Origin of the sequence: Brevibacillus sp. HB1.3 (assembly GCF_013186635.1) — a bacterium.
Taxonomy (GTDB): Bacteria; Bacillota; Bacilli; order Brevibacillales; family Brevibacillaceae; genus Brevibacillus; species Brevibacillus brevis_D.
In genome coordinates this window covers 230,687-288,357 of sequence record NZ_JABMIT010000007.1, presented here as the reverse complement: position 1 = coordinate 288,357, position 57,671 = coordinate 230,687, and the positions used below count along the sequence as shown (strand labels likewise).

The 57,671-nt window shown below is 47.5% G+C and carries 58 protein-coding genes and 1 riboswitch (2 of these 59 running past the window's edge); of the genes, 48 read left to right on the top strand and 10 right to left on the bottom strand.

Annotation, left to right across the window (positions count from 1 at the left end; all coding sequences use genetic code 11):
* The 25 genes from HPY31_RS18400 to HPY31_RS18280 all read left to right on the top strand — a co-directional run.
* On the top strand, positions 1–558 hold the final stretch of the coding sequence (locus tag HPY31_RS18400; protein WP_172141893.1) for a M1 family metallopeptidase. It extends 981 nt beyond the left edge of the window; the window shows 558 of its 1,539 coding nt (coding positions 982–1,539); the start codon falls outside the window, past its left edge; it ends in the stop codon at positions 556–558.
* A 181-nt stretch (positions 559–739) separates the two neighbouring features.
* Positions 740–1,228, top strand: coding sequence for a 5-(carboxyamino)imidazole ribonucleotide mutase (gene purE, locus HPY31_RS18395; protein ID WP_172141892.1), 489 nt, complete (start codon positions 740–742; stop codon positions 1,226–1,228).
* Entirely contained in the window at positions 1,225–2,388 is a 1,164-nt protein-coding gene (gene purK / locus HPY31_RS18390; RefSeq protein WP_172141891.1) for a 5-(carboxyamino)imidazole ribonucleotide synthase, read from the top strand. The genes purE and purK overlap by 4 nt, the downstream gene beginning before the upstream one ends.
* Positions 2,385–3,680 carry an adenylosuccinate lyase gene (purB, locus tag HPY31_RS18385; RefSeq protein WP_087341992.1) on the top strand — a complete coding sequence of 432 codons (1,296 nt, stop codon included), beginning with the start codon at positions 2,385–2,387 and terminating at the stop codon, positions 3,678–3,680. Before purK ends, purB begins: the two co-directional genes overlap by 4 nt.
* 450 nt (positions 3,681–4,130) lie before the next feature.
* Positions 4,131–4,703, top strand: a complete 573-nt coding sequence (locus HPY31_RS18380; protein WP_172141890.1) for a GNAT family N-acetyltransferase — start codon at positions 4,131–4,133, stop codon at positions 4,701–4,703.
* 258 nt (positions 4,704–4,961) lie between these two features.
* Positions 4,962–5,477 carry an RNA polymerase sigma factor gene (locus HPY31_RS18375; protein WP_016740260.1) on the top strand — a complete coding sequence of 172 codons (516 nt, stop codon included), beginning with the start codon at positions 4,962–4,964 and terminating at the stop codon, positions 5,475–5,477.
* Between the two features lie 659 nt (positions 5,478–6,136).
* Positions 6,137–6,835: a response regulator transcription factor gene (locus HPY31_RS18370; protein ID WP_016740262.1), complete on the top strand. Its 699-nt coding sequence runs from the start codon at positions 6,137–6,139 to the stop codon at positions 6,833–6,835.
* The gene (locus HPY31_RS18365; protein ID WP_172141889.1) at positions 6,832–7,848 is read left to right on the top strand and encodes a sensor histidine kinase; all 1,017 of its coding nucleotides are present in this window, start codon (positions 6,832–6,834) and stop codon (positions 7,846–7,848) included. Before HPY31_RS18370 ends, HPY31_RS18365 begins: the two co-directional genes overlap by 4 nt.
* Before the next feature lie 67 nt (positions 7,849–7,915).
* Positions 7,916–8,686, top strand: coding sequence for an ABC transporter ATP-binding protein (locus HPY31_RS18360; RefSeq protein ID WP_016740264.1), 771 nt, complete (start codon positions 7,916–7,918; stop codon positions 8,684–8,686).
* The gene (locus tag HPY31_RS18355) at positions 8,661–10,547 is read left to right on the top strand and encodes an ABC transporter permease (RefSeq protein ID WP_172141888.1); all 1,887 of its coding nucleotides are present in this window, start codon (positions 8,661–8,663) and stop codon (positions 10,545–10,547) included. Before HPY31_RS18360 ends, HPY31_RS18355 begins: the two co-directional genes overlap by 26 nt.
* 74 nt (positions 10,548–10,621) lie before the next feature.
* Positions 10,622–11,092, top strand: a complete 471-nt coding sequence (locus HPY31_RS18350; RefSeq protein WP_172141887.1) for a nucleoside deaminase — start codon at positions 10,622–10,624, stop codon at positions 11,090–11,092.
* A 203-nt stretch (positions 11,093–11,295) separates the two neighbouring features.
* On the top strand, positions 11,296–11,772 hold the full coding sequence (locus HPY31_RS18345) for an Lrp/AsnC family transcriptional regulator (protein WP_172141886.1): 477 nt from the start codon (positions 11,296–11,298) through the stop codon (positions 11,770–11,772).
* Between the two features lie 24 nt (positions 11,773–11,796).
* Entirely contained in the window at positions 11,797–12,378 is a 582-nt protein-coding gene (locus HPY31_RS18340; protein WP_172141885.1) for a chromate transporter, read from the top strand.
* Positions 12,375–12,905, top strand: a complete 531-nt coding sequence (locus HPY31_RS18335; RefSeq protein ID WP_064201820.1) for a chromate transporter — start codon at positions 12,375–12,377, stop codon at positions 12,903–12,905. Before HPY31_RS18340 ends, HPY31_RS18335 begins: the two co-directional genes overlap by 4 nt.
* Positions 12,906–12,974: 69 nt before the next feature.
* Entirely contained in the window at positions 12,975–14,585 is a 1,611-nt protein-coding gene (ggt, locus tag HPY31_RS18330; RefSeq protein WP_172141884.1) for a gamma-glutamyltransferase, read from the top strand.
* 559 nt (positions 14,586–15,144) lie between these two features.
* Positions 15,145–15,528, top strand: a complete 384-nt coding sequence (locus HPY31_RS18325) for a response regulator (RefSeq protein WP_172141883.1) — start codon at positions 15,145–15,147, stop codon at positions 15,526–15,528.
* A 210-nt stretch (positions 15,529–15,738) separates the two neighbouring features.
* Positions 15,739–16,158, top strand: coding sequence for a response regulator (locus tag HPY31_RS18320; RefSeq protein ID WP_016740273.1), 420 nt, complete (start codon positions 15,739–15,741; stop codon positions 16,156–16,158).
* Positions 16,155–18,359 (top strand): NAD-dependent epimerase/dehydratase family protein, encoded by a 2,205-nt coding sequence (locus HPY31_RS18315; protein ID WP_172141882.1) that lies wholly within the window; start codon positions 16,155–16,157, stop codon positions 18,357–18,359. The genes HPY31_RS18320 and HPY31_RS18315 overlap by 4 nt, the downstream gene beginning before the upstream one ends.
* Complete coding sequence (locus HPY31_RS18310) at positions 18,352–19,326, top strand: hypothetical protein (protein ID WP_172141881.1); 975 nt, start codon at positions 18,352–18,354, stop codon at positions 19,324–19,326. The genes HPY31_RS18315 and HPY31_RS18310 overlap by 8 nt, the downstream gene beginning before the upstream one ends.
* Positions 19,327–19,406: 80 nt before the next feature.
* Positions 19,407–21,230, top strand: coding sequence for a DUF2194 domain-containing protein (locus HPY31_RS18305; protein WP_172141880.1), 1,824 nt, complete (start codon positions 19,407–19,409; stop codon positions 21,228–21,230).
* A 3-nt stretch (positions 21,231–21,233) separates the two neighbouring features.
* Positions 21,234–22,640, top strand: coding sequence for a GT4 family glycosyltransferase PelF (pelF, locus tag HPY31_RS18300; RefSeq protein WP_172141879.1), 1,407 nt, complete (start codon positions 21,234–21,236; stop codon positions 22,638–22,640).
* A gap of 5 nt (positions 22,641–22,645) precedes the next feature.
* Positions 22,646–24,046 carry an exopolysaccharide Pel transporter PelG gene (pelG, locus tag HPY31_RS18295; protein WP_172141878.1) on the top strand — a complete coding sequence of 467 codons (1,401 nt, stop codon included), beginning with the start codon at positions 22,646–22,648 and terminating at the stop codon, positions 24,044–24,046.
* A gap of 31 nt (positions 24,047–24,077) precedes the next feature.
* Positions 24,078–25,802, top strand: a complete 1,725-nt coding sequence (locus HPY31_RS18290) for a CotH kinase family protein (RefSeq protein ID WP_172141877.1) — start codon at positions 24,078–24,080, stop codon at positions 25,800–25,802.
* Positions 25,799–26,533 (top strand): polyphosphate polymerase domain-containing protein, encoded by a 735-nt coding sequence (locus HPY31_RS18285; protein WP_172141876.1) that lies wholly within the window; start codon positions 25,799–25,801, stop codon positions 26,531–26,533. The genes HPY31_RS18290 and HPY31_RS18285 overlap by 4 nt, the downstream gene beginning before the upstream one ends.
* Before the next feature lie 22 nt (positions 26,534–26,555).
* A complete protein-coding gene (locus HPY31_RS18280) occupies positions 26,556–27,242 on the top strand; it encodes a DUF4956 domain-containing protein (protein WP_172141875.1) in 687 nt (228 codons plus the stop codon).
* Positions 27,243–27,313: 71 nt separating this feature from the next.
* Here HPY31_RS18280 and HPY31_RS18275 read toward each other — a convergent pair whose 3' ends face one another.
* The 3 genes from HPY31_RS18275 to HPY31_RS18265 all read right to left on the bottom strand — a co-directional run bounded on the left by HPY31_RS18275 (position 27,314) and on the right by HPY31_RS18265 (position 30,368).
* Positions 27,314–28,708 (bottom strand): DUF4832 domain-containing protein, encoded by a 1,395-nt coding sequence (locus tag HPY31_RS18275; protein ID WP_172141874.1) that lies wholly within the window; start codon positions 28,706–28,708, stop codon positions 27,314–27,316.
* A 32-nt stretch (positions 28,709–28,740) separates the two neighbouring features.
* A complete protein-coding gene (locus HPY31_RS18270; RefSeq protein ID WP_172141873.1) occupies positions 28,741–29,892 on the bottom strand; it encodes a response regulator in 1,152 nt (383 codons plus the stop codon).
* Positions 29,893–30,047: 155 nt separating this feature from the next.
* Positions 30,048–30,368, bottom strand: a complete 321-nt coding sequence (locus HPY31_RS18265; protein ID WP_172141872.1) for a thioredoxin family protein — start codon at positions 30,366–30,368, stop codon at positions 30,048–30,050.
* 223 nt (positions 30,369–30,591) lie between these two features.
* On the opposite strand from HPY31_RS18265, the gene HPY31_RS18260 reads away from it, so the two are divergent.
* The 16 genes from HPY31_RS18260 to HPY31_RS18185 all read left to right on the top strand — a co-directional run bounded on the left by HPY31_RS18260 (position 30,592) and on the right by HPY31_RS18185 (position 43,969).
* A complete protein-coding gene (locus tag HPY31_RS18260) occupies positions 30,592–31,047 on the top strand; it encodes a prepilin peptidase (RefSeq protein ID WP_172141871.1) in 456 nt (151 codons plus the stop codon).
* Between the two features lie 97 nt (positions 31,048–31,144).
* The gene (locus HPY31_RS18255; protein WP_172141870.1) at positions 31,145–31,984 is read left to right on the top strand and encodes a CpaB family protein; all 840 of its coding nucleotides are present in this window, start codon (positions 31,145–31,147) and stop codon (positions 31,982–31,984) included.
* Positions 31,985–31,987: 3 nt separating this feature from the next.
* Positions 31,988–33,145 carry a CpaE/TadZ family protein gene (locus HPY31_RS18250; RefSeq protein WP_172141869.1) on the top strand — a complete coding sequence of 386 codons (1,158 nt, stop codon included), beginning with the start codon at positions 31,988–31,990 and terminating at the stop codon, positions 33,143–33,145.
* A 13-nt stretch (positions 33,146–33,158) separates the two neighbouring features.
* Positions 33,159–34,547 carry a TadA family conjugal transfer-associated ATPase gene (locus tag HPY31_RS18245; protein ID WP_012684313.1) on the top strand — a complete coding sequence of 463 codons (1,389 nt, stop codon included), beginning with the start codon at positions 33,159–33,161 and terminating at the stop codon, positions 34,545–34,547.
* A complete protein-coding gene (locus HPY31_RS18240; RefSeq protein ID WP_016740289.1) occupies positions 34,525–35,451 on the top strand; it encodes a type II secretion system F family protein in 927 nt (308 codons plus the stop codon). The genes HPY31_RS18245 and HPY31_RS18240 overlap by 23 nt, the downstream gene beginning before the upstream one ends.
* 4 nt (positions 35,452–35,455) lie before the next feature.
* Positions 35,456–36,391 carry a type II secretion system F family protein gene (locus HPY31_RS18235; RefSeq protein WP_016740290.1) on the top strand — a complete coding sequence of 312 codons (936 nt, stop codon included), beginning with the start codon at positions 35,456–35,458 and terminating at the stop codon, positions 36,389–36,391.
* A gap of 109 nt (positions 36,392–36,500) precedes the next feature.
* A complete protein-coding gene (locus HPY31_RS18230) occupies positions 36,501–36,713 on the top strand; it encodes a hypothetical protein (RefSeq protein WP_016740291.1) in 213 nt (70 codons plus the stop codon).
* Between the two features lie 110 nt (positions 36,714–36,823).
* Entirely contained in the window at positions 36,824–38,257 is a 1,434-nt protein-coding gene (locus tag HPY31_RS18225) for a vWA domain-containing protein (protein WP_172141868.1), read from the top strand.
* 30 nt (positions 38,258–38,287) lie between these two features.
* Positions 38,288–39,439 carry a hypothetical protein gene (locus tag HPY31_RS18220; protein ID WP_172141867.1) on the top strand — a complete coding sequence of 384 codons (1,152 nt, stop codon included), beginning with the start codon at positions 38,288–38,290 and terminating at the stop codon, positions 39,437–39,439.
* 15 nt (positions 39,440–39,454) lie between these two features.
* On the top strand, positions 39,455–40,309 hold the full coding sequence (locus HPY31_RS18215) for a hypothetical protein (protein WP_172141866.1): 855 nt from the start codon (positions 39,455–39,457) through the stop codon (positions 40,307–40,309).
* A 23-nt stretch (positions 40,310–40,332) separates the two neighbouring features.
* Entirely contained in the window at positions 40,333–41,055 is a 723-nt protein-coding gene (locus tag HPY31_RS18210; protein ID WP_172141865.1) for a hypothetical protein, read from the top strand.
* 34 nt (positions 41,056–41,089) lie between these two features.
* Positions 41,090–41,491 carry a TadE/TadG family type IV pilus assembly protein gene (locus HPY31_RS18205; RefSeq protein WP_172141864.1) on the top strand — a complete coding sequence of 134 codons (402 nt, stop codon included), beginning with the start codon at positions 41,090–41,092 and terminating at the stop codon, positions 41,489–41,491.
* Entirely contained in the window at positions 41,492–42,160 is a 669-nt protein-coding gene (locus HPY31_RS18200; protein ID WP_172141863.1) for a Tad domain-containing protein, read from the top strand.
* Between the two features lie 26 nt (positions 42,161–42,186).
* Positions 42,187–42,387, top strand: a complete 201-nt coding sequence (locus tag HPY31_RS18195; RefSeq protein ID WP_231850549.1) for a hypothetical protein — start codon at positions 42,187–42,189, stop codon at positions 42,385–42,387.
* A 32-nt stretch (positions 42,388–42,419) separates the two neighbouring features.
* Positions 42,420–42,620 (top strand): hypothetical protein, encoded by a 201-nt coding sequence (locus HPY31_RS18190; protein ID WP_016740298.1) that lies wholly within the window; start codon positions 42,420–42,422, stop codon positions 42,618–42,620.
* Positions 42,621–42,655: 35 nt separating this feature from the next.
* Positions 42,656–43,969 (top strand): VWA domain-containing protein, encoded by a 1,314-nt coding sequence (locus HPY31_RS18185; RefSeq protein ID WP_172141862.1) that lies wholly within the window; start codon positions 42,656–42,658, stop codon positions 43,967–43,969.
* A 62-nt stretch (positions 43,970–44,031) separates the two neighbouring features.
* On the opposite strand, the gene HPY31_RS18180 is transcribed toward HPY31_RS18185, so the two are convergent.
* Positions 44,032–44,592, bottom strand: coding sequence for a putative periplasmic lipoprotein (locus HPY31_RS18180; RefSeq protein ID WP_142498410.1), 561 nt, complete (start codon positions 44,590–44,592; stop codon positions 44,032–44,034).
* A gap of 206 nt (positions 44,593–44,798) precedes the next feature.
* Between HPY31_RS18180 and HPY31_RS18175 the strand changes: the two genes are divergently transcribed.
* Positions 44,799–45,590, top strand: coding sequence for a DUF169 domain-containing protein (locus HPY31_RS18175; RefSeq protein ID WP_172141861.1), 792 nt, complete (start codon positions 44,799–44,801; stop codon positions 45,588–45,590).
* On the opposite strand, the gene HPY31_RS18170 is transcribed toward HPY31_RS18175, so the two are convergent.
* Positions 45,571–46,092, bottom strand: coding sequence for a DinB family protein (locus HPY31_RS18170; protein WP_172141860.1), 522 nt, complete (start codon positions 46,090–46,092; stop codon positions 45,571–45,573). The two genes, HPY31_RS18175 and HPY31_RS18170, sit on opposite strands and share 20 nt — an antisense overlap.
* Positions 46,093–46,156: 64 nt before the next feature.
* The gene (locus HPY31_RS18165) at positions 46,157–47,104 is read right to left on the bottom strand and encodes a helix-turn-helix transcriptional regulator (protein WP_172141859.1); all 948 of its coding nucleotides are present in this window, start codon (positions 47,102–47,104) and stop codon (positions 46,157–46,159) included.
* 144 nt (positions 47,105–47,248) lie between these two features.
* Here HPY31_RS18165 and HPY31_RS18160 point away from each other — a divergent pair, with 144 nt between their 5' ends.
* The 6 genes from HPY31_RS18160 to HPY31_RS18135 all read left to right on the top strand — a co-directional run bounded on the left by HPY31_RS18160 (position 47,249) and on the right by HPY31_RS18135 (position 54,005).
* The gene (locus tag HPY31_RS18160; RefSeq protein ID WP_172141858.1) at positions 47,249–48,109 is read left to right on the top strand and encodes a M15 family metallopeptidase; all 861 of its coding nucleotides are present in this window, start codon (positions 47,249–47,251) and stop codon (positions 48,107–48,109) included.
* A gap of 21 nt (positions 48,110–48,130) precedes the next feature.
* Entirely contained in the window at positions 48,131–49,183 is a 1,053-nt protein-coding gene (vanG, locus tag HPY31_RS18155; RefSeq protein WP_172141857.1) for a D-alanine--D-serine ligase VanG, read from the top strand.
* A 3-nt stretch (positions 49,184–49,186) separates the two neighbouring features.
* Positions 49,187–49,990 (top strand): M15 family metallopeptidase, encoded by an 804-nt coding sequence (locus HPY31_RS18150; RefSeq protein WP_172141856.1) that lies wholly within the window; start codon positions 49,187–49,189, stop codon positions 49,988–49,990.
* Complete coding sequence (gene vanT / locus HPY31_RS18145) at positions 49,977–52,139, top strand: serine racemase VanT catalytic subunit (RefSeq protein WP_172141855.1); 2,163 nt, start codon at positions 49,977–49,979, stop codon at positions 52,137–52,139. The genes HPY31_RS18150 and vanT overlap by 14 nt, the downstream gene beginning before the upstream one ends.
* A gap of 42 nt (positions 52,140–52,181) precedes the next feature.
* A complete protein-coding gene (locus HPY31_RS18140; RefSeq protein WP_172141854.1) occupies positions 52,182–53,273 on the top strand; it encodes a sensor histidine kinase in 1,092 nt (363 codons plus the stop codon).
* An 84-nt stretch (positions 53,274–53,357) separates the two neighbouring features.
* Positions 53,358–54,005, top strand: a complete 648-nt coding sequence (locus HPY31_RS18135; RefSeq protein ID WP_172141853.1) for a hypothetical protein — start codon at positions 53,358–53,360, stop codon at positions 54,003–54,005.
* A gap of 130 nt (positions 54,006–54,135) precedes the next feature.
* On the opposite strand, the gene HPY31_RS18130 is transcribed toward HPY31_RS18135, so the two are convergent.
* The 4 genes from HPY31_RS18130 to HPY31_RS18115 all read right to left on the bottom strand — a co-directional run.
* Positions 54,136–54,723 (bottom strand): CAP domain-containing protein, encoded by a 588-nt coding sequence (locus tag HPY31_RS18130; RefSeq protein ID WP_172141852.1) that lies wholly within the window; start codon positions 54,721–54,723, stop codon positions 54,136–54,138.
* A 7-nt stretch (positions 54,724–54,730) separates the two neighbouring features.
* Positions 54,731–54,888, bottom strand: a riboswitch (cyclic di-AMP (ydaO/yuaA leader).
* 160 nt (positions 54,889–55,048) lie between these two features.
* Positions 55,049–56,164, bottom strand: a complete 1,116-nt coding sequence (locus HPY31_RS18125) for an aminopeptidase (protein ID WP_172141851.1) — start codon at positions 56,162–56,164, stop codon at positions 55,049–55,051.
* A 95-nt stretch (positions 56,165–56,259) separates the two neighbouring features.
* Positions 56,260–57,459: an iron-containing alcohol dehydrogenase gene (locus HPY31_RS18120; protein WP_172141850.1), complete on the bottom strand. Its 1,200-nt coding sequence runs from the start codon at positions 57,457–57,459 to the stop codon at positions 56,260–56,262.
* A 94-nt stretch (positions 57,460–57,553) separates the two neighbouring features.
* Positions 57,554–57,671, bottom strand: partial view of a methyl-accepting chemotaxis protein gene (locus HPY31_RS18115; protein ID WP_172141849.1) — the final stretch only. 1,589 nt of this gene lie beyond the right edge of the window; 118 of the gene's 1,707 nt are visible here — the last part of the coding sequence; its start codon lies beyond the right edge, outside the window — the gene reads right to left on this strand; the stop codon is at positions 57,554–57,556.

Below are 57,671 nucleotides of genomic sequence, written 5' to 3'. Positions count from 1 at the left end.
GTTTTTATTGCCCAGGAGTATTTTGACCGTAGCGATGCTATGGGGGAAGCGATCGTAGCGCATGAGACGGCACATCAGTGGTTTTACGGGTTGGTCGGAAACGATGAGGTGCGAGAGGCGTGGCTGGATGAGGGACTGACGGATTATGCGACGATGGTATTTTTGCAGCAAAAGTCTCCCATGCGTTCACAAGCGTATATTCAGATGCGGCTAGGCCAAGCACGTGCAGCGGAAGGATATGCGAACCAGGGAGTCACTGCAAAGTCGTCCGTGGAGGCTTTTCCAGACTGGAGGAGCTATAATGACCTCGTCTACGGACGAGCGGGTGCCATGTGGTGGAACTTGAAAGAAGAATGGGGAGTCGAACGACTGCATCAGGTGTTGCGTCAATATGTACGAGATCATCAATACAAGCAGGCGAACGGGGAGCAAATCAAAGCGCTATTGACTACAGCTACCGGGGCGGATGCCAGTCCCTACATAGATTATTGGCTTCAGGTCGAGCTAGAGAAAGCCGAAGCGGCCAACAATTGGGTGGAAAAAGGCAAACACGAATAATTCTTGATTTATCATTTTTAAATGTTCGGAAACGAGGTTGACAGGCAAACTTTCTCCCTGCTACACTGAATACGTTGAGAGAAAACGAGTTCGAATAGCCCAGGCGATGAGAGCGGCGCGAAAAGCCGTTAGTCGGTTGGGTTTTCTTCTGATGTTACAAAACGTAGGGGGCGAATGGTTCATGCTACAGCCTTTGGTAGGAGTCATTATGGGCAGTACGTCAGACTGGGAAACAATGAAGGAAGCTTGTGCAATATTGGACGAATTGCAGGTACCGTACGAAAAGAAGGTCGTGTCTGCACATAGAACGCCAGACTTGATGTTTACGTATGCCGAGACCGCGAAAAGCCGCGGCTTGGAGGTCATTATTGCAGGTGCGGGCGGGGCAGCTCATTTGCCAGGAATGGTGGCTGCTAAGACAGAGTTGCCTGTCATTGGTGTACCGGTGAAATCATCCAATTTGAATGGTCTCGACTCGCTTTTGTCGATTGTGCAAATGCCAGGTGGCGTGCCTGTGGCGACGGTTGCGATCGGAAAAGCTGGAGCCATCAATGCAGGGTTATTGGCTGCGCAAATTTTGGGGATCAAATATCCAGACGTACAAGAGCGGTTCGTGCAAAGACGTGATGATATACGCAATAAGGTGCTGGAGGCTAGTGAACTCGAATGACAACCAAAGACCGTAAGCAAATCAAACCAGGATCGACCCTAGGAATACTCGGCGGAGGACAGCTTGGACGGATGATTGCTCTTGCGGGACGAGCTATGGGCTACCGCTTTGTCACAATGGACCCAACAGCAGACGCACCATGCGGCCAAACGGCTGATCGGCAAATTGTTGCCAGCTACGATGATGTAGAAGCAGCGATGCAGCTTGCCTCGGTCAGTGATGTCATCTCCTATGAATTTGAAAATGTCGATGCACAGGTGGCTGAAGTATTGGAGAGCCGCGCTTATGTACCGCAGGGAAGCCGCCTTTTGCGTATCACCCAAAACCGGATTCGGGAAAAGACCGCTATTCGCGAGATCGGCATCCCGGTTGCTCCGTTTTGTGTCGTGAATAGCTTGGAGGATTTGCAGGAAGCCGTGCGTGAACTGGGACTGCCTGCTGTTATGAAGACCGCAACCGGTGGCTATGACGGCAAAGGACAATGGGTATTGAGAGGCGAGGCTGAGCTGGCGGAGGCGTACGAAACGTTGTCCAGAGCAGGTACAGAGCTGATCGTGGAACAATTTGTACCCTTCCAAATGGAGCTGTCTGTTGTTGCCGCACGCAATCCTGCGGGAGAACTGGCTGTTTTTCCTGTGTCAGAAAATATTCATCAGGAAAACATCCTGCACCTGAGCATCGTACCCGCTCGTATTTCGGCTGAAGTAGCCGCCCGCGCGGAAGAAATTGCTCGCACGATTGTAGAAAAGCTGGATGTGGTCGGACTCATTGCAGTTGAGCTGTTTTTGACTGAAGATGGTCAGCTGTATGTCAATGAATTGGCGCCGCGACCGCATAACTCCGGGCATTTTACCATGGATGCTTGTGTGACCTCGCAGTTTGAGCAGCATGTTCGGGCGGTTTGCAATCTGCCTTTGGGATCTACAGAGTTGCTCTCGAGCGTCGTGATGGTTAATATTTTGGGAGAGCATCTACAGCCTGTCATCGATCAGATCGACAAGCTGCCGCGCACAGCCAAGCTCCATTTGTACGGAAAAGCAGAGAGCAAGGCCAAGCGGAAAATGGGGCATATCAATGTGCTCGCCCCTACTGTAGAAGAAGCGCTCACCCTGATTGATGAGCTGAAAATCTGGACGAATACATCGGAGGTATTATCATGATCGAACGTTATTCCCGACCGGAAATGCGCGCCATTTGGACGGAAGAAAACAAATTCAAAGCGTGGCTGGAAGTAGAAATTCTCGCGTGTGAAGCATGGTCCAAGCTGGGCGTCATTCCTGAGGAAGACGTGAAAAAGCTGTGGGATAAAGCTACTTTTGACATCAACAGAATCTATGAGATCGAAGAAGAGACACGCCATGATGTGGTGGCATTTACCCGTGCGGTATCGGAAACCTTGGGCGAAGAAAAGAAGTGGGTGCATTACGGACTGACTTCTACCGATGTGGTGGATACTGCTCTGTCTTACCTGCTGCGTCAGGCGAACGAAATTTTGGAAAAGGATATCCAAGACTTCATCGAGATTTTGGCGGACAAAGCTCGTGAGCACAAGGATACGGTTTGCATGGGCAGAACGCATGGCGTACATGCGGAGCCTACGACTTTTGGTTTGAAGCTGGCCCTGTGGTATGAAGAAATGAAGCGCAACCTGGCTCGTTTTCAGGCTGCGAAAAAAGAAGTGGCGTACGGCAAAATCTCTGGCGCAGTTGGCACATACGCAAACATCGATCCGTTCGTGGAAGCGTACGTGTGCGAGAAGCTGGGACTGTCTGCGGCGCCTATTTCTACCCAAACCTTGCAGCGTGATCGCCACGCCGAGTACATGGCGACATTGGCACTGATCGCAACATCTTTGGAGAAATTCGCAACAGAGATTCGCGGTCTGCAAAAGAGCGAAATGCGCGAGGTGGAAGAAGCATTTGCCAAAGGCCAGAAAGGTTCTTCTGCAATGCCACACAAGCGCAACCCAATCGGAAGCGAAAATATTTGCGGACTGGCTCGTGTCATCCGTGGTCATATGCTCACTTCCTATGAAAATGTTTCCCTCTGGCATGAGCGGGATATTTCCCACTCCTCTGCGGAGCGCGTGATTTTGCCAGATGCGACGCAAGCATTGAACTACATGCTGCGCCGTTTCATGAACATCGTGAAAAACTTGACGGTGTTCCCTGAGAACATGAAGCGCAATATGGACCGTACCTTTGGATTGATCTACTCGCAGCAAGTGATGCTCAAGCTGATCGAAAAAGGCATGAGCCGCGAGCAAGCCTATGACACGGTACAGCCTCGTGCGATGCAGGCGTGGGAAGAGCAACGCTCCTTCCGTGCGATCGTCGATGAGGATGCGACTGTTAGCTCTACACTATCCAAGGAAGAGCTGGATGAGTGTTTTGACTACCGTTACCATCTGAAGCACGTGGATACCATTTTCCAACGTCTTGGATTGATTTAAATGCAAGTGCCCTCGAATTTTTCGGGGGCGTTTTTTCTTTTTAATGTAACTGTTGTGGGGGAGAAGCGCATTTCCAGTCTACGCTTCGGCCTACGCCCTACTGAAGGATTGACTGTCCGCTCCGGAATAAATGGCGGGAGCGCTTCAAACCAGAAAACGCAAATGCGTTTTTGTATGTAATAAAAGCTGAAATTCCCCGCCAATTATTCCGAAGCTGGGTCGGGCTCCAGAGGCGCTTGGACTGGAAATGCGCTTCTCCTGCGCAGCTTTTTTAAAATTGCTTGAAAGTAATTCAAGAGTGTGAAATTGCTACTAACTGTTCTCAAAGAATATAGTTTTAGAATGAACACAGTATCGTTAAGCTAACCGGCAGTATTACCTTCAAATTGTCAATGAGCGGTCAAGCGGTTACTATTATTGGAAACTCATTCCGATAGAAGGAGGACTCATATGAATCCACTACTACTTTCTTTTCCGGAACAATTTGAAACGCAGCGATTATTGATTAGAGCACCGCAATGGGGTGATGGTCAATTTGTAAATGAAGCCATACGTGAAAGTGTAAATGAGATGCGCCCCTGGCTTCCGTTTGTAAAAAACCTCCCATCTATTGATGATTCAGAAGCCTACGTACGTAAGGCCAGGCTCAATTTTCTAGAGCGCACAGACTTAGTGCTACATATATTTGAAAAGAATACAGGGCAGTTTGTGGGCAGCAGTGGGCTCCATCGCTTTGATTGGAATGTACGAAAATTTGAAATTGGATATTGGCTACGCACATCGCGTACGGGTGAGGGTTTAATGACAGAGGCAGTAAAAAGTATCGTTGCCTTTGCCATTTCTGAATTGGAAGCTAACCGCCTTGAAATTCGCTGTGATACTCGGAATAATGCAAGTATAGCTGTAGCTAAGAAGGTAGGTTTTACGTTGGAGGGTACTTTACGCAATGATAACCTAAATGACTCTGGAGAATTGACTGATATCCACATCTTTTCATTAGCAAAAGGTTATGAATATCATTGATAACTGAGTTAACGCTTTCCCTCCACCAAAACGGTTTTAAAGACAACTTAAAAAATTCCTTAAGAAATTTTTAAAGATTTCTTTTGAAAGTTGTAACCGAAATGATACCCCTTTCGTACCTACTTGTGCGAGCTTACAACGAGCCCATAAGTACCTTACAAAAGTGTAAGCTTCCTGAAATATAACTCGATGGTTCCTGCTTCGTTTCGACCGTACAATGAAATCAATTCATACGGATCACGAAACGGGAGATCGATTATGACGACAGCAATCATGTATCCAAAATTAAATCACCAACAAATTTACGAAGATTACTCTGCTAAAATATACCGCTATTTCCGCTACCGGGTAAAAAACGTCTGGGATGTGGAAGACCTGACAACGACTGTGTTTATCAAGGTGTACGCCAAGCTTGAGCAGTACGATGGCCGCCATCCATTTGGCGCCTGGATTTTCCGAATTGCGCACAATGCTTTGATTGACTACATGCGCAAGAAGCGGGAGAGTCCGGTCGATCAGGACACATTTAGCAATATGATCGCAACGGATAAGCTGCCAGAGGAGCATCTTCTGAATCAGGAGACAACCGAGGGCTTGTGGGATAAGGTGCACACGCTGACAAAGGATCAGCGCAATGTGATCGCTCTGCGCTATCTCGGAGATTTGCGAATGAATGAGATCGCGGAAATCTTGGGCAAGACAGAGGCTTCGGTGAAAATCCTACACTTCCGTGGGATTAAGAAGCTGCAGCAATTGATGACAGAACAAGCATAAGGGGGGACAACAGTCCTGCCCTTTTTTACTATTGGCAGGTTGTAGTGGAGAGAAGAATATTTCCATGCTAGGCTCCAGGCTCCGTCCATCTGAAAGTTAAGACTGTCCGCTCCGAAGGGATTCGCGGGGAAACGCAAAAGTGGTAGCCGCTTCGTCGCGAGGGCACGGTTGCGTTTCTTTTGCCCGCGAATCCCTTCTCCGCTCGGTAGGACTCCACAAGTCGCTACGCCTGGAAATATTCTTCTCTGTCGTTACTGATGGCATCCTTACATTCTTTTAAGGTATTTAAAAACCGATTAACACGGAAAGCTCGTAGAGGAAACAGGAGAAATAAGCGAAGATCTTAGGGACACCGACCGAGACGCAATGCAAAAAGCGAAACACGTCTTTAAGCGTCCACCTCTGAACCACATCCTGAATGGACTACTTTGGACGCGGTTTCGCTTTTTGCATGGAGTCGTACAGTCAATCCCTCACAGGGTGGCCCTAGAATCTGAGCGTTTTCTCCTGTTTCCTCCCCACCACTACAGCAACATACAACTCTTTTTTTCATTCCACTTCTCAGTACGAGAAACGCTAAAGGCTTGGCGTAGTCTAGTTTTCTAATGGTATAGTAAAGAATGAAATGGAGGAGACTCAAGACGAGAGGAGTATGAGTGATGTCCACAATTATGATTGTAGAAGACGACCCGAAAATCAACCAGCTGCTACAAGAGCAACTGGAAAAATACGGATTCCAGACAGTCAATGTTGAACATTTCGATAGAGTCATGGAGGTATTTACCCAATCGCGTCCTGATTTGGTTCTGTTGGATGTGAATCTACCGAAATTTGATGGATTTTATTGGTGCCGGCAAATGCGCCAGGAGTCCAACTGCCCGATCCTGTTCATCTCTGCCCGAGAAAGTAAAATGGACCAGGTGATGGCCTTGGAAAATGGGGCTGATGACTATATCACAAAGCCATTTGACTACGATGTGGTTTTGGCCAAAATCCGTAGTCAGCTACGTCGGGCTTACGGACAATATGCTCCGCAAGAAGGGGAGCGTACAGTTGAAGTAGCGGGGCTCAAGCTGTTTTTGGAGCGAATGGAGCTGTCCATGTACGAGACCAAAATCGAGCTGAGCAAAAAGGAAGCGTTACTACTCGAAGCCTTGATGAATCAACATCCACGTGTCGTCAGCCGTGAGCGTTTGCTAGAAAAGCTGTGGGATGAACAGTTTGTCGATGAAAACACGCTGAATGTCTACATCACACGCGTGCGCGGCAAGCTGAAGGACTTAGGCTTAGAAGGAGCTGTCGAGACTGTTCGCGGTTCTGGTTATCGCTTGCGTGCGACTTGGGAGGAAGGGCAATGAAGCTGTTCCTTCGAGATCAATGGCCATTCGCAGCGTTTTTTCTCGTCCAATTGCTCTTATTAATCATGATTTTTGCGTTGGATGGGTACTGGAATGAATCATTGATGATCTACGTCATGTTTTTATCTGTTTTTTTCGCGGGGGCTTTTCTCGCTATCCGCTATTTGTCTCACCGCACAATCTATCAGCGACTGAGCAAGCCGGTAGAGTCATTAGAGGAGCTGACCCAGACATACGGGAATTCAGCGTTGTGTCGCGCGATGGATGACATCAGTCAGGAGCAGTATAGGCTCTACAAAGAACAGCTTCATGCCTATGAAAACAAGCAACGGGACCATACGACGTTTATTCAGCAATGGGTTCATCAGATGAAGACACCGATTTCGGTTATTCATCTGTTGCTACAAAATGAAGATGATCCAACAGCTGAGAGCGTTCGTGAAGAAGTGGACCGGATCAAGCGTGGACTAGAAACAGTACTGTACATAGCTCGCCTCGACCGATTTGAACAGGACTTCCTGATTGAGCCCGTAACACTGCGTTCCTTGGTGCAAAATGTGTTGGCTGAAAACAAGCGGCTGTTTATTCGCAACCAAGTGTATCCCGAGGTAAAAGTGGATGAAAATTGGCGAGTAGAATCGGACGATAAGTGGCTTGCGTTTGTCCTCAACCAATTGTTGACGAATGCCGTTCGTTATTCAGCTGGGAAAAGCAACAAGGTCACCATTCGTGCGTATGAACGCGGAGCACATGCCATTCTGGAAGTGCAGGATTATGGAATTGGGATCCCCGCCGAAGATATTCACCGCGTGTTCAAGCCGTACTTTACGGGAGAAAACGGGCGTAAATACCCTGAGTCCACCGGGATGGGACTGTACTTGGTGAAAGAAATTTGCGGTCGGCTCCATCATGGGGTGGAGATGGAATCAGAAGTGGGCGAGGGGACTACCGTACGTATTGTCTTGTCTGCCATCGTCCCAACCTTACAAGAAAGTAAGATAGCTGAAAGTTAATTCGATAGCTGGACTATGCGCACTTCCGTATAGTTGAATTTGGAAGTGCAAGAAAGGGGAATGGCGCATGGAAATGCTTGCTGTAAATAGCTTAAGTAAAATATACGGGGGCAAGGTAACCTACCGCGCGCTGACCGATATCGATTTTTCGATTCGCAAGGGCGAATTCGTCGGTATTATGGGCCCCTCAGGCAGTGGCAAGACTACGCTATTAAACATGATCTCCACCATTGATTCACCAACCTCTGGTGCGGTTCTTTTGAACGGTACGAATCCGCATCATTTAAAAAAAGATAAACTGGCTCTGTTTCGTCGCCGGGAGCTCGGCTTTGTATTTCAAGATTTTAACCTCTTGGATACGTTGACGATTGGAGAAAATATCGTGTTGCCGCTGACGCTCGACAATGAGAAAGTAGCGGTCATGGAAGAAAAGCTGCAAAGTGTTGCGGAGAAGCTAGGGATTCAGGACATATTGGAAAAGCGGACCTTCGAGGTATCTGGGGGGCAACGTCAACGGACGGCAATTGCTAGGGCGATCATTCATTCCCCGTCACTTTTGCTCGCTGACGAGCCGACAGGAAATCTTGATTCCAAGTCTTCGCGCAATGTGATGGAGACACTGGAAGCGATCAATAAGAGAGATAATACCACCATGATGATGGTGACGCATGATGCTTTGGCGGCCAGCTATTGCCATCGGGTGATATTTATTAAAGACGGTCAACTCCATAACGAGATGTATCGGGGTGAGAGTCGACAGGTATTCTTCCAGAAAATTATTGACTCATTGTCGTTTTTGGGAGGGAACACCTATGACCTTTCGACAATTCGCGTGTAATAACGTTCTGCGAAATAAGCGTATGTACGCTGCGTTTTTCATGAGTAGCGTTTTTTCTGTCCTCATTTTTTTCGTCTATGCAATGTTCATTTTTCATCCGGAAATTGTCGGGCAGGAGATTCATGAATCCGTAGCCACTGGGATGATGGCGGCTGAGTACGTCATTTTTCTGTTCTCTTTCTTTTTTCTTTTTTATTGTGTCGGTGCTTTTCTGAAAAAGAGGGAGAAGGAATTCGGCATCCTTTTTATCCAAGGCATGACACCGTTACAGCGGAACATGCTGATTTTTATGGAAAACATGCTGATTGGCATTGTCTCGATTGCCATCGGGATTGGGGTCGGGCTGGTTCTCGCCAAGCTATTTTTCCAATTCGCCGGATTTTTGCTTGCTGTAAAAGCACTCGGGTTTTACTTCCCGTGGAAAGCGATCGGTTTGACAGTGGTGGCGTTTCTCATCTTGTATGCAGCCATTTCGCTATTTACGGTCCTCGTGCTGCGAAGCCGTAGTCTGTTGGATCTGTTGCAAGGAAGCGGTCGTCCTAAGCGCGAGCCGAGGGCATCGCTAGTGCTGTCTCTGGTCGCGGTAGCTTTGTTAGGAATGAGTTATGCCTTAGCCCTCACTGCTGACGGCGTGAATGTGCTCGTGCTGATGCTTCCGGTCATTGCGCTGACGACTGTAGGAACGTACCTGTTGTTTACTCAGTTGAGCGTCATCTTCATCGATTTTCTGAAGAAGCGTCGAGCTTTCTATTGGAAACGTACGAATCTCCTGACGCTCTCTGATCTGGCCTATCGAATGAAGGATAATGCCCGGATGTTCTTTTTGGTTAGCATCGTTTCTACCGTTGCTTTTTGTGCGATTGGCACACTTGCAGCGTTGGCTGGGTCGATTCAGATTACGGTGATGAAAATCAATCCGTTCGCATTTGAATACCAGTCCAAACAAAGTGATGTGGAGAGGGTCAAGCATCTGTCGTTAATTGAAACGAGCTTGCAGCAGGGTGGCTTCTCCTTTGAAAAATATCAAGTAGCTATGCGGGTTTTGCCCGAACCGATTAATGAGGAAAAGATTGGAGTAGTCAAGCTGTCCGACTATAACAGGCTGGCGGTAGCGTCTCACTCGCCTGAGCTGCAAATGACGAATGACGAGGTGTTCGTCATGCTCAACTGGATTGGCGATTCGGTAGCGAGCAAGACTCTTCAGGTGGGAAATGCACAGCTGGTAGTCAAAACAGACACGAATATGACTCCGTTGATCAAGGGGCTCGAATTTGAGCGTTTGGCTGTTGTGCCGAATCAGGTGTACGACCAGCTTCCGAAAGCGAAGGAAGAACAGCGTTTTGTATACGAGGTGCCAAGATGGAAGGAAACCCAGGATATTAGTCTAAAGCTTCAGGATGAGATTAGTCATTACGACGAAAATTATTCGTTTTCAGCTCGTGCACCCTACTACCACACCATGAAACAAATGGCGAACATGGCACTCTTTATCGGGTTATTTGTAGGCGTGTTGTTCTTTGTAGCTGCAGCAAGCTTTCTCTATTTCCGTTTGTATACGGACCTGGAATACGACAAGAGGCATTATGGGTCGCTTTCGAAGATTGGACTCACGGATGCAGAGTTGACGCGGATCGTTACGACTCAGATTGCCCTGTTGTTCTTCGTGCCGATTGTGGTGGCCATTATTCACAGCATGGTGGCGTTCGTGTCCTTGCAAAGCTTGTTGAAGCTCATCCTTGTCGCGTCTGTGTTCAAGCCGACTGCGATTGTGTTATGCAGCTTCGTCGTTGTTCAAGGTGTGTATTTCTGGATCATCCGAAACCGTTACTTGTTCCATTTAAAGCAATCAATGAATCGCTAGTGAACTTTTCCAGCATGTCCAGATGAGCAGGGACATAGGATAAAAGGAGAAGGAGATGCGAGGGGGCAAGCTTGATGGAACGAGAGACGTGGATGGGGCAAGCTGTACAGATTGCGTTTGAAAATGTACGTGATAAAATCGGCGGCCCGTTTGGAGCCCTTGTCGTGAAGGATGGGCAAGTAGTTGGACGAGGACGCAATGAAGTGACGACGAGCAATGACCCGACGGCACATGCCGAAATTCAAGCCATTCGGGAAGCGTGTCGTCATCTCGAAACCTTTCAGTTAAACGATTGTGATCTGTATACAAGCTGTGAGCCGTGTCCGATGTGTCTGGGAGCCATCTATTGGGCCAGACCGCGAAATGTCTATTATGCTTGCACGAAAGAAGATGCGGCGCATGTCGGTTTTGATGATCAGTTTATTTATGAGCAGATTGTTCTCCCTCATGAAGAGCGAAGCATCCCGTTTCGGAGAATAGATCTTGCGAACAAACGGAGCCCATTTGAAGCATGGTCTCAATCTCTGGACCGTATCGAATATTAATAGAGAGCCTCTCCTAGCGGGGAAGGCTCTTTTTACGTTTTATTGAAATGCTTTCAAAATGAAATTTTCAGACGAAGTATTGCGCTGTGTTGAAGATCGTATTATAGTAGCAGCAATCATTATGGAATTCGACCGAATTTTATAAAATTAAGCTGTGATGAGGTTGAATATTGTTTAAAAAAGACGAATAAAGGTGTGTTTGTATGGAGGAAACTTTCCGAAGATCACTTTATCCTGATTTAGATGACATCGACTATGGGATCATTCGAGCCTTGCAAGGAAATGCGCGCTTGCCGTTTACTCAGATTGCAAAGGATCTCGGGGTTACAGAAAAGACGATTCGCATGCGCGTCCAGCAATTGCAGGACGAAGGTGCCCTGAGTCTGGTCGGCATTGTCAATCCAGTCAAGGCAGGGTTTCATGTACAAGCGATGATTCAAGTGGCTGTGGATGCGGAAAAGCTGGACGATGTGGTTGCTGCGTTGACGGAAATCGTAGAGATTAGGCTCATCGTACTCACTTCTGGTGAATATCAGCTTTTCACACAGGTGCTCGTAACAAGTAACGAAGAATTATCGCAATTTTTACTCAAGAAGCTGCACAAGATTCCTGGCATCTCGAAAACGAATGTGATTAACGAATTGAAAATATTGAAGTCCAAGTACAACTTTATCCGCTAGTTAGGCAAGGACGGAGGTACAGCTATGATTTACTGGCAATTATTTCTCGCCTTTTTCCGCATCGGAATCTTCGGATTTGGGGGAGGACCTACGATGGTACCCCTCTTTTACACCGAATGCGTGAAAAAGTATAAATGGGTGACAGATGAGGACTTTTCCGACAATCTGGCGCTCGGCAACGCTCTTCCAGGGCCCATTGGGACCAAGCTGGCTGCATTTATCGGCTATCGGGTAAAAGGCTGGAAGGGTGCATTGGTGGCAAACATCGCAGTAGTGATGCCAATCGTGCTCGTGATGATCGGTTTGCTGAAAGTCATATATCAATGGAAGGATGCACCGGGTGTATACGGCATGATCCAGGCAATCGGCCCGGTAATCGCAGTTATGACAGGCGTCCTTACGTGGGAATTTCTTTCAAAGGGGTGGAAGGGAGCGTCCAGCAAAGCAGGTGTGAGCCTTTCCCTCGCCCTCTCACTCGTTGCGTTACTCTTCCTTGATTGGCATCCGGGCATCGTCGTAGGGATTGCGCTGGCCGTTTCATTTGCTTACTCTACTTGGTCTGTCCGCAAGCGCAAGGACAAGGACGGCAAGGAGGGAGTAGCATGATCTACCTGCAATTATTTTGGGCCTTTTTCATCTCCAACATTTTGGGGTACGGGGGAGGACCACCGAGCATCCCTTTGATCCAAAATGAAGTGGTTGACCATTACCAGTGGATGAGTGTACAGGAATTCGGAGAAGTGCTGGCAGTAGGAAATGCGTTGCCCAGCCCAATCGCGACCAAGCTCGCTGGATACATTGGCTATCAGGTAGCAGGTGTACCGGGTGCAGTCGTCGCTTTATTTGCAACGGTCGCGCCGACAGCGATCGCGATGGTCTTATTGATGGGTTTTATAAACCTATTCCGCAGTGCGCCACAGGTAAAAGCGATGACCCAATCGGTACGGCCAGTCGTTACTGTCTTGCTAGGAACGATGACGTATCAATTCCTAATGGGCGCAGTCGAGGGAATTGGCTGGATGCAAACAGGAATTTTGACAGTGGCATCCTACCTTCTGCTCGAAACATGGAAGGTACATCCCGCTTTTGTCATCTTGGGAGCGATGGCGTACGGGTTTGTTTTCATTGGCTAGGAAGGATCTTCCGTGCTAATCTAATGGTCTTTCTTATCGGCTAAACGAACGATTTAGGAGGTAAAAACCATGGTTGATTATGACGCAATGGAATACCCATACGCATCAAAGCGTGTGACGACTTTTGCCAAGAACGGTATGGTAGCGACCTCGCAGCCACTAGCGGCTCAAGCAGGTCTCGATATTTTGAAAAAGGGCGGAAATGCGGTGGATGCGGCGATTGCAACAGCTGCGTGCCTGACTGTAGTAGAACCAACCTCGAACGGCATCGGGGGTGACGCATTTGCCCTCGTGTGGATCAAAGACGAGCTGCACGGACTGAATGCAAGCGGTCCGGCTCCACAAGGAATCTCCATCGAGGCATTAAAAGCAAAAGGTCTGAAAGAAATGCCGACCTACGGCTGGACCCCCGTCACGGTCCCAGGCGCACCTGCTGCGTGGGCAGCCTTGTCCAAGCGTTTTGGACGTCTTCCGCTTACAGAGGTTTTGCAGCCAGCGATTGACTATGCGGAGAATGGCTATCCGGTATCGCCCACATTGGCGCATAATTGGAATGTAGCGCATAGAAAGTTTTCTCTGCAATGCAAAGGGAAAGAGTTTTCGCATTGGTTCTCCACCTTTACGTCAGATGGCAAAGTGCCAAAAGCGGGCGACATCTGGAAGTCACCGGGTCATGCGAAGACGCTGCGTCAAATCGCGGAAACAAATGCGGAGAGCTTCTACCGTGGAGAGCTGGCAGAAAAGATCGACGCGTTCTCGCGTGGGTGCGACGGTTATTTGCGTAAAGAAGACCTGGCTGCCTATGAGCCGGAATGGGTGAAGCCGATCGGGGTCAACTACCGCGGCTATGAAGTGTGGGAGATCCCGCCGAATGGGCAAGGGATGATCGGCCTGATGGCTCTGAACATTCTGAAAGGCTTTGATTTTGACGCAAAGGACACAACAGAAACGTATCACAAGCAAATCGAAGCGATGAAGCTGGCATTTGTGGACGGATTGAAATACATCACAGAAGAGAGCAACATGAAAGTTTCCAAGGAGGCATTGTTGTCAGAGGAATACGCTGCAACGCGCCGTGCACTGATTGGTCATGAAGCCTTGACGCCAGTGCCGGGTCAGCCGAAAACGAGCGGTACGGTCTATTTAGCGACTGCTGACGGTGAGGGCAACATGGTTTCCTTTATCCAAAGCAACTACATGGGCTTTGGTTCCGGAGTAGTTGTGCCGGGGACAGGGATCGCCATGCAAAACCGGGGTCATAACTTCTCGCTGGACCCTGCTCATGACAATTGCTTAGAGCCAGGCAAAAGAACGTTCCACACCATTATCCCGGGCTTCTTGACGAAGGATGGAAAAGCAGTGGGGCCATTCGGCGTAATGGGCGGCTTCATGCAGCCACAAGGACATGTGCAGGTGGTCATGAACACCATCGACTTCCACCTCAATCCGCAAGCTTCGCTCGATGCGCCGCGCTGGCAGTGGACGGAAGGCAAAACGGTGGAGCTGGAGCGTCATTTCCCGGAGCATTTGGCACTCGCTTTGGAGCGCAGGGGTCATACGATCAAGTGGGCGCAGCTCGGCAATTACTTCGGACGAGGTCAAATCATTTGGCGTGATGAAAATGGTGTGCTGAGCGGTGGAACGGATATGCGCGCAGACAGTAGCATTGCTGCTTGGTAAGGAACTGGGGCTGGACTGAAGGAAAGGAGGGCTACCATGGAAACTTTACCTCCATGGGTGTGGAGTGTCTATTATATATGTATCCTCATAACAATAATCAGTGGTATTGTGTATCTAATTCGGAAACGGCGTCCCCTTTTTTCGATGATAACTATATTTTGTTCTATTTTCGGTCCAATTGTACTTTTCTTGCAGTCCTTGGTGCGTGGTTCTGGAACAGAAATTGATAACCTGTTGTACCACCTTACCCAAGGGGATATATGGGCTTTGTTTGTTATCCTTGCTTTTATGGAAATAGTTGCGTGGTATCTCACACTGGCGAAAGATCTTTTTGGCAAAAGAGAACCGAATAATAGAGTGAGTTGAGCCGAAGCGGATGCTTCGGTTTTTTTATTTCCCCGCAATGGAATGGAGGACAAGATGTTCTCCTGTTCAGAATTTGTCTAGATGTTCCTAGTAGAATGTAGAAAATGATCAAATTATGCCGTTTTTGCATATAGTAAACCTATTTATGATAGTTCGAAAATCGCGGTATAAAAGATGGGAGAAAACAATTTGAATGAATACCATTTTAATTGTTGATGATACAGCGTTTACGAGACTCGTGCTGCGTAACATGTTTGAGAAATTAGGTATTGAGGTAGTGGCGGAAGCTGATTCAGGGGAGGAAGCTGTTAGGAATTATTGTTTGTATCGACCGTCACTGGTCATGATGGATATTACGATGCCGGGCATGAACGGTTTGGTTGCTTCCCGAAAAATCATAGAGCTGGATAAGAATGCGAAGATCATTATTTGCTCCGCAGTTGCACGACGCGATACGGTCATCAAAGCGATTCAGGCAGGTGCGCGTGATTTTATCGCAAAGCCCTTGCAGTTCGAGAGGATTGAATGGGCTGTTCAGCATTTGTTGGAAAACAGGGATAAGCTGCCGTATAGGTAACTGTCCCTGTTCTTCTTTTTGTCTCTTGTTCAGAAATTGTTGAGATGATCCTAGTAGAATGGGTACAGCTACGGAATAGAGGGGCTTTATACCTATGAAAATGAAAGGTTAAGAGGCATTAGTTTTGGTTGGTATTGCTAATAGGAATATATTACTATAATAAAACAGTCCAAAAGATATAGATGGATAGGATGGGAGACAGCATTTTGGATGAATAGCATTCTGATTGTTGATGATACGGCGTTTACGAGACGTGTGCTGCGCAACATATTTGAGACGTTAGGACTGCATGTGGTTGCGGAAGCTGCTTCGGGAGAGGAGGCTGTTAGAAATTACTGCTTGTACAAACCATCACTCGTTACGATGGACATTACCATGCCCGGCATGAACGGTTTGACTGCTTCACGCAAAATCATGGAGTTGGACAAGGATGCCAAGATCATTATTTGCTCAGCAGTGTCTAGGCACGATACCGTCATCAAGGCGATTCAGGCAGGTGCGCGGGATTTCATTGCGAAGCCACTGCAGCTGGAGCGAATCGAATGGGCTGTCCAAAAATTGCTGGGAACAGGAGTAGATGATCGTCGTGGGGATCGACAAGAGAAACAAATAGCTGAGGTGTTAGCATGAAGGTCTTGATCACAGGTGGTTATGGGTTCATTGGTTCTTTTGTCGCGGAGAGATTTTATAAGGAAGGGTATAAGGTTTTCATCCTCGACAATCTCAGCTCAGGCAATCAAAGGAACATCACATTTCCGCATAAAGCATACGAGCTGGATGTAGCGGATAAAAAATGTGATGAAGTATTTAAGAGCAACAAGTTCGATGTCGTCATCCATTTAGCGGCCCAAGTAAGTGTTGCTGCATCTATGGAAGACCCCCTGCTGGATACGAATACGAACATCCTGGGACTCGTGAATATGCTGAAGCTATCGAGCAAATATGGCGTATCCAAATTTATTTTTGCGTCATCAGCCGCCGTTTACGGCATGAATGAATGTACACCGTTACTCGAAGATTCAGCGTGTGATCCGGTATCTGTTTATGGAATAAACAAGCACATCGGCGAAATGTATTGCCGCAAATGGTCAGAAATGTATGGCTTGCAGACGGTAGCCTTTCGCTTGGCAAATGTGTATGGCCCGAGACAAAGTGCAGGAGGAGAAGGCGGTGTTATCTCTACTTTTTTAACCCAGATCAACAATGGGAAAGAAATAGTTCTGCACGGGGATGGCAGCCAAACGAGAGACTTTATTTATGTAGAGGATGTAGCTGATGCCATTTTCCGTTCTGTTACCACGGATGATACTGGTGTGATGAATTTGTCTACGAATCAGGAAAGCAGCATTAATGAGCTGATTGATATTCTCGGGGCTAACCAGCCACTACAAGGAATATCACGAAGGGAAAAACGCCCAGGAGACGTAGATAAGTCGGTTTTGGACAATACGTGGGCAAAGCGAAGATTAGATTGGATCCCGATGTATTCATTGGCGGAGGGGCTGGAAAAAACGGCGCAGTGGTATCAAGAGACCTTCGCAGAGAAGGAACAAGAGCAGGAGAGCGAAACGAAGAAAGCGATCCATTGGCTCCGTTCATGGGATGCAAGGCCGTACATTGAGAACATTCTTGCGTTTCTTCTGGTGGTTTTCGCGACAGTTGGAACGGCTAATAGCGGTGTCTTTGATCTCAAGCTGATTTACATCGTGTTGATCGGCGCCATTTACGGAACGAAGCAATCCCTCTTGTCGGTTATCCTGGCTTGTGGACTTTTCATCGGAGAAAGTCTGCATAACGGGCGCGATGTCGTATCGCTCTTATATGACGCGAATGTTCTGTTTCATATCGCTGTCTATTTTATTATCGGGATTGCTGTGGGCTATTCGATCGACAAACGCAACAGGGACGTATTGTCCAAGGAGCTGCAAAAGCAAGCGCTGGAAGACAAGTATGATTTTTTAAAAGACATTTATAACGATGTTCTGATGGTAAAGCAAGAATTGCAGCAGCAGATCGTGAATTCAGAAGACAGCTTTGGAAAAATCTACAACATCACCAAAGAGTTGGACAGCCTCGAGCCTGAACGCGTATTGCAGAAATCAGTCAAGGTACTGGAAAGAATCATGAAGTCCGATGAGATCGCCATTTATACGATGAATCAAAATGGCTCTTTCTTGCGATTGATGGCCAAATCGAATAAAGCGGGCTTTGATCTGCCACGCTCGCTGAAAATGAGTGAACATGCTTACCTTACTGAATTAATGACAATGAAAAAGATCATCGTGAATAAAGAGCTACGTCACGACATGCCCCTTATAGCAGCTCCTATTTTTGACAAGGGAAAAATGGTTGCAGTGGTCACATTGCAACAACTCGGGTTTGAAAACTTTACGATGTACACCCAAAACCTTTTTCAGGTTGCCGTTCAATTGATCTCATCCGCTTTGTCCCGTTCTCTTCGATACTTAAACTCCACACAAAAGGACCGTTACCTAGACGATACCCCTATCCTGATTCCTGCTTATTTTTCAGCAATGGTGAAGAACAAAAGGGACGCCAAGCAACAGTTAAACACTGACTTTACCCTCTTGGCAGTGGATTTCGCGCAAATGGATCATCATACACTTGCTACCTATATCGCCAGTTCTCTTCGCGAAGCAGATTATATGGGAATGGACGAAGCGGGAGATGTCTATATCATTCTCTCCAATTCCAACGAGCAAGAAGCCCGTATCGTGATTGATAGGCTTGGTAGACTCGGTATTGCATCGAGAATTGTGCAGGAAAAGGACCAGGATCGCTTCTCCTTGAAGGATGGCGCTTATGTTTAATCTAGTCCTCCTCCATGTCTTGGTGTCTGTTGGTTACAGCTGGGTGCAAAGCCGCGGCAAAAACAAGCAGGTGCTGATTATGCGAATGCTTGTTGCGGGCTTTCTTCCCATTTTTGGCCTCCTGTTATTGGGGATTACCGATGTGTACAAACGAACATCGAAAAAGAATGTGAATGAACTGATGCTAGAGAGCGATTTGCTGAAGCTAGCGGAGGGATCGAATATTTTCCGAAGAGCGGACATGGAAAAGGAAATGAACATCGTCCCGGTTGAGGACATATTGGTTTTGAACGACACGAGCACGCGCCGAAAGATGCTGATCGATGTCTTGAAAGAGCAGACCATTTGGCAGATCGGCACATTGGAGACAGCCCTGCAAAACGAGGATTCGGAAACGGTTCACTACGCGGCAGCCGCTTTAACGGAAATGCGGCGCAACCTTCAGCTCCAACTGCAGGATTTATCAGTGAAATACGAGGAGAACAAGCAGGAGCTTGCGGTTCTACGCGCCTACGCAGATGTATTGAAGAAGTATCTGGACAGTTCACTCCTTGATCAACGCACCTATGTGAAGTACAGCTACACGTATTCGTTTGTTCTGGAGTCATTATTGGACATTTATCAGGAAGAAGAAAGCTATTTTGTAGACAAGATCAATTGTGAGCTGGGGAACCAGTCCTATGAAAAAGCGGAACAGTACTGTCAATTGTTTCATGAGTATCATCCGGAAAGCGAGCAGCCATATGTCATGTCGCTCAAGCGCTTCTTTACGATCAGAGACTACGCAGGTTTTGTGGCAGAAATGAATCGGTTAAAAAACTCGTCGGTTAAAATCTCCCACGCTACGCTGATGATGATCCGCTATTGGAACACTCTGGAAGATGATGAGCAAGACAGCAATTGGGCGGAAGTCGCTGTTACACAGGAAGTAGATACGAATCTGAAAGAGATGAGCGATACAAAATGAGAATGACTAGGTTCAGGAGAAGGAAAAGGGATAGGGAAAATGACAGTGAATGGAGCAGTTCGAGGTCCAACGATATTCCCGTGAAAAAAAACATCTACATCATTCTGATCTTTGTGGCGATTCTGGGGATCACTATTGAAGCTACCCGATCCCAGTTCATCCTTCAGGTGAGCAGTAATAAGTCAGGAGGCTCGGGAAAAGAGGCTGACGTGCCGAAGCAAAACGCGATCAGTCAGGAGGAAATCGCCAAGCTAAAAAGGGAGAGATTCCTTATTCTGCATGATTCCAAGGATGAGAGCAGCATGGCAATCGCGAGGAATGTGGAGCAAGTGCTGCGGTATATGAAAAAGGAGTACGAGCTTGCTGACGTTAAGCAGTTCTCGAAGCCCGACCCCCAATACATGACGGTCATTGTCACCATAGAAAATCTGGACATGCTAGCCAATCTAGATGCGATGATGCAATATGCGCACAATGGTGGAAATGTGTTCTTTTCACGTACGCCTGAATACAATGACAGCTTGTACCGCATATACCGAAAACTAGGGATCAATTCGATCAATCTCCCTATCGTGACAAATGGCATTCAGATGACATCCAATCTCTTGATCAAAGGAGAGGATGCAAAAATCGGTGCAGATGCCATTGTGAATTCCTCGATTCCCGTAGAACTGGATAGGCAAGCAAAGGTTCACGCTGTTTCCGCCGATAATATGCCACTGCTATGGGAGACCCGGTATGGACAGGGAAAGCTCATGGTCTATAACGGGACGAATATGCAATCTGCCATGAATAGAGGACTGATTGCTGGTGGCATCAGTTTACTGAATCCAGATTTCATGTACCCCATTTTCAATATGAAAGTCATGTATATTGACGATTTTCCGGCCCCTTTTCGCCAGGGGATCGAGCCGAGTATTTACCGCGAGTATCGCAAAGATATTCCCAGCTTCTTTCGGGACGTGTGGTGGCCGGACATGATCAAGCTTGCTGCCGATTACGATGTGACCTACACGGGAGCTATTATCAATACCTACAATAACCGAGTTGCTCCGCCCTTCACTGATGAGGAAGGAAAGGATTCGAACAATCTGATTACGTACGGCAGGGATTTGTTGAAAATGGGTGGCGAACTGGGCATCCACGGATACAATCATCAATCACTGGTTACCGATCAAGCGACGGCGAGCCATTACGAGTATAAGGCTTGGCCGGATGAAGCAAGTATGGCCGAGTCCCTTACGTATCTGGACAATTATATCAAGAAGGTCTTCTCGGCATATGACATACAGACGTATGTCCCGCCTTCTAACGTGTTGGGAGAGGAAGGGCGTCGAGCACTGAAAAAGTCTTTTCCTGATCTGAGAATCATTGCCTCCTTGTATGCGGAATCAGACAGTACACACGAATACATCCAGGAGTTTTCCGTGTCCGAAGATGGCATTGTAGAGCTGCCGCGTATTACCTCCGGATACAGTCGTACAGACATTCATGATTGGTACATAACGAATGCGATCACATCCATCGGTGTTTTTTCTCATTTTGTTCATCCAGACGATGTGTTGGACAAGGAGCGAAGCAATAACAAGTCGTGGTCGGAATTGGTAAAAGACTTTCAACTCATGCTGGAAGAGCTTTACGAGCAGTATCCATGGCTGCGTAGCCAGACTGCTTCCGAAGCTGCAACAAGCCTTGAGAGCTATTTACAGACGGATGTATATATCTCGCATACGGATAAAAAAGTGACAGGCTATATGAACAATTTCTCCGAAGACATGTATTACATCTTGCGGACAAACAAAAAAATGACGAGCTTGGTCAATTGCACGGTAGAAAAAATAGAGGAAGGCGTCTATCTCGTGCATGCAACGGGTGCAAAATTTGAAATAGGACTGGAAGAGTAAGCGATGAAAATTTGTCTGATTGCCGAAGGATCTTACCCGTATATTACAGGGGGAGTCTCTAGCTGGATTCATTCCTTAATCGCTAGTATGCCAGAGCATGAGTTCATCATTTATGCAATTGGTGCCGAGGAGAAAAACAGGGGGAAATACGTCTACCAGCTCCCCGAAAATGTGGTGGAAATCAAAGAGGTATTTCTGGATGCCTATCTGAAAGAAGAGGCTGCACCGGGGAAGCGTTTGGGTCTGACTGAGGATGAGCAGCAGGCGTTGCTTTCGTTGCTCGATGGTAGCAAAGGCGACTGGCATGCTCTGTTTTCCGTGTTGTCGGGGAGTAAGGTGCCATCCGTGGCCGAGTTGCTTACGAGCAAGGACTTTTTCGAGGTCATTCAACGTCTTTGCGAGCAAAAATATCCGCAAATTCCTTTTACCGAAATGATCTGGATGATCCGCTCGATGGTGTTGCCACTATGTCAGATCATTCAAAACGGTATGCCGCAAGCGGATTTGTATCACAGTGTGTGTACGGGATATGGCGGTGTAGCAGGAAGTCTCGGGAAGTATCTGCATGCAAAGCCGTTTTTGCTGACGGAGCATGGAATTTATACCCGCGAGCGGGAAGAAGAAATTATCAAGGCAAGCTGGATCAAGGGTCACTTTAAGGATATTTGGATCGATTATTTTCATAATCTTTCTGCATGTGCCTACTCCTACGCGGATGAGGTAATCACGTTGTTTGAGAGGAACAAGGAAATTCAGATCGAGCTAGGCTGTGATCCTTCCAAAGTATCCGTGATCCCGAACGGTGTAAAAGTGAGTGATTATGCTGACATCGTGGAGGAAAAAATGGACGACACAATTACCATTGGTGCTGTTGTCCGCGTGGTACCTATCAAAGATATTAAAACCATGCTTCATAGCTTTGGACTCGTCAAAGAACAAGTGCCACACGCACGCTTTGTTATCATGGGCCCGACGGATGAAGACGAGGAGTACTATACAGAATGCCTGCAATTGGTCGATAGCCTTCAGCTTGAGGCTGTTACGTTTACGGGTGCGGTTAATGTGAAAGAGTATCTCGGAAAAATGGACATGCTTGTTCTGACCAGCATCAGTGAAGGCCAACCGCTCGTTATTTTGGAAGGAATGGCATGCAGAAAGCCCTTCGTCACAACGGATGTGGGAAGCTGTCGGGAATTGTTGTACGGCAATGGTGACAACTATGGCAACGCAGGGATAACGGTACCCGTCATGCATTTTACTCAAATTGCCCAAGCGATCATTACATTGTGCCAAAACGAGCCATTGAGACAGCGGATGGGCAGATGCGGTTTCCAAAGAGTATCAGATATTTACACACATGAGAACTTCTTGGCGAGATATCGCAAAATGTACCGGAAATATGAGGTGTAAGAAACATGGCGGGCATTGGCTTTGAACTGAAGAAAATGTTTCGGAATAAAGGGTATTTGTCCAGTGTGAAGGCGTATGCATTTTCTTCGCTGGTCACAGTCGGACCGATGCTGATTTGTATGGTCATGATCACGGTGCTACAGCAAATTCTTCTTCAATTGAATGTCAGTTATTTGGAGAGGATGTCTTTTTTAGCAGCTGTTGTTTATGCGTTCGTGTTTTCACTGTTGGTTACCTGTGGTTTTTCCATGGTCATTTCCCGCTATATTGCAGACAAAATTTACTTGCGCGAGTATAACGACATCATTGCTTCTTTGTATGGAGTCATCGCTGTTTGCCTGGGCTTGGGGGGAATTCTCGGCGGTGCTTTTTACTGGCTCGCTCCTTTGCCGTCTGGCTTTAAGCTCGTAGCTTACCTTCTTTTTGTGGAACTGATCGTCGTATGGCTTCAATCCGCCTATTTGTCCGCATTAAAGGATTATATGCGCATTATTCGCGGGTATTTGGCGGCTGTTGCCGTTACGCTTCTGGCTGCGTTTCTACTGTCTTATTTGACTGACTTGGAAAAAGGAATCGCCATGCTGATTTCTTTGGATCTGGGCTTTTTTATCATGATCGTTCTGTCTATGGTTCATCTGGAGAGCTATTTCCCGAAGCGGGAGAGGAACTACTTCGATTTCGTGAAGTACGTGAAGAAATACCCTAGTCTGCTGGGGGTGGGTCTGTTTTGCTCTCTTGGTTTTTATGTGCACCATTTTATTTACTGGCTGGGGAGTCCACTTCAAGAGGTCGTGGCGGATACATACGTAATCGCGCCTTTTTATGATGTTCCTGCTTTCTATGCCTCCTTGAGCATATTGCCCACGATGGTCATGTTTGTTGTATCTGTAGAGACCGCTTTTTATGAGAAGTATCGAGCGTATTACGGGACGATATTGGGCACAGGCTCGGTGCAGGATATCAAGCGGGCAAAAACAGACATGGTCCAAACACTGATGCAAGAGCTCAGCTTCATGATGGAAGTGCAGCTGTTCTTTTCCTTCGTTGCATTGGCTCTGGGAATTACGTTGCTTCCGCACATCGGGTTTACGTCCGAGCAGATGGAGCGATACAACATCCTAGTGATAGCGGGATACTTGTACGCTGTGATGTTTGTGGTCGTGTTGATGCTGCTCTATTTTGACGATCGGAAGGGAGCGCTTGCGGTGACGACCTTATTTCTCATCAGTACGGTTGTCATCACCATAGCGATGCTGCCCCTTCATAACTATGGCTTTTCATTTTTTATTGCTGCGTTTCTTGCACTGGTAGCCGGTCTCGGCAGGCTGATCTATTACCTGAAAAATATTGATTATTACACCTATTGCCTACAACCGCTCTTTGTCAAAGGAAAGCGAATGGAATAGATGGGGACTGATGGATTGGGGAGGACTTAGGTTGAAGAAAAAACGATTCATACTGAGCCTGCTCGTAGCATTCGGAGTTGTATTGACTGGTTGTACACAGGATGTACCTGAACAGCCAGTGTCAGACAACCCGTCAGCAACGAGTCAGGTGGAGCCAACTCAGCAGCTGAACGAGAGGCTGATTGAGAATAGAAGCGTATACGATCAGGATGTGGATGGGAGCATCGTCCATTTATATGTGACGGTAGTCAACGAAGAAAACTCAAAACTGAAGACGACTACCTTTACGGAACTCAATCTAGCTCCTAGTGGACGAAATGAAAAGGGAGAAGATCTCCAGGCCAAAGTCATTATGCAGGAAGGGACGGCGGAGGGGCCAACTCAAGGTCACTTTGGTTTTGGCGAGACGAGAGCGAACGGAACGATTGAGTTGCGGGGGGAATCGAGCAGGAGAGCGGAACAAAAATCGTACAAAATCCGTTTGTTCGAAAGTGCCGGATACTGGCGGGATCAGCGCAACATCAACTTAAGCAAGCACAAGTCTGACATGACGCGTGTTCGACAAAAGCTTAGCTTTGATTATTTCGAGCAGATGCCGAATATGACCAGCTTGCGGACGCAGTTCGTTCAAGTAAAAATCAAGGATTTGACCAAAAAAAATCCGGACAGGGACTTTGTTGATTACGGTTTGTTCACTCAAATTGAACAGCCAAACAAAACATTTTTGCAGGCGCACGGATTGGACCGGAACGGAAACTTGTACAAGGCAATTGATTTCGAGTTCCATCGCTATGAGGATCAGATCAAGCTGGCGACCGATCCTACTTACGACAAGAAAGCATTTGAGAAAATTTTGGAGATCAAAGGCAGCGAGAATCATGAAAAGCTCATTGCCATGCTGGAGGATCTCCATAATCCTGCAATGAATACGCAGGACTTTTTGGACAAGCATTTTGATCGGGAGAACTACTACACATGGTTGGCATCCAACCTGTTGATGGGGAATCACGACACGGCTGTTCATAATTTTTATTTATACAGCCCAAGCAACTCGGACAAATGGTATTTCCTCCCGTGGGACTATGACTCAACGTGGGGATTTTTCGAAGAGGAGCTCAAGCGCAGTCCAGAAAAAGGACTTGGTCCATGGCAGTTTGGCCTCTCCGAATACTGGGTGTCGAACCTGCATAGCCGCGTCTTCAAAGACCCGGAAAACATCAAGGCGCTAAACGAAAAGGTTGAGGAAGTTAGCAAGATCATTACAAAAGAGCAAACGGAAAAATACTTGAAGAGCTATTATCCGATTGTGAGCAAATACGTGCTGCAACTACCTGATTTATATAATTTGCCGTTGGATGTCTCCTATTTTCACAAGGAGCAAGCACTTCTCTCTGGTGAACCAGAGCGTAACAAAAAGAGGTACTATGAACGCCAAGAGAACCCGATGCCCTTTTTTATGGGAGAGCCAAGAAAAGAAGGAGATAAGCTCATTTTTGCTTGGGACCATTCCTATGACCTGCAAGGAGACGATCTGACCTATGATTTTGCTGTCAGCTACGATCCTGCGTTTACGAAGATACACGCGCAGGCAAAGGGGCTGACAGGAGTCCAATACACGATAAACGATCCGGGAAAAGGTCGCTTTTTCTGGCGGGTGATTGTACGGGACAGCAAAGGGAACGTACAGACGGCATTTGACAGAGTAGAGCCGGAGGATGCGATTTATCATGGGGTGAAGGAGTTCGTGTTGAAATGAAAGGAATCCAGAGCACGGGCATCCAGCTCGGCAACAAGCGATTGCGGCATGAGTTGAAGTATTATCTTCGGCTGAGTCATTACGAGCCGCTCCGGCAGAAATTGCGTCTGATCGCAACTCCTGACCCTCATTCTGTAAGTGAGGAAGGGTATCATATTCGCAGCCTGTATTTTGATGACTATCACGACACGGCTCTCTATGAAAAAAACTACGGGGTTTTTCAAAGAAAAAAGTATCGCATTCGCATTTACAACAAAAGTGATTCGGTCATCAAGATGGAGCGAAAGAGCAAGTTTGGAGGATACATTTGCAAAGAATCAGCGTCGATTACGCGGGATGAGTATGAACAGATTTTGGCAGGAGATGTTGAATTTCTACGTGAGACGGAAAGTGCTGTGCTGCGAGATTTTTATTTGTCGTGCAAGAATCATTTGTTTCGGCCTCGCGTCATTACGGATTATGTTCGAGAGGCGTATTTGGTTAGAGAAGGGAACGTCCGAATTACATTTGATAAGTACTTGAAGGCAAACGTCAATTCGCTTGATATTTTTGACGAACACATCATGATGGTCAGAGCGATTCATCAGCCGATGATGATCATGGAAGTGAAGTACGATCAATTCCTGCCATTCAATATGAGACTTTTGCTACAGAATCTGAGTAATCAGCGGTCGGCTATCTCCAAATATGTCATTTGCAGAGAGGAAACCAAAAAGTACTATAATCTTTAGTGTGAGGAGAAGTCGAGAAATTATGGACACGACCAATACGATTACTTTTCAAGATATCATCAAAAAAAGCGTCTTAAAAATGGATCAATTCGCCAGCATCTCGATCATCGATACCGTCATAGGACTTGTGCTGTCGGGAGTGCTTGGGTTGTTCATCTACTATATTTACAAGAAAACGTTTCGCGGCGTCGTCTATACGCACACCTTTAACATCACGCTGGTGGCGATGGCCATGCTTACTTGCCTGATTATCATGACGATTAGCACGAATATCGTGCTCTCTCTCGGGATGGTCGGCGCGTTGAGCATTGTGCGGTTCCGTACCGCCATCAAAGACCCGTTGGATATTGTCTTCATGTTTTGGTCGATCTCGGTCGGTATTGCGACGGGAGCAGGTGTGTACCCGGTTTCCGTTCTAGGATCTCTGGTAGTGGCGGGTGTTATTGTCGTATTATCCAAGCGGCAAATGAGAGATGTTGCTTATCTGCTCATTATTACCTATCAGGATCAAGCCAATGACGGAGTCAAATACCAGTTGAACAAGTTAAAGTACACGCTGAAATCAAAGACAGTCAACAAAGAGATGGTGGAATTGATTGTAGAAGTAAAAATCAAAGGAGATCATACGGCATTTGTTCAAGATATTGCAGAGGTAGAAGGTGTGAAAAACGTATCATTGGTCAGCTACGATGGCGATTATGCACCATAAATGATTCTATAAAAAATCCCTTTCTGACGACTCCTTTACAGGTTGTCAGGAAGGGATTTTTCCTTTGATGATCAGTCTCGTACTTGAACCTTGCCTAGTGTGTATCTTCCGTCCGCTCTTTTTCCTTCCATGGCAAATTGAATGCCCGGTTCTTCTGTATGGGGATCGAGGATAGCCACACAGAGAGTGTAGGTTCCTTCTGGTAAATCATCTGGGATTTTCAAGCTTTGCTTGACGGTTTTCGTGCCGGGAAGCCATTTGCGGATGTCCTCGTCCGTTTTGGTCTTGGTTACGATCTCGCCATTTTCATCCGTGAGTGACAGCTCAAGAATCCATGGGAAATAAAAAGGAGCGACACCGTGGTTTTGCCAATCCATCGTTACAGTAAGGCTTTTTCCGGGCTCGACTGTTTTGGCATGTGTCTCTTTGGCGATGGAGAAGCGGTAGCCAATTGTGTTTAAAAAGCGGTCCAAGTATTGTTGTTGTTCGCTATCTTTTTCGAACTGTGCAGGTGTATTGGGGCCAAGCCAGCTAACATGTGAAGCTTTGGCTTGTGAGATTACCTGGTTAATGGAGGAGCGATCAAAGTAGCTGTTTAACGAGTCGGATGGGGAGAACTCTCCACCGCTTGGTGCGTACTTCCAAAAGTCAGGCATGGCAGGCATTGTCTCTTTGGTCAGCCAGGATACATAGCCCTTCTGTATCCAGGACAGGTAGCTGTCTGTATCTTCTTTGTTGCCGAACATGTCGTTAAACAGGCCCAGCTTGTACTCTTTGGCGACTGGATGTGGTCTTCGCATCAGTAGCATGGAATCAGGGAAGTTATCCAGATACGGTTGGACGTACTGATCCGTGACTTCTGTCGCAGGGAAAGGAATAGACGTATCGGTGTGCCATTCTCCCCAGTGACCGACGCTTCCCAGTTGAATGAAAGCAATGCGGGGATCGTCCTTGTAACGTTCTCCCAGAGCGTCAATCAACTGTTTGTGGTATTTGATGATCAATGGGTTGCTGTAGTTGGGACTATAGCCTTTGCCATAGTCGTTTCGATACCACTCGCCGTCTTCAAAGTTGTCATTGTCCCCGCCGATCTCGTTGTATAGCCAATCCGGTATCTCCATGTCTGATTTGGTGTGGGGAATATCCATTACGATACGGAGGATGAACTTGACATCTTTTTCTGTCCATTCTTCAAACAGGATCGCATCTTCGACTTCATCAAATGCATAATCCCCTTTAGTAGGCTCGAGCATCCTCCAGGTAAGATTGGCATAGACGAGCGTGTGTTCTTGCTCAAGATTACTCGTCCGTGAGTCGGGAGCCAGTCCCATATACGGGTTTCGGAGCACGTCTTGGGTTTGTTTTGGTGAATAGGTCGCCGTTCCATAACTGGAGGCGGCGGCAGAGGAAGGTAGAATGCAAAAAGCAGCGAGAAGTACGCTGTATAGAACACCTCTGAGCTTCATGAGTGCCCCCTAGATTTAGTGAGAGAGTAGCATTACTTTTGTTCTGTCTCTTGTTTCCATATGTGATACCACTTGGTGATATGTTCGTTTGCTGCGGAGCCGAGTTCATTCTCCCATCGAGAGGTCAAGAGTTGATACTGTTCTTCTACGGCCGCATGATCGTCCAAGGAAGCATACAACTGCATCAAGATCATGTAGCTGTCTTCTTCAAGCGGGTGCAAATTCTGAATGCGTTGGTTGACGTTGATCGCCTCTCGTACTCTGCCGTGTCCCAAATAAAAGCTGCTCATTGTTTTGGCGAGCGAAAGCCACATTCTGCGGAGTCTTTCCCGCTCGTACTCTGCCCACAAATAGTCGTAGTCTCCGAAATAATCGCCTGTATACGCTGCGAGCAATTGCTCATACTCCTGCATATTGGCAAGAGAGAGGGGAGGGAATTGTTTGAGACGATTCTCCCATTCCTCCACATCGATCGTAGCCGAATCAATCGTCAGCTTATAGCCGCCTTCTAGATTGCCTTTGTTGATCGATATTGTTTGGAGACCATAGCGTTTCAAGGTTTGCCGGATGAGGTAAATCGTCGTATATAGCTGGGTTACGCCTTTGCTTCCATCATAGTCCGGCCACAAAAGCTCGATAAGCGAATCTTTGTCGATCATTTTGTTGCGGTGATGCAACAAATATGCAAACAGCTCGCGGGCTTTATTCGTGCGCCACTTGATCTCTTGCGGCTCCTGATTGGGCTGGTGAAACAAAATACTATTGAAGCATTGGATGGAGACGACTGATTCTTCTTTAACAGGCGCGGCTTCTTTCGCGGACTTGATTCTCTCACGAAGACGGTCCATTGTCTTTTGCAAGCGTTGAAGCTGTACGGGCTTCATGATGTAATCCAGCGCGCATAGCTCAAAAGCATCAACGGCGTACTTATCGTACCCTGTGACAAATACGATCTCCGGGGAGTTATCGATTCCTTGCAGACGTTCTCCGATCTCCAGTCCACTGATGCGCGGCATATTAATATCTAAAAATACGACATCTGGTTGAAGAGATATTGCTTGGTCGATCGCTTCGAGAGGATTGGTGTAGGCTCCGACTACCTTAACGCCGCCAACATCTTTTTCTAGCAATCGTTGCAGATGCATCAAGGGTAGTTGCTCGTCGTCTACCAATAAGGCTCTCATCCACTGTCTCTCCTTCAAAAAACGATAAAATGCAACAGATTGTCTTACGAATCTGATTTGTTCATACTTTCTACTCTATCATCAAAAGAGGGGTTATCCAAATCTTTACGGTGGAGGGAAATGTGAATTTTTTAGCAATTTAAGGTATTCTCCGCCTAGGTCGCATCCACTGTCAACTTCAGAACATTCTCCAACTTATCAAACGAGACAAACCGGGCTTGTCGGAACACTTCTTTTCCGTCCATGAACAGAAGGATCGCCGGAGCTGTAAATACGAGAAACTCACCGGAAAGATTAGGCATTTTTTCCATGGATGCAACCATACTTTTCACTTGTGGGTATTGTTTCAGCAGTTCTACCGTTCTTGCGTAGGTGACATCGCAAACGCCGCAGTTTGCCGTTTTAATGAACAGCAGGCTGAGGGGATGGCCCTCGATGTCTGTAAGCAGTTCAGTCAGTTCTACATATTCCTGCACAGTTCTCCACCTCTTGTTTCGTTGTCCTCACACATTATCATCAGCTTACCCTACGATTCGACAGATTGAAAAGGAAAAACGTCCCGCCCAATCTCAGGAAAAAAGAGAATGAAAGCGATTTCCAGTAAAAGTCCCAAAAAAAATTGGGTATTTTTGCAACAATCTTCTAAAATCCTCCGTCTGTAATGGTGAATTTTTCCTAAATAGCAGGAAGGGAGGACATATGTTGTTATCCATGTATGTCATCATTCCCATTCTTTTCGTAATGGTAGTCGCTATGTATACCGACCTGCGCAGTCGTCTCATTTACGACTGGCTGACGCTTCCGGGAATCGTTTATTTTCTCCTCGTGCATGCGTACCTTCATCCGGAAAAATGGCTATCCTATGCGATGGGCGCTATCGTGCTGGGCGGAATCTCACTGCTCATGGCGGTAATCAGTAAAGGGCAGATGGGCGGAGGCGATATCAAGCTGCTGGCTTTGGTGGGAGCGGCGGTTGGATGGCAAGCGGGATTGGTCGTACTCATGCTTACGTATTTGCTCGCGGGAGTCAGTGTACTTCCCATATGGGTCATATCCAAGATGACGGGCAGAATGAAGCTTAACCGAGAGATACCACTGGCGCCATTTATCGCTGGAGGAACCAGTCTAATGCTGGTCATGGTTACGTATTACTAGTCTTTTTCTCATAAGGTTGTCGATTCGGAATCTTGGTAATAAAACGACAAAACATGACACTTGAATGGATTTTTCAAAAAAGAGAGGGAATCTTCAGATGTTGGAATCAAAACGTAGAGCAATCATCTTCCTTGTATTATCGTTCCTACTTGCTGCTCTGGCGGGCTTTCTGTTTTTGCAAAAAATCAAGGATTTGAACGCGCAGCTTGGCGAGATGGTGGAAATTTACGAGGCGAATGCAGACATTCCATCTCGGGCACTGATTCAACCCGACCAATTGACGGTAAGGGAAATCCCCAAAAAGTACGCGGATGATTCGTATGTGATCGATAAAGCCAGTTTGAAAAATCAAGTCACGATTGTCCCTTTGTCGAAGGGGGATATCATTACGAAAAACATCATGAAGCCAGCAAATGTTGTTCGGGACGAGAACAACAGGCTCGTGACGGTATTTTCATCGAATAATATCGTCTTCGATCAAGAGTTGGAAGCGCTAGACCGGGTCGACATCATTATCTCGCATGAGGTGAGTGGAAAGCCCGTAACGGAAGTGTTCATGAAAGATGTACCGGTCGCCATGGTAGCAAAATCGGAGAACAGCTTCAAGGGCGTGGCTTTGGAACTGCCGTTTGAAGAAGCGCCGAAATTCATTCACCAGCAGCATTACGCCCAGATGGTTCGCATTTTGAAAGCGAATGTGGGCAAAGGAGATTTGGGCATTCCTGATCCGTTTGTGGAGCCTACCCCGGAACAGACGAAACCTCCTGGCAAACCAGCCGACGCCAAACCTGGGACACCAGCAGTAACGCCACCTGCGGCACAGCCTACCGGACAGCCCGCCGTCCAGACACCACCAACGGCTCCGGTTCAGCCACAAAGCAAACCAACTTCGGTACCACCGCAGCCAACTAATCAACCACCGAAAACCGGAGGATAAGTCATGAACAAAGATATGAAAATTCTCGTCGTTGCGGATTACGACTCTGTAAAAGACATGCTGAGGGAAATTCTGTCCGTTTACGAGCAAGTACGATACACGACTTCCAGCGAAGTGAAAAAAGAAATTGACCGCATTGGACCCGATGTTGTTTTGCTTGTTCAGCCGGAAGACGGGGCAGGAGTAGAGCTGGTGCAGTACATACAAGGCGAGCTCCCGGAGGGCATCCTCATTTATCTTACGGAAAAACAGGACTTTGTCCTGCTGCGAGATGTCGTCCGCGCGGGTGCGGTGGAATACATTGTCATGCCTGATGAGCTCAACCTTTTGTCTGATCGTCTCGACAAAATATCCGATCTATCCCTAATCAAACAGAGAAAAAAGGGCGCGGATGTATCCGGCAAGGCTTTTGTGAGAGGACGGGGGAAGGTGTACTCCTTTTACAGCGGAAAAGGGGGAAGCGGGCGAACGCAGCTGGCAACAGGCTTTGCGCAAGCATTGAAGCTGGAATCTACGGCAAGTGTGCTGCTCATCGACCTCAATCTCCAATACGGCGGTGTAGAAACCTTCTTGTCGTTTGAAAACAACCGTACATTAGGCGATCTGATGCCGGTTATGGATGAAATCAACGAATTTCATATTCGCAACGTGGCGCAGAGGGAGAACTATTCCAAGCTGGAGGTGCTGGTCAGCCCGCGGGATGCCGAGACAGCCGAGAATATGTCCGAAGCCTTCGTCACTAGGCTGATCCGTGCCAGTCGCCGCAGTTATGACTTTGTCATTCTCGACCTGCCAACGCATATGAACGAGCTAACCTTTGCCGCTTTGTCAGAGTCGGACATGATTTACTACGTGATGAATCTGGATACACCGTCCGTACAAATTTACCGACTCGTGGAAGACCTGTTCAAACGGCTTCGGATTGATACGTCAGGCAGGCTCGAAGTGATCGTCAACCAGGTGGGACGGGATAACGAACTGAACGTATCGGATTTGAAAGGATTATTCAACGCTCCGATTACTGCTGAAATCAGCAGAGATCATCAAGGAGTTCAAGCTGCCGTTAATCAAGGCCGACCATTGCAAAAAGAACCGAATGAGAAGAAGCTCTCTGTGGCTGCGAAAGACATCAGAAAATGGGTACTCAAGAAACTGTCATAAAGGTGGGAGTTAGATGGCTTTATTCCGACGCAAGCAAGAGCAGACAGCGCCAGGGGATGAGGCAAAGCAGACGACACTCGCTGCCACATTAGCAGCTCCTTCCTTCAATCCGTATATTGACGAGCTGGCTGAGCATTACAAGACCCGACTCTTACGTGAAACCAACCTGGAGAGGTTGACTAGTCTAGGTTCAGATGAGATGCGTCTCGCAATCGAGCGTCTCGTCTCCCAATACATGTCGGAAGAGAAAGTAGTCATTCCACGAAATGAAAAGGACATTCTGCTTACTCGTTTGATCAATGAATCGGTGGGGCTTGGCCCACTTGAACCGCTGCTTGCCGATCCAGAAATCACGGAGATCTCGATTAACGGACATAACCTGGTATACGTCGAGAAACGGGGAAGGCTGGAATTAACCGATTTAAAATTTCGAGACGAGGAACACTTGCGGCATATCGTGGACCGGATTGTGGCACCGCTTGGCCGTCGAATCGATGAAAGCTCGCCGATGGTCGACGCCCGTCTGAAGGATGGAAGCCGTGTGAATGCCGTCATCCCTCCGATCAGTCTCAATGGCACACTCGTTTCGATCCGTAAATTTCGTAAAGAGCCTTTCTTGATGGATGATCTGATGCAATTTGGTTCTTTCAGTGAAGCGATGTCTCAGTTCATTCAAGCCGTGGTGGAAGCCAAAATGAACGTGCTGATCTCCGGCGGGACCGGTAGTGGTAAGACAACGCTACTGAATGCGACAGCAAAAGCGATTCCGCACTACGAACGTGTCATAACTATTGAGGATTCGGCCGAGTTGAAGCTGACTCATCCCAACTGTATTGGGATGGAGGCACGCCCGCCCAATATGGAGGGAACAGGGGAAGTCACCATCCGTCAGCTCGTGCGAAACTCGCTTCGGATGAGGCCAGACCGAATCATCGTCGGGGAGGTACGGGGTCCAGAGGCATTCGACATGCTGCAGGCCATGAATACCGGGCATGAAGGATCACTTACAACGGTTCACGCCAACTCACCACAGGATGCCTTTAACCGTTTGGAAGGGATGGTCGTTATGGCTGGGATGGATTTGCCCTCCTCGATTGTCCGCGAATATATCGTCAGTGCGCTTGATATCATCGTCCAAGTCACCCGCCTGTCAGACGGAACACGTAAAATCGTTTCGATTTCGGAAGTAGCGAAAACGGAAGACAAACGAGTAGAGGTCAACGAGATTTTTCGTTTCCAGCGAAAGGGAATCGGCGCAAAAGGGGAAGTGCTTGGCTACTTTACGGCAACGGGGGTAATTCCACGGTGCTTGGAGAGGCTCCAAGTTTTTGGAATCAATCTGGATGAATCCATGTTCAGGGCGGAAGGAGGGAAGCAGCGTGACCATGCCTATTCTGTTTAGTCTCGCGGTGTTGTTTGGCATCTGGGGCATGTACGAGTATCTCGGTTATCGGGCCAAGAAGACCGAATGGAAAAAGAAAGCAGAAGAATGGTTCGAGGTAAAGGGAAAACGAAAAAGCGTCGTCATCGTTTGGGGAGATAAATTTGACCAGACGCCCTATGCCAAGGAAATCCAAAAAAAGCTGATCCAAGCGAACTTCCCGCTTGCGCCCTCGGAATTTTACGGAATTTTGATCGTAGGGACTATGGGACTCGCTTTCTTACTCAGTAACGTGGTGAATATTCCCTTTCCTTACAACCTCATCATTGGTGCAGCGGTGATGTATCTCATACAGAACGTGTTGTTCTTCGTCAGACGAAATAAGTACCAGGAGCGGTTGAATGAACAGCTGTCCGAGGTGTGCCGCCTTTTGGCAAACTCATTGCGGGCAGGCCTTACGCTCTCGCAGGGGATCACGCTTGTTGCGAAAGAGATGAATTACCCTGCTGGCGAAGAGTTCAGCCGTATGGCGCGCGAGCTGCAGCTTGGCGTTAGCTTTGACCGCGCGCTCTCTGACATGGAAAAACGGATACCGACACGGGATTTCCGTATCTTTACTGCTACGCTGTTGATTCAACGGCGCGCAGGGGGAAATTTGAGCCAAGTGCTGCAGGAAATGGCAGAGACATTGGAGGATCGCCGCATTGTGAATCAGGAGATTAAGACGATGACCGCCGAGCAGCGATACGTCTCCATCTTGGTGCCGATTATGCCTATTGCCCTGGTACTGATGATGAACATGATGAACGAAGGCTTTATTGATCCGTTGTTTTCCGGATTTGGTCTTTTTCTTCTGGGGTTGTTCGTAATCGGAACTCTTTTGTCCTATATCCTCGTAAAGAAAGTGACCAACATAAAGGTGTGAAAACATGGATGCTCTCATAATTACATGCGTGTTCTTGTTTCTCTTGCTGTTCGCCATCTGTCTGAAGGAGTGGTATCGCTACTCCATCGAGAAGCAAAAACTGCTCACACATGTCCATGAGGTGACCGGACACAAAAACTACGGAGTGCGCAAGAAGGAAACCTCATCCGAACGTCTGGTCAAACGCCTGCTTAGGTATGGAGACGACTATGCGGTCATGGGTCAGCGCATCAACTTTTTTAGTGAGTCACATGAGGTTGAGGACTGGCTCCTGAAGGCTGGACGCCCGCTAGATTTGACAGTTGCCCAATTTCAAGGAGTCAAAATATTCATGGCTTTGCTCGGCATCATTGCCGGCGTGCTGTTTTTCATTCTTGGCTTTCCTTTGTCGCATCTGGGCCTAATCGCATGGCCGTTGATTGGATACTTTCTGCCCATCCTTTTGCTGAAGAACAAAGCCCGGGATCGTCAAAATCAGCTTCGTTATGACCTGCCGGAATTTCTCGACACCGTAAGCGTCACCCTGCAAGCGGGGGTAAGTCTCGATCAGGCATTGCGCGAAGTCATCAAGTTTTTTGACGGACCGATTCGGGAAGAGTTTTCCCGTTTCAATCAAGAGCTGGATCTGGGTGTACAGAGGGAAAAAGCGTATGAACAACTGCTTCGACGCAACGATAATCCGGAGTTTCAAATGCTGATCAAAGCGCTCATTCAGGGGATGCGCCTGGGAGTACCGATTGCCGTCACGTTCAAGGCACAGGCCGAAAACATGCGAAGAATCCGTAAAGAGCTGATCAAGGAAAAGGCAGCAAAGGCGTCGCCAAAAGTAACCTTGATCACCACGTTTGTCGTGACTCCTACAGCGATTATTCTGATTGGCGGTTTGATGGTATTGAATATTTTAGAGAACCTCGATTTGTTCTCTGGCATCATGCCATAATGTATGTTTTGACTTTATGGGAGGTGATGCCCGTCACAAAGATGGGATGAGTAATGTAAACAATATGTCTTATCAAATTCATTTTAACTATGAGGGGAGAAGATTTTTTATGAAAACCATGATGCAAAAACTGTATGTAAAAGTCCAAGGGGCTCTGCAAAATCAGAAAGGTGCTCAAGCCATTGAATGGATCGCGCTGGCAGGTGTGGTGATCGCCGTATTTGGAGCAGTAATCACTTACTTCAAAGGTAATCCTGATGGTGTGGGAAAATCAATTGGTGAAACGCTTGGCAATATCATCGGAGACTTGGATGGGAAGTAATCTGAGTGAATGCTGTTTGATTACAAACGTTGGAAAAGTTGGCGGTGAAGGGCTTTCCTTCACCGCCACACATACATAGTAAATCTGTAGGAAACAGGAGGTAGCAGTCGATGAGATTTGTGAAGGGAATTATTGCGGCCATCCTCCTTTTTAGCCTGCTAACGGCATGTTCACAAGAGGCAGGAAATCAACCGGAAACTCCACAGACCACGGATGGGCGGCCACCCTCTGTTCCATCAGGCACAGAAACACAACAGCCTCCAGACAAGACTGGTGAAACGAACACTGAGTTGAGCAGAGAAGAAAAAATAAAAGCGTTGGAGGCAATGGTAAAGGCTGGCCTCCTGCTAAAACGGGAAACAACAGAGGATTTTTTGAACACTCCTCCTGGGCTTTTTGCGGGGAAGTCGTATGACGACAACAAGGAAGAGATAGAAACGGAACTGAAGAAATTCCCTTATATTGAAAATCCAGACGAAGAAATCACGAATCTGTATTACCTTGCCCTCTTAGGTTTGTTCGCGGAGAGCTATCCCGATCCGCAACAAATTATTGATGATATGAAGATGGATTATTTCGGAAGTCCGGAAATCGAAGATCCTCGCTACCAGTACAAGGAAAACTACAATGTGGAGATTATTCTTGACGCAAGTGGCAGCATGGGTGCAATGGCGAACGGCAAGACGAGGATGGAGGCTGCCAAAGATGCCATCAAAGCCTTTGCTGAATCATTGCCGCCACAGGCCAATGTGGCTCTGCGCGTATACGGACATAAGGGCAGCGGGAAAGAGTCGGATAAAGCGCTCTCCTGCGGCAGCAGTGAGTTGGTATACGGAATGCAGTCTTACAACAAAGAAAAACTACAGAGTTCCTTGAATCAGTTTCAGCCTGCGGGATATACCCCGATTGCCTACTCCTTGCAGGAAGCCATGAAGGATTTGAGCAAATTTTCAGGGGACAAAAACACCAATATGATTTACCTGGTTAGCGACGGAATCGAAACATGCGGCGGAGACCCCGCCGAAGCAGCAAAACAACTTTCCCAATCAGCCATTACTCCGATTATTAACGTAATTGGTTTTGGCGTGGACGGCCCAGGGCAGCAACAGCTAAAAGAAGTGGCCAAGGCAGCAGGAGGACGCTACGTACTGATTCAGGATCAAAAAGAATTACAGGAAGAATTCAATCGTGGGAAAGAGATTGCAGACAAATGGAAAAAGTGGAAAGCAGATGCGTTCTATCAGGCTTTTGACACACGCATATCACGTAAGACAGACATCAGTTCGTTTGCAGCAGACTGGAGAATCATTGCTGGCGATGAAAGCTACAATATGAATTCTGCCATTACGACCATGGGTGCGGATGACATGATTCCGGATGAACTTGCCAATCGTCTCCGAACCATGAAGGACGAACAGAAGGATATAGCCAAGAAAAAGGCGGACGAATTGGAGGACTTTCTGGATTCGTTGAACGATAAGTCCTATAAGGAAACCGTGAATGCGATAAACAAGAAGTTTGCTCAGAATACGAAAACGAACTAAAGTCGAAATCTCCAAAAGGAGGTTTGTGAAGTGAGGAAATGGATTAGAGGCCCAATTGCAGCGGCTACCTTTGCTTTTCTGATTCTTTTGATGAATCTGCTTCCGCTTGCGGCTCTGGCATCATCTGTTAACCTGCAAGCGCCGAATTACAATGCGCCAAATTGGCAGCAACCGATCATACAGGCGCCAAACTGGGAACAGCGGAACATACAGGCGCCAAACTGGGAACAGCCGAATGTGCAGGCACCAAACTGGGAGCAGCCGAATCTGCAGGCACCGAACATGCAGGCGCCGAACATGCAGGCGCCGAACTGGCAGCAGCCAAATCTTCAGGCTCCAAACGTCAATCAACCGGACCTGCAAGCGCCAAATGTCAATCAACCGAACCCGCAAGCGCCAAACGCAAACGCCCCGACAACGAATATAGAAATGCAGCCACCCAACGCAAACTCTGACGGTTCGAAACCGATGACGGAGACGCTGGAATACGGTGCAGTCAAATGGACGTTCAAGGACGTCATGGGCGGAACGCTGGCATATAGTGCTGATTTGCTTATGAATGGCGAAGTAGACATGGCAGCGGGACTTCGTGGCAAAGGCATGTTCTTGGGAGATCTGGCTATAAAAGGCCTTGATCTTGCCTTCAAGAATACGCCGTATGTAAACACGGTAACAGGCTTGGGTGTCGATTCACTCGACGGGATGAGCGCGTGGGGCAACTATCAATTTGTGTTGGCACAATTGCCGAATAACAGTTTTCGAGATATTTTCCAAGGTGGTCAGCTGACGAATTCGGCAAATCCGTCCGGCGTCAGAATGCCGGGAATCGTGAAAGGTTTAAATGTGGGCGTAGCAGCAATCAGCCTTCCGTTTGACATCATGGATACGGTCGGCACCTTTGGCATGGCGTTTGATCCAAGCCAGAATGAAGCCACGCAAAATGAGAAATTTGTGGATGGCGTCGGTAATTTCGGCAGTGTGCTGATGGATGCAGGTGTCATTGCTTCCGTCATACCAGGTGGGCAGGCCGTAGGTGGAGTGCTTGTTGTCACCGGTGCGGTTTTGTGGGGATTGAGTAAGCTCGTGAAGTACGCTGACAAGCTAGCTGGAGGAGCGATTACCCGTGGAATCCGGGATGGGGTCGGAAAAGCTGTTGGCTGGGTGAAATCCTTATTTGCGTAACGGAGGTCCTTGCTTATGAAAGTCGTGAATACACCACAGGTTCAGGCTCAAATCGAGCGGAATAAGCGTTTTTTAGAGAGGACAGAGCTGTATAACTACCCAGCCTACGTAAACGGACAATATTACTATCATGTAGCGTACTGGAAATGGGGGAAAAAAGACGCTGTCGGGTACCTGGTGCTGCGACCGGATGGTGAAGTAGTTCGCCGCCATGAAGCAGAGCCTGTCGTGAAGCTGTTTTTGGTGCATGCACATGCGGGGCGCAAGATTAAGAACAATCTGGCCATGGATAAAGAGAAGCCGACCGAGATGTATGAGCAAAAATACGAGTATCTGAGGGCGCTTTTGCCCAGCTACCAGGATAAGATGGACACGGTGCTTCGGCAAGATGCAGAGAAGCTGATCGACGTTTGCAAAACCATGATGGAAAGCCGGGACCAGCTACGTGCTATTTATACTCGAGGGATGGATCTGCTCAATCAATTTTTCGCGCGCAACTACGTCATCGCTGGAGAAGAAACGGCATTACGGGATGTTTTGTTTGAATCCGACTACATTTTGTATGATCGCATTCGCAAGCAGGTGCTGATCAAAGACTCGGTGGATCGGCTTTACCAGCTTTTCCAGTCCAATCGAGTAGAACTGGATCGGATACAGGAGCAGAAACGAAAAAAGCTGAGTGACTTACTCTCCGTTTACAAAGACAAAACACTGCGAAATATTGCCGATGAATCCGTGAAAGGCTTTGAGACGCATACGACAGGGAAACATGAGTCTTTCCATTCGGTTGAACAGTTGCGGGAGGCCCACGAGAAGCTTAATATGACCATCCTGGAAAACGGGCTGATGGATAAACTGCGAAACCCATAACAGGAAAGGTGAGAGAAACCCATATGCATCCCTTCAAAGAAAGCATTCGTTTTTATGCACGGAACATCGAATCTTTGCTGCTCTTGTCCGCCGTGCTCGTGGTTCCATTTTTTATCATCCACAATTTTACGCTGAACTACCTGAATTTGATTGCGGCGATCACGGGCGCCAAATTCGTCGCAAGCTTTTTCAATCTGTTTTTACTGCTTCTGTTTTTGCTGATCCTCCAGATTCCTTTTGCCCAGTATGTTCAAAGTGATCTGGACGGCGATGAGCGTCCGATTCGTAAGGCATTTCGGACTTTTTTTGAACACAGCTTTTCCGTATTCGTGTTTGGGATCGTGTTTAGCTTTCTTGTCTCTACAGGAATGATGCTGTTCATGATACCTGGTTTGATTCTGATGGTCTTGTTCTATTTGACACCGTTTTTGGTGGTGCTGAAAAAACAATCGGCTTGGCGCTCTTGGCGAGCTGCCATGGAAATGGGCAAAAAGCATTTTTTCCAAATCTTTGGCCTGTTGCTACTGGTGAGTGTGGTGGAATGGCTAATCAGTATGGCGGGCTTGTTCCTCGTCACGTCGATTACGGCGACCTTCGGGGCGGTGATGTTTATCGAGTTGTTGCTCAATGTGATTGTTCTTCCGTTTTTTGCGGTCATGTTCATGATGTACGTGAATAAATGGAAGGACGAGGCGGCCAGAGCGGAAGCAGCTATAGCAGGGGGATTGCTGCTCGATGAAAGGTAGCTTGCAAATAAGTTCGAGAGGAGATGAGCGAAGAATGCGCCTGAAGAAGATCGTTTCCAATGAAAAGGGCTCGGTCACCGTAGAGTTTATCGCCATACTGCCGTTCGTCTTTCTGATCATGCTGATTTGCTGGCAGTTTCTTGTGGGCGTCTACGGTGTAATTATCTCTCAGTCGGCGGCAAATGAGGCGGCGAAGGTGTACGCCATAACGGGGAACTCGGGTGAAGCTATGAAAGCTGCGAAGAACGTGGTGGATGCTGCTGGAGGCTACATTTCCTACAATGGAGGCGGTATCACATGGGATGGCAGCGGATATTTTACCGCCAAGGTCGGCGTGCAGATGGAGCTGGGGTTTCTTCCTGACTGGCTTTATATCAAAAAGGAAGACCGATATATCTCTTTTGATCGAGAAATGAAGAGCAGGGTGATGAACTAGATGGTACGTATACTGCGTCACTTGCAAAATGAACGTGGAAATATGACGATCTTCACCCTGACGATTTACTGGTTTATCTTCATGCTGGTGTTTGTTGCGCTTTTCAACTTTTCGACCGTTTTTGTAGACAAGGAGCAGGCATCGAACAGTGCGCAGCAGGCGAGTATTGCGGCGGTGAAGGATATTTATGATGAGATGGATACGGCTATTAAAGTATATGATGCGTCACCCAATCGGTATTATGACCAAAATTATCTCAGCCTCAAACTAGAAGCTGCCAAGAGCAAGATGAGAGCATCGCACCCCGATTGGTCTCAAAGTGAAATTGAATTTGGCGCGATTGACTCGGTATTGAGCAACGAATTGCCGGGCAGTGTTGAGTTGCAAACATATGTAAGTCTAGGGTTGAAAAACGCGGCCAGCCAAATTCCGGGCGTAGTGCGCAAAGTGCTATCGGATAACAAGGCAACGCTCAGCGGTTCGTCCGTCAAATTGTTCAACAGTGACAATCGGATTGAAGTAACAACTTCTGTAAAGTACGAATCGGAATCGATGGGGTTTGACTTCATTCCCGCCTATTCCGAGCAAATCTACCAGACAGGTGAAAGCAGAAGGATCGGTTTTATTGATGAAGTAAGCGGATGGGTGAATCTGCATATTCCTATGTAGGAACGGCGAACATTGGAGGAAATGGCATGACAAGCAAGCTACAAAAAATGCAGCGATTCTGGAATGTAGTGACGGTGATCATCTATGGCGTTTTCCTGCCGATGTCCTGTCTGTTCATGGCGTTGGGGGAAAAACTCCCGTATGCGCTGCTCTTTTTTATGTTTGCCCTTCCGTATATTGAACAGGCTGGCATGGAACATTTGCGTCGAAAAGAAATGAGTCGGTGATGATCAAGTGAACGAGAAGGAAGGTGTAAGCCATGTCCAGACAGGAACGAAGCTGGCAGCGCTTTTGGCGATACATGATGATTTACTTCTACGCCTTGATCGTACCAGCTACGATCATCGGCTCATTTTATCGAGAAGAGTTCCCGTTGCAGCTGCTCATCCTCGCGATCGGTATGCCTTTTATCAAAAGAAATCATCTGGCGTTCATCAGAAAGAAAAACGCGGCGATCTAATCAGCAAGGCAACAAGGCAAGGAGGATACGACCGAATGCGTAACACAAAAATGCGGATGTCGCTCTTTTTCAACAGTATCTTGATCATGCTGCTGCTTTCGGGTTGTTCACTGGGCGCGATAGGAGCGGGTACAGGGATCGGGCAAAATCAAGGGCCGCAGACGACACAGGAATTGATTGCTTCACAGCCTGGACCGCTTGCTGGCACACAATTTTTCCACGCAGCTTATCCGCATCGAGCGCAGATCATACAGGTCTTGGATAAAATGCCTACCGTGGTCGACGGGATGAATGATGCTTACTTGGATTTGTACTGGAATCAATTGCTCACCCTGTTCGCGGAGGATTACCTCAGTCCCCAGATGGTTGTGGACCGCTGGAGAATGGCTTCGTATGGGAGTCCAGATATCGAGGACGCCCGTTTTCAGTTTCGGGAAAATTTCAACGTAGAAATCATTCTGGATGCGAGCGGCAGCATGGCTGGGAAAATTGGGGACAAAACGAAAATGCAGCTCGCCAAGGAAGCGATTCAGGAATTCGCGGAAGCACTACCTGAAGAGGCGAGAATCTCGCTGCGCGTGTATGGTCATAAGGGGAGTAATGCTGATGAACATAAGCAGCTTTCCTGTGGCAGTAGTGAGATGGTCTATCCATTGCAAGCCTACGATGCGAAGAGACTTGAGCAAGCACTCGACATGTTTGAGCCGACGGGCTGGACATCTATTGCGCACTCCTTGCGTCTCGCACAGGAGGATTTGGCAGGATTCGAAGCGGATAAAAACACGAATGTCATCTACCTGGTCAGTGATGGTATCGAGACATGTGATGGCAATCCGGTGGCAGTAGCCAAGGAATTGTCCCAATCCAAAATTATGCCGTTGTTGAACGTCATTGGCTTTGACGTGAATGCAGAAGGGCAGAAGCAATTGAAAGAGATTGCCCACGCGTCAGAAGGTCTGTATGCAAATGTGACGAATCGTGAGCAGTTCAAGCAAGAGCTGGAACGTGCGAAAGAAATTGCCCAGAAGTGGGAGCAGTGGAAACGGGATGCTTTGACAGAAGCTGACGCTGTCTTGATCGACCGCAAGAAATGGGTGGATGCTTACGACCGGGACTGGTACGAGAAAAACTGGCGAGAGAGCCTGAACATCGGAACGGCGATCGAGTATTTATCTGCGAGCGGCAAGATTGGCAATGAGGCGAGGGAGTACCTTACTGGGAAAAGGCAAGAAAGAGAAGCGTTGGCTACACAGTCCAAGCAGGAGCTTACCAATTACTTGGTGAGTCTCACAACCGAGACCTATCAGGAAATGAGAGAGGAAATTGAGGATAAATACAGCGGAAACTAACAGCAGTGGGTTCTCGCAACGGAGAACCCACTGTAAATGGAAAGGGAAAGAGTTAGGGTACGTCAATCATACGTGAACGTAACGACCTGTTTCAGGCCTGGGTCCACTCCGATTGCCACGTCATTTAGGCCATCCGTGTAATAAAAGTAACGCTTGGCGTCATTGGAATGAGCGTCAGAAGCTTTCACCAATTGGAAGCTGTTTGCCGCAAGCAGGTTTTTCGAGCGGATGAAATCAGATGCCGTCTTTTCCAAATCTGCTTCTGTCATCGTTTTTGTCGCTATTTCTCCGTTTATTCCAATAACGTCAATCGACAGGGAAAGAATTTGCTTAGACCTCGGTTCGATGATCGCGTGAAAGCCATGGACATCGCCGTTCACAGGTTCGCGTTTTAGTATGGCGTGAACAGGTACACCTCTGTATACCGAATTGGCTGGGTCCTCCAGCGTGATTTCCCGATCAGTGGTATCAACATCCACCTGATAATATTGTCTAACAGCGGCGGCAGCGATTTGCCCCGCTTCTTCTTTTCCGAGCCCTTGCACTGTATCTGGTGAGCTGGAGGAGCATCCCATTAACAGAAAGACGAGAAGCGCCGTGCCCAGCCATGCGAACTTTTTCATTGTGAACCCTCCAGCCATCCCAAGTAATACGTGTAGTCTTCTTTTATCCTAACAGGGATCGTTTCGACTCCCTATCGATAAACCTTTCCATTACCTTACGATGTTGTAAGCTTGGAAAAAATGTAGGGAGTGACAGGACTTCGGGCGAAAAAGACGAAAGATTCCGAGTATAAGTGGTGAATGTGAAAAACGAGGGGGAAACTGGAATGAACGCCATCGAGCTGAATCAAGCGCTTCAAATGTATGTGAGGACCGAGACCTTTCCTGTGGGAGTTAGCATCCGAAAAGAAGAAGCAGCTCTGCCGTCAAAGGCAAAGCGACCTGTCCGTGATCTGGGTTATCCGATTACGATTTGCCAAGCTGTTGGTTTTTCTCGCCGTTATGGCTGGAGTATTGCGATGAATGGAGCCGATTTGTCCTGTCCGATCGCGCAGGTGGCTTTTGGGTATGAAGAGCAGCCGGCGTTTTATACAGAGGGTCATCTCGCCTGTGGGATGTATACAGATTCATTGGAAAATGGGGCGAAAAGCGAGCTGGATGTCCCGAAATTTTCAGCAGAAGAAAGCGGCTACTACGTATCGTTTCCGCTGGAGCGGGCAGAGATTGAGCCGGATGTCGTCGTGATTTACGGCAATGCGGCACAGGTCATGCGATTGGTGGCGGGGATGCTGTACAAGCGCGGTGGATCGATTCCTTCTACCTTTTCCAGTCGGGCCGACTGTGCGGACATCGCGATCAAGCCGATCCAGACGGGACAGCCGCAAGTGATCGTACCGTGTTATGGCGACAGATTGTTTGCCCAGACACAAGATCATGAGATGGCTTTCAGCTTTCATTTTCGCGATGCCGCCGAGCTAGTGGAGGGATTAGTGGGAACACAAAAAGGCGGAATCCGCTATCCGATCCCGTCCTTCTTGCGCTATCAGGCGGAGTTTCCGCCGACCTATCAAAAGCTTGCGGGGATGTTTGGAGAAAAAACTAGCCCTTCAGTCGATTGAGCTGGAGCAGGTGATGGCGATAGTGCATTTCTACCACGGCAAACCATTCCTTTGCGTTCAATGAACCGAAGGCTGGGTGAGCCACCGTGTGATGCACAGGAATTTCGTCCAGAGTCGGTTCCAGCTCTTTCATTTGTGCGAGCACGCTGATGAGTCCATCACGCAATTGCTCCTTACTCTCTGGTTGTGCAGGTGTGTACTCCGGGGAGGCAGGGACTTTCACGCGAACGGGAAGGAAGGAACCTTGTGCAAATATCGTCTGCCCGATCTCGGATTTTTGGGCACCTGCTTCTGTGACAGCAGGACCTCCTTGTCTACACTTCTCGACATTTCCCAGATGAAAATACCGGGCAGATTGGATCAAGTGAAGGTACATTTGACCGATCGACCATTCCTCTTCACTTGGCTTTTGCAAGAGTTGTTCCATGGTGAAGCCTTCTAATTCATGCAGGTAGTGGTTTGTCACGTCTTCGAATTTGGTTACGATTTCTTTTGTATTCATGGGCGAATCAGCTCCTCTTGGTTTCTTGCTCTTATCATATTCGAACGCTACTGACAGCAGTATGTCAGTAGCGTTCGAATAATTTTTGGGCTTCTTCGCGTATTCGGCTACGCAAGGATTCAGGCGTAAGAACAACCGCATCTGCCCCCAACCCAAGTACCCAAGACAATATTTCTTCGATTTGTCTGACGCGCAATCTAACGAGAAAGCCGTCCGGATGCTCCGTAATCTCTTCGATAAAAAAATTACCCGATTCTTTTACCCGATCAGCGATAGTTGGGCTGATGACGATCTGCACCTCCAAGTACCGATCGTCGAGAGGCTTGTAATCAGCAAAATGGAAATGGTCAGGGAGGATAAAGCGGTCTTCCAAAACGATCAGGCCGCTCATGCGGGACAGGCGGAATCGACGAATATCCTGTCGCAGATCGCAATGAGCGAGCAGTGTCCAAGAACCACGAACCAGAACGAGACCGTATGGAGCAACATCACGAACTGTTTCACGATCGTCACTCTCCCCAGGCGTGCCCCTCCGATAGCGGAACCGCACCTTCCGCTCACTAATGATCGCATCGTGGAGGAGCTGCGCATGCGCTTTTTCTTGTTCGCGCAGATTGTTTGCTCTGGGGCTTACGAGGCGAAAGGTTGAACGGATACGTCTGGTTTGTTCGCCTACATCCGCAGACAGGATCGCTTCTACTTTGCGTTGTACGGCTCTTGCGCTATTTCCAAAGTTTTGGTCAAATGCTTGCTCGACCAAGTCTGCTCCGATCAAAAGTGCAACGGCTTCTTCTACCGAAAAGCTGACGGGCGGCAGAAAATACCCTTCCATTAACGAATATCCCTGACCCGGTGCCCCAACGATGGGGACGCCGGCTTCACTCAATGCTTGCATATCACGATAAATCGTCCGGACGCTCGTCTCAAAAGTCGCGGCCAAATCTTCTCCGCGCAACGTACCTTTTCGCTGCAGCTCCAGAACGATTGCCAACAGACGGTCTGTTTTATTCATGCTAGACTGCTGACCTCCTCTCTATCCAGCTAAGCAACTTTATAAAAATGATTGGACATCTTTAAAATTATTTAAGATTTACCCTACTTTTTATTTTAACAGTTTTCCCTATCCTAGATGTGTAAGTGAAGGAGGAAGCTGTGAATGAAAAAGAGGGTTTTTTGGCTTGTCATTTTATCGCTGTTTGGATATATCGTTTTCCAAAAAGTAACAGAAGGGCCACCTAATGTTGGAGGACATATGGAAACAGTGAGCGAGGCTATCGGTGTGGAGTACCAATCGATACAAATAACAAAAGATCAAATTTATCAGGGAGACCTTCTCTTGGTCAATAAAGACTATCCGGTTCATGAGGCAGGGGTAAAAAACGATGTGGTTCGGTTGTCTGAGCATGAAGAACTGTTACAAGGCTATACTTTGCTCGATCATAGACTCGAAGTGTCGGAGCGTGTAGCCAAAGTATTCCTGGAGATGGTCAAAGCTGCGCAGCAAGATAACGTGAGTCACTTTATCCTGAACAGCGGTTATCGAGGTAAGGAAGAACAAGAGAAGTTATATGAAGAAATGGGGCCAGCGATCGCGATGCCAAGCGGTTATAGCGAACATAATGTAGGTTCCGCGCTGGATATTGGATCGACGCAAATGAAAATGGAGCACGCCCCTGAAGGCAAGTGGCTGAAAGATCATTCTTGGAAATACGGTTTTATTTTGCGCTACCCGAAAGACAAGGTAGCCATTACAGGAACGGTATTTGAGCCTTGGCATTTCCGATATGTCGGCTTGCCGCATAGCGCGATCATGAAGGAGAATAACTTTTCGCTGGAAGAATACTTGGACTATCTAAAAGACAAAAGAAGTATCTCCGTGACAAATGATGGGAAAATCTACGAAATTAACTACTACCCTGTCGATCAAGAGATGACGATCAATGTTCCGATTTCGAGCAACTATGAGATTTCGGGTGACAACATAGGCGGCGTGATTGTAACAAGCTACGTGAACTAAAGAAAAGGGGAAGTGAATCTAATGAAGAAATTGACTGTCGCAATTTTGTTTGGGGGATGTTCTTCGGAGTATGAAGTATCGCTTAAATCTACGAGTTCGGTGCTGGAGAGCTTGTGTCTTGAAAAATACGAGGTGATTTTGCTAGGAATTACGAGGGAAGGGCAATGGCTGCGATATACCGGCAACATCGAAAGCATTCGGAATGACAGTTGGCATCAAAGTGAGAAGTGTGTGCCTGCCTTTCTCTCTCCTTGCAGACAGGTGCGGGGAATTGTTACACAGGAGAACGGTGCCATGACGGTCACGAAGGTTGATGTGGTATTCCCGATTTTGCATGGCAAAAACGGAGAGGATGGAACGGTGCAAGGGTTATTGGAGCTCGCCGGAATTCCTTTTGTTGGTTGTCACACGCTATCCTCGGCGATTTGTATGGACAAGGATATCGCCCACACGTTGGCAGAAAGCTCCGGTATTAAAACGCCAAGATCCGTTACCGTGTATCCAAATACGGATCTTGCAACTGTTCACTCTGCCACCGAAGCACTGGGATTTCCTTTGTTTATCAAACCGGCAAAAGCAGGGTCTTCTATTGGGATTACGAAAGCATACAGTCCGTCAGAATTGTTCTTCGGGATAGAAAACGCCCTCCAGCATGATGACAAAGTAGTCATCGAGGAAAACATCGCAGGATTTGAGGTGGGCTGTGCGGTACTCGGAAATCGTGAGGTTATTGTAGGGGAAGTGGATGAGATCGAATTGCTCCAAGGCTTCTTCAATTATACAGAAAAGTATTCATTGGAGACTGCCCATATCCATGTCCCAGCAAGAATTGACGAAGAGCTCGCTCATAAAATCAAGCAAACAGCGACCCATCTCTATCAGGTTTTTGGCTGTCGTGGCTTCGCTCGCGTGGATATGTTTGTCACACCAGACGGGGATATCGTGTTTAACGAAGTGAATACGATCCCCGGCTTTACCTCGAAGAGCAGGTATCCAAGCATGCTGCGTGCTGCGGGGATTTCCTATAAGGAGCTTCTTGATACGTTGATTATGCTAGCGTTGGAGGAGGACTAACCGATGACACAACCTCAACCTCATGTCTTTACGGTTACATTGAACAGCGACAATCTGCATCACGGTCATCTGATTTTGGTGAATCGCCAATACCCAATCCGCTGGCAAACAGACGACGGTATCCTACTGAATCGCATGCGGCTGATTGATGGGGCACACAACAATATGATGCTGGAAAACACGGCTGCAACGATGTTTGCCAAGCTGCTGAAAGCCTGCAACGCAGAGCATACAATCGTGCCTGTCAGTGGCTTTCGCAGTAAGGCGGAACAAACGGATATCTATGATCAATCCTTGCTGGAAAATGGACAGGTGTTCACCAGTAAATTTGTAGCGCGCCCGAATGAAAGTGAGCATCAGACAGGGCTTGCGATAGATGTAGGGGAGAAAAAGGAAGTAATCGATTTTATTTGCCCTTCTTTTCCCGATCACGGCGTATGCCGAATGTTTCGGCAGCGCGCCAGTCAATATGGGTTTATCAAACGCTACGACAAAGACAAAGAGCAGCTGACAGGGATTTCGGATGAGCCTTGGCATTTTCGGTATGTGGGCTACCCGCATGCTGTTTTGATGGAAAAGCTCCAGCTTTGTCTGGAAGAGTATATCGAGTATGTGAAAAACTACGAATTCCATCAGGAGCATTTGCGAGTAGATGAGGAGAACATTGAAATCTACTATGTAAAGGCTACTGATGCAGTTACGCACATCCCGGTTGTGGCTGGTGAGAGCTACGAAATATCGGGCAATAACGTGGATGGATTTATCATTACGGTGTTTCATCAGGAGGCACGTAATGAACGTGGGTAGTGAAAAGCAGTATGGCGGGCTGGATCGATTCCGAATCATGGCAGCGATTCTTGTTATCGCCATTCATACTTCTCCGCTGCTATCCATAAGCGAATGGGCTGATTTTACACTGACACGGATAATAGCCAGGGTGGCAGTTCCATTTTTCTTTATGTGCACAGGATTTTTCTTCATGCAAAAGCTTGGCACAGATCGCAACAGAAATGCGTTTATGCTAAAGCCGTTTTTATGGAAGGTAGGAAGGCTATATTTGCTTTCGATCCTTCTCTATCTTCCTGTGAATGTGTATGCAGGGTATTTTACGGATGGATTTACTGTATTTTCAGCAGTGAAAGACCTCTTGTTTAACGGGACCTTGTATCATCTGTGGTATTTCCCTGGCATTATGCTGGGAGTGTGTATCAGTACTTTTTTATATACGAGACTATCGATATGGAATACATTTTGGGTGACTTTGCTGCTGTATGGCATCGGGCTATTGGGAGACAGCTACTTTGGCTTGGTACAGATGAGTCCGTACGTGGACAGTATCTACCAATCGATGTTTATTTTGTTTGATTACACGCGGAACGGCATATTTTTTGCCCCTGTGTTTATTGTCATGGGAGGGATGATTGCCAATACTGCCCATAACCGCAGACGGAAAAAGAACAAGGTCGCAACGTATGCTATCGGGTTTGTTTTGTTTGGAAGTATGCTGGTAATGGAAGGCTTGCTTTTGCACGCTTATCAGCTGCAACGCCATGATAGTATGTATATTTTTTTGATACCGTGCATGTATTTTCTCTTTCAACTTTTGTTGTTCTGGAAAGGCAAGAATCGCCCAACTTTACGAAAGCTGAGCCTGTATGTTTATGTCATTCATCCACTGTGTATTGTGCTCAGTCGCGGGGCGGCCAAAGTGACGGGACTGACAGGGCCGCTTGTTGAAAACAGCATGGTGCATTTTACGCTGGTCACAGTGCTGTCGTTTGTTCTTTCTGTGATGGCGATGAAGGTGATCCAGCGCCTTCGAAGTGGGAAACCGGATCAAATCGAGCGAGCATGGGCTGATATCCATCTCCCGCACCTCCAACATAATGTCAGGGAAATCCAGCGGGTTCTCCCCAAGGATTGTGCAGTGATGGCAGTCGTTAAGGCGCAGGCATATGGTCACGGCGGATGGCAAATCGCGAGGTTCTTAAACAAGCTCGGGATTGATCACTTCGCCGTTGCCACAATCGATGAAGGAATCGAGCTACGGAAGAAGGGCGTAAAAGGGGAGATTCTGGTGCTTGGCTATACGGATGAGCGTCGTATACGCCAAATCGCCCGTTTCAAACTGACGCAAACCGTAGTAGATGACGAATATGCCCAAAAACTGAATGGCTACAACGTGAAAATCCCTGTTCATATCAAGATCGACACGGGGATGGGGAGACTCGGGGAATCTTGGGAACACACGGAAAAAATCGCGTCCATGTATCGATATAAGCATTTGCAGGTAGGCGGTACCTTTACGCATCTGAGTGTGGCTGACAGTTCGGAAGCCTCGGATATCGCATACACGAAAAATCAAATCGCCCGTTTCCAAAACGTGATCCATCAGCTGAAGGAAAAGGGGATCGATCCACAGAAGCTGCACGTCCAAAGCAGTTACGGCGTGCTGAATTACGGGGAGCTGCAATACGATTATGCTCGAATGGGGATCGCTCTCTACGGGATGTTGAGCAAGCAGGGAGACAAGGTAAAAACAAGCGTCGACCTACGACCTGTGCTATCACTAAAAGCAAGAGTTGTGCAGGTAAAACAGGTAGAAAAAGGAGCATCCGTGGGCTATGGACGCGCCCACACAGCGCAGAAGGACAGTAAGATTGCCATCGTATCCATCGGATATGCAGACGGGGTTCCGCGCATGCTGTCACAAGTGGGGGCTACCTGCTTGATTAGAGGAAAAAGGAGACCGATTATTGGCTTTGTCTGCATGGATCAGCTTATTGTAGATATTACAGATATGGAAGAGGTGCAAAAAGGGGACGTTGTGACCTTTATCGGCAGAGATCAAGAGGAGGAGATCACTGCTGAGGAAATGGCCCAATCGTGTAAAACCATTACGAACGAGCTGGTAAGCCGTTTGGGAGAACGGGTTAAAAGAGTCTATCATGATTGATCTTTGGACGAAAACGAGTATAGGGAGTGGTTCATTTTTTCCATGGCGAAGGGGAGACATAGCTTTCGTTTCAAAATGCTAGGGCTTCTTGGGTTTGGCATGCTTCTGGCCGCTATCGTAACCTATCTGCTCTATAAAGTGCTCCAGTTTTACTATCGGGTGGGGGTTAAGTACGAAGATCCGCTCGCCCAGGTTCGTTATTTCATCAGGGAGATGGGGGATATCAATTTCTTTTTGATTGTCTTTGCTCCCATTGCGATCTTGTTTTTTTATCTTCTGACCAAACGGTATGCTGGTTACTTTCGGGAGATTTCTACGGGCATTCATTATCTCGCGAGTGGAGACTTTACACGGCATGTCCATATTCCATCCAATGATGAGTTTGCAGAAATCGCCAAGGATATTAATACAGCCAGCGAAATGCTGCAAAAGGCGGTAGAAAGAGGGGATTTCGCCGAAAACAGCAAGGATCAGCTTGTTTTGAATCTGGCGCATGATTTGCGTACACCACTGACATCTGTTCTGGGTTATCTGGATCTCATTTTGCGAGATGAGCAGATGCCACATGAACAGATGCGGCATTATGTGACAATTGCTTTTACCAAGTCGCATCGATTGGAAAAGCTGATTGATGAGCTATTCGAAATTACCAGAATGAATTACGGCATGGTTACCATCGAGCAAAAGGTCATTGATTTGAGTGAATTGCTAGTCCAGTTAAATGAAGAGCTGTATCCTTCCTTTGAGAAAAATGAGCTCGTCGCGCGGTGTACGGTTGCTGCCCAATTAGTGATCGTGGGAGATGGGGAGCTGCTGGCACGCGTATTTGAGAATATACTGACCAACGCGATACGCTACGGGGGAGATGGCCAATTTATCGATTTGAACGCTTATCGTGAGGGCGATGAAGTGGTTGTGCAAATCATGAATTACGGTGACCAGATACCAGAGGAGGCGCTACCGCATATTTTTGAAATGTTTTTTACTGGCGACAAAGCGCGAACGCATCAAGGGGGAGGCACAGGACTCGGCCTGTTTATTGCCAAAAATATCGTCGAGAAGCATCGGGGAACGATTTCTGTCCAAAGTGATTTGATTCGAACATGCTTTGAGGTCAGGCTGCCGTATGGATGAAAGGATGGAAAAAATAAAAAATGGAGACGCTTCAATATTTGGTAGAATATTCTTGTAACGGGACAAATTAACTTCGGGGGAGTTATGAATAAAAACACATGGACATTGATAGGTGCGGTAGTTATTGCTGGAATATCATCGGCTACTTGGGCTGGGGCCATTAACCAAGGGGATAAGGAAGCACTACAGGCATATAAAAAGATGGAACAGGCACGTAACCAAGGGAATGAACCCTTAAGCAAATTGAGTAGTAATGTAACCCTTTCGGATTTTTCAATTCAGGGAGCTGTTTTACCAGAAGCGGATAAAATACGTAAATACAACGATACGAATATGCAAGGATTACTATCTTCAACGGATGAAAAACTTTCCTTCATTATGGAAGGGGATGAAGTAAAAGGTATAGTTTTAGCAACAGATACAAAGCCAATCATGGCTGGTGGTGAAAAAACTGGTCCTGAATTGTTTACCCTTTACGAGAACATGAAAAATACACTCGGGGAAGATGTAAACATTACGTACTTTAGTTATGCAGGTGGGTTTATCTTCGTTGCAACTGATAGGGAAGGTGAGGAAAGCTTGTGGCTCGATCGACGTGCTTCTACTTTTTTAGAACTTCCTTCGCACAAGCAACTCAAATCTGAAGAAGTTGTAGAAAAAATTCGAGAAGGTGCGGAATCGGTGGTTGAAGAAAAGACAAACGAACTAGAAATGGGAAGTAAATCTGAATAAAGCGTATAAAGCTAGCTGTTGGCTTTTCACGGAGATTGATAGATGTTCAAAGGCCACTCCAGACAAGGCTGGGAAAAAACAAGAAAGCCGGGTCCCCGCTAGAGGACTCGGCATTTATATCCAAATTTCATTATCCGATGAATTCTTGTGCCCAGTATCCATTCACAAAGCCTACACCGATTTTGGTGAAGGAAGGATTCATGATGTTTTGACGGTGTCCTTCACTGTTCATCCATTGGTTCATGACTTCTTCAGCGGTACGTTGACCCATGGCGATGTTCTCACCCGCGGTCATAGAAGATACACCGAATTGTTTCATCATGTCAAATGGAGAGCCATACGTAGGGCTTGTATGGTCAAAGTAGTTGTTGTTGGACATATCAGCCGCTTTTGCTTGTGCAACTTTATTCAGGGAAGCATCCAGTTCCACTGGCTTCAAACCTGCTTTTGCACGCTCTTGGTTTACCAAATCAGTTACTTGCTTCCCAACAGAGGAAGCATCCACTTGTTGGTTAGCTTGTTTTACTGGCTGTTGAGCTGGCTGCTGTTGATTCGCTGGTGCTGCGTAAGGTGCTTGCATTTGCGGTTGGACAGGTTGCATATATGGTTGATATCCGTATTGCGGACATGTGGTAGCTGCAGAAGCTGTGTTAGAAAAGCCGGAAAGAACAAATCCCAATCCCAATGTCGCGATTGCAACAGTACCAAGGCGTTTCATATTCACATCGTCTCCTTTTTTTGGCCTACGAGGTTAGTTGACGGATTCGGATTGAGGAAACAACCCTACGCACTTTGGCGATTCACCCCATGCAGATCTCTCATCTGCAAGTAAAAAAGATCCCCCGCACTTCCATTCGAGAGGAAGTTTCGGCTGTTTTGTTTGGCATGACCTAGAATAACAGAGATTCACCGGTGAAAGATACCCGTAAAATTTGGTAGGATTAATAAGAATATCAGCATCAGTCTCATACTTTATTTTCTCTGAACAATAGAAAATGGGCTAGGGAACCTCATTCCCTAACCCATTTTTTCATTCATTTCGTTTAAATCAAATTCTCCGGATTCAAGCCTTCCAGCTCTGGCAATACAAAGCGCCCATCTTTTCTGATCAGCACATCGTCAAACCAGATTTCTCCGCCACCGTATTCAGGGCGTTGGATTTGGACCAAGTCCCAGTGAACGGAGGAGCGGTTGCCATTGTCTGCTACTGTGTAAGCATTTCCTGGCGTGAAGTGGAAGCTGCCCGCGATTTTTTCGTCAAACAGGATGTCCAGCATCGGGTGGAGGATGTGCGGGTTGAAGCCGATCGCGAATTCTCCGATATAGCGTGCGCCCTCGTCCGTGTCGAGGATATCGTTCAATGCTTTAGTATTGGAGCTGGTCGCCTCCACGATTTTGCCTTCTTTGAAAGTGAATTGCACATCATTGAAGGTAATGCCGTTGTAGATCGATGCCGCGTTGTAGAAAATCGTTCCTTCCACGGAATCGCGTACAGGAGCGGTGTATACTTCGCCATCCGGGATATTGCGTTTGCCGTCACACTTGATGGCATTGATTCCTTTAATGGAGAAGCGCAGGTCCGTTTTTGGACCGACGATGCGTACACGATCAGTGCGCTCCATCAGCTCTTTCAACGGAGTCATGGCAGCGGACATTTTCGCGTAGTCCAGATTGCAGACGGAGAAGTAGAAGTCCTCAAAGCTCTCGAGACTCATTTTGGATAGCTGTGCCATCGACTTGTTTGGGTAGCGAAGTACAACCCAGCGTTTGTTCGGAACGCGCTCGTTTGTATGTACAGGTTGATACAGGACGCGAGCGTAAATGCCCATTTTGTCTTCTGGTACGTCGGCATACTCGTTGATGTTGTCGTAGGCGCGGATGGCGATGTAAGCGTCCATGTCCTTCATCCGGTCATACTCGTATTTTGCCATCAGAGCCATGTGTTCTTCGCTCGTGCCTTGATAGAGTGCACGCATGACTTCCTGGTCTTTCAGGGTGACCAGAGGCAGAGCCCCAACTGCAAATGATTCACGCACAAGTGCACGAACGAGTTCAGGTTGCAGGCCTGTATTTTCGATCAGAACTTTTTCGCCTTTTTGCAAATGGAGTGAGTAACGGACGAGACGGCTTGCCAGTTCATTAATACGTGGATCTGCCATGGTGGTAACCTCCGTAGTAAAATAATTTTGATTAATGATTAATTTGTATTATTACATAACTGAGCGAAGGCTCGCCAGTGTGTTTGATGCTTCGATTACAGGCAAGCCTCGTAGATCGCGGTTACATCGGATTCATTCAATTTTCGTGAGCTAGGCAGATACCCGATTCCGCGTCCGCCGATGCGAACTGCTTCTTCGGCCATTTGGGCCAGCGATTGTTTGGTCACACCGAAGTCAGACAGACGTTCTGTGATTCCCATGCGCTCATACCACCGGCGAACGGCATCAATCGTTGCTCGTGCTGCTTCGCCCTCGTTCTCCATCGTAACACCAAAACAATGACGTCCCATACGGGCTAGTCTCTCGGGACGGTCTTGCAATATCACCTGTTCGAAATAAGGAAGGGACAGGATCGCCAGTCCACGACCGTGAGCCATATCATAGATTCCGCTCAGTGGATGTTCAATTCCGTGCAACGGCATGCCAGCACCGCGACCGCCAGCAGCGAAGGGACTGATGCCCAGCGTGCTCGCCCATAAAAGGGTGGATCGTGCTTCAGCGTTGTCTGGTTGCTGGATCGCTGTGATGGAGTGCTCGACGACGAGGCGAATGAGTGTTTCGGAAATCCCGTCCTGAACGTGGGTCCCTTCCGCGCTGATCAAATAGTTTTCAAACAGATGGGAAAAGATATCGGCGCAAGACTCCGCTGTGACGCGAGCCGGAACGGTAAAGGTGACAGACGGGTCAAGAATGGCAATCTTCGGGTAAAGTGCTGGACCGTTGATCGAAGATTTTTCATGCGTGTCCCAATGAGTCAGGACGCTGATATGGTTTGCTTCCGAACCTGTGGCGGCTACTGTCGGGACGGTCATGATCGGCAGTGCTTCCTGAACGGGTACCAGTAATTGACCAGAACCGCTCGGATTTCCCCGCATGTAATCGTAAATCGGGCGTCCGGAAACGGCTGCCGCCGCAATCGCTTTGGAGGCATCCATTACGGAGCCGCCACCGATAGCCAGAATGAAGTCACACTGATGCTCACGCGCAAGCGCAGCTCCGGCATCAACCGTTGCGGTACGCGGATTCGGTTCGATTTTGTCAAAAACAAGATACGCCACTTGAGCTTCCTGCAACAGAGCCTTGGCGCGGTCCAAAAGTCCTGTACGTTTGGCAGCATTGCCGCCTGTAACGAGCAATGCTTTTTGGCCTAATGATTTTGCTTCTTGGCCCAAACGTTCCAGTTCGCCTATGCCAAAGTAAATTTTGGTAGGAAAAGACACTTCAAATGGAAACATCTGAAATTCCTTCTTTCACGTATTGGTTGTACCACTGACAAGTTTATCATAAACAAACGAAAAGAGCCTGCCCGGAGGGGGAGGCTCATCTTGTTCAGGCAACGCGAAAGCGATCACTGATTTCTTGCAACCGCTCAGATAAGGATAGAAGCTCTGTTGCCAATTGACGTGATTTTTCAATAGAAGTGAGCTGTTCGCGCGAGGCGACCAAC

Bases quoted from the DNA above. Each gene is read 5' to 3' on its own strand.
- HPY31_RS18225 (WP_172141868.1), top strand. From the start codon at position 36,824: ATGAGATTTGTGAAGGGAATTATTGCGGCCATCCTCCTTTTTAGCCTG.
- HPY31_RS18205 (WP_172141864.1), top strand. From the start codon at position 41,090: ATGCGCCTGAAGAAGATCGTTTCCAATGAAAAGGGCTCGGTCACCGTA.
- HPY31_RS18200 (WP_172141863.1), top strand. From the start codon at position 41,492: ATGGTACGTATACTGCGTCACTTGCAAAATGAACGTGGAAATATGACG.
- HPY31_RS18170 (WP_172141860.1), bottom strand. From the start codon at position 46,092: ATGAATACAAAAGAAATCGTAACCAAATTCGAAGACGTGACAAACCAC.
- HPY31_RS18190 (WP_016740298.1), top strand. From the start codon at position 42,420: ATGTCCAGACAGGAACGAAGCTGGCAGCGCTTTTGGCGATACATGATG.
- HPY31_RS18135 (WP_172141853.1), top strand. From the start codon at position 53,358: ATGAATAAAAACACATGGACATTGATAGGTGCGGTAGTTATTGCTGGA.
- HPY31_RS18125 (WP_172141851.1), bottom strand. From the start codon at position 56,164: ATGGCAGATCCACGTATTAATGAACTGGCAAGCCGTCTCGTCCGTTAC.
- HPY31_RS18310 (WP_172141881.1), top strand. From the start codon at position 18,352: ATGTTTAATCTAGTCCTCCTCCATGTCTTGGTGTCTGTTGGTTACAGC.
- HPY31_RS18345 (WP_172141886.1), top strand. From the start codon at position 11,296: ATGGAGGAAACTTTCCGAAGATCACTTTATCCTGATTTAGATGACATC.
- HPY31_RS18235 (WP_016740290.1), top strand. From the start codon at position 35,456: ATGGATGCTCTCATAATTACATGCGTGTTCTTGTTTCTCTTGCTGTTC.
- purK (WP_172141891.1), top strand. From the start codon at position 1,225: ATGACAACCAAAGACCGTAAGCAAATCAAACCAGGATCGACCCTAGGA.
- vanG (WP_172141857.1), top strand. From the start codon at position 48,131: ATGAAGAAATTGACTGTCGCAATTTTGTTTGGGGGATGTTCTTCGGAG.
- purE (WP_172141892.1), top strand. From the start codon at position 740: ATGCTACAGCCTTTGGTAGGAGTCATTATGGGCAGTACGTCAGACTGG.
- HPY31_RS18380 (WP_172141890.1), top strand. From the start codon at position 4,131: ATGAATCCACTACTACTTTCTTTTCCGGAACAATTTGAAACGCAGCGA.
- ggt (WP_172141884.1), top strand. From the start codon at position 12,975: ATGGTTGATTATGACGCAATGGAATACCCATACGCATCAAAGCGTGTG.
- HPY31_RS18370 (WP_016740262.1), top strand. From the start codon at position 6,137: ATGTCCACAATTATGATTGTAGAAGACGACCCGAAAATCAACCAGCTG.
- HPY31_RS18355 (WP_172141888.1), top strand. From the start codon at position 8,661: ATGACCTTTCGACAATTCGCGTGTAATAACGTTCTGCGAAATAAGCGT.
- HPY31_RS18160 (WP_172141858.1), top strand. From the start codon at position 47,249: ATGAAAAAGAGGGTTTTTTGGCTTGTCATTTTATCGCTGTTTGGATAT.
- HPY31_RS18140 (WP_172141854.1), top strand. From the start codon at position 52,182: ATGGCGAAGGGGAGACATAGCTTTCGTTTCAAAATGCTAGGGCTTCTT.
- HPY31_RS18175 (WP_172141861.1), top strand. From the start codon at position 44,799: ATGAACGCCATCGAGCTGAATCAAGCGCTTCAAATGTATGTGAGGACC.
- HPY31_RS18350 (WP_172141887.1), top strand. From the start codon at position 10,622: ATGGAACGAGAGACGTGGATGGGGCAAGCTGTACAGATTGCGTTTGAA.
- HPY31_RS18365 (WP_172141889.1), top strand. From the start codon at position 6,832: ATGAAGCTGTTCCTTCGAGATCAATGGCCATTCGCAGCGTTTTTTCTC.
- HPY31_RS18320 (WP_016740273.1), top strand. From the start codon at position 15,739: ATGAATAGCATTCTGATTGTTGATGATACGGCGTTTACGAGACGTGTG.
- HPY31_RS18250 (WP_172141869.1), top strand. From the start codon at position 31,988: ATGAACAAAGATATGAAAATTCTCGTCGTTGCGGATTACGACTCTGTA.
- HPY31_RS18255 (WP_172141870.1), top strand. From the start codon at position 31,145: ATGTTGGAATCAAAACGTAGAGCAATCATCTTCCTTGTATTATCGTTC.
- HPY31_RS18360 (WP_016740264.1), top strand. From the start codon at position 7,916: ATGGAAATGCTTGCTGTAAATAGCTTAAGTAAAATATACGGGGGCAAG.
- HPY31_RS18230 (WP_016740291.1), top strand. From the start codon at position 36,501: ATGAAAACCATGATGCAAAAACTGTATGTAAAAGTCCAAGGGGCTCTG.
- HPY31_RS18340 (WP_172141885.1), top strand. From the start codon at position 11,797: ATGATTTACTGGCAATTATTTCTCGCCTTTTTCCGCATCGGAATCTTC.
- pelF (WP_172141879.1), top strand. From the start codon at position 21,234: ATGAAAATTTGTCTGATTGCCGAAGGATCTTACCCGTATATTACAGGG.
- HPY31_RS18315 (WP_172141882.1), top strand. From the start codon at position 16,155: ATGAAGGTCTTGATCACAGGTGGTTATGGGTTCATTGGTTCTTTTGTC.
- HPY31_RS18270 (WP_172141873.1), bottom strand. From the start codon at position 29,892: ATGAGAGCCTTATTGGTAGACGACGAGCAACTACCCTTGATGCATCTG.
- vanT (WP_172141855.1), top strand. From the start codon at position 49,977: ATGAACGTGGGTAGTGAAAAGCAGTATGGCGGGCTGGATCGATTCCGA.
- pelG (WP_172141878.1), top strand. From the start codon at position 22,646: ATGGCGGGCATTGGCTTTGAACTGAAGAAAATGTTTCGGAATAAAGGG.
- HPY31_RS18275 (WP_172141874.1), bottom strand. From the start codon at position 28,708: ATGAAGCTCAGAGGTGTTCTATACAGCGTACTTCTCGCTGCTTTTTGC.
- HPY31_RS18325 (WP_172141883.1), top strand. From the start codon at position 15,145: ATGAATACCATTTTAATTGTTGATGATACAGCGTTTACGAGACTCGTG.
- HPY31_RS18285 (WP_172141876.1), top strand. From the start codon at position 25,799: ATGAAAGGAATCCAGAGCACGGGCATCCAGCTCGGCAACAAGCGATTG.
- HPY31_RS18120 (WP_172141850.1), bottom strand. From the start codon at position 57,459: ATGTTTCCATTTGAAGTGTCTTTTCCTACCAAAATTTACTTTGGCATA.
- HPY31_RS18180 (WP_142498410.1), bottom strand. From the start codon at position 44,592: ATGAAAAAGTTCGCATGGCTGGGCACGGCGCTTCTCGTCTTTCTGTTA.
- HPY31_RS18185 (WP_172141862.1), top strand. From the start codon at position 42,656: ATGCGTAACACAAAAATGCGGATGTCGCTCTTTTTCAACAGTATCTTG.
- HPY31_RS18375 (WP_016740260.1), top strand. From the start codon at position 4,962: ATGACGACAGCAATCATGTATCCAAAATTAAATCACCAACAAATTTAC.
- HPY31_RS18130 (WP_172141852.1), bottom strand. From the start codon at position 54,723: ATGAAACGCCTTGGTACTGTTGCAATCGCGACATTGGGATTGGGATTT.
- HPY31_RS18215 (WP_172141866.1), top strand. From the start codon at position 39,455: ATGAAAGTCGTGAATACACCACAGGTTCAGGCTCAAATCGAGCGGAAT.
- HPY31_RS18210 (WP_172141865.1), top strand. From the start codon at position 40,333: ATGCATCCCTTCAAAGAAAGCATTCGTTTTTATGCACGGAACATCGAA.
- HPY31_RS18195 (WP_231850549.1), top strand. From the start codon at position 42,187: ATGACAAGCAAGCTACAAAAAATGCAGCGATTCTGGAATGTAGTGACG.
- HPY31_RS18280 (WP_172141875.1), top strand. From the start codon at position 26,556: ATGGACACGACCAATACGATTACTTTTCAAGATATCATCAAAAAAAGC.
- HPY31_RS18335 (WP_064201820.1), top strand. From the start codon at position 12,375: ATGATCTACCTGCAATTATTTTGGGCCTTTTTCATCTCCAACATTTTG.
- purB (WP_087341992.1), top strand. From the start codon at position 2,385: ATGATCGAACGTTATTCCCGACCGGAAATGCGCGCCATTTGGACGGAA.
- HPY31_RS18150 (WP_172141856.1), top strand. From the start codon at position 49,187: ATGACACAACCTCAACCTCATGTCTTTACGGTTACATTGAACAGCGAC.
- HPY31_RS18260 (WP_172141871.1), top strand. From the start codon at position 30,592: ATGTTGTTATCCATGTATGTCATCATTCCCATTCTTTTCGTAATGGTA.
- HPY31_RS18245 (WP_012684313.1), top strand. From the start codon at position 33,159: ATGGCTTTATTCCGACGCAAGCAAGAGCAGACAGCGCCAGGGGATGAG.
- HPY31_RS18165 (WP_172141859.1), bottom strand. From the start codon at position 47,104: ATGAATAAAACAGACCGTCTGTTGGCAATCGTTCTGGAGCTGCAGCGA.